General features: G+C 47.0%; 54 protein-coding genes and 1 pseudogene. 23 read left to right on the forward strand and 32 right to left on the reverse strand.

The features are described from left to right. Positions 1-38: 38 nt before the first annotated feature. The 7 genes from QP794_RS04090 to QP794_RS04120 all read right to left on the reverse strand — a co-directional run bounded on the left by QP794_RS04090 (position 39) and on the right by QP794_RS04120 (position 4,747). Complete coding sequence (locus QP794_RS04090; protein WP_285075061.1) at positions 39-515, reverse strand: hypothetical protein; 477 nt, start codon at positions 513-515, stop codon at positions 39-41. A gap of 239 nt (positions 516-754) precedes the next feature. Then, positions 755-1,195, reverse strand: coding sequence for a GNAT family N-acetyltransferase (locus QP794_RS04095; protein WP_024634491.1), 441 nt, complete (start codon positions 1,193-1,195; stop codon positions 755-757). Between the two features lie 202 nt (positions 1,196-1,397). Beyond that, positions 1,398-1,808: a DUF4259 domain-containing protein gene (locus QP794_RS04100; RefSeq protein ID WP_285075062.1), complete on the reverse strand. Its 411-nt coding sequence runs from the start codon at positions 1,806-1,808 to the stop codon at positions 1,398-1,400. Positions 1,809-2,045: 237 nt separating this feature from the next. Continuing rightward, positions 2,046-2,375, reverse strand: coding sequence for a low molecular weight protein tyrosine phosphatase family protein (locus QP794_RS04105; protein ID WP_285075213.1), 330 nt, complete (start codon positions 2,373-2,375; stop codon positions 2,046-2,048). Positions 2,376-2,649: 274 nt separating this feature from the next. After that, a complete protein-coding gene (locus tag QP794_RS04110) occupies positions 2,650-3,276 on the reverse strand; it encodes a Type 1 glutamine amidotransferase-like domain-containing protein (protein ID WP_285075063.1) in 627 nt (208 codons plus the stop codon). A 472-nt stretch (positions 3,277-3,748) separates the two neighbouring features. Further along, positions 3,749-4,078, reverse strand: a complete 330-nt coding sequence (locus QP794_RS04115) for a DUF3024 domain-containing protein (protein WP_285075064.1) — start codon at positions 4,076-4,078, stop codon at positions 3,749-3,751. Between the two features lie 105 nt (positions 4,079-4,183). Next, a complete protein-coding gene (locus tag QP794_RS04120; RefSeq protein WP_285075214.1) occupies positions 4,184-4,747 on the reverse strand; it encodes a TetR/AcrR family transcriptional regulator in 564 nt (187 codons plus the stop codon). A gap of 178 nt (positions 4,748-4,925) precedes the next feature. On the opposite strand from QP794_RS04120, the gene QP794_RS04125 reads away from it, so the two are divergent. Then, a complete protein-coding gene (locus QP794_RS04125) occupies positions 4,926-5,627 on the forward strand; it encodes an NAD(P)-dependent oxidoreductase (protein ID WP_285075065.1) in 702 nt (233 codons plus the stop codon). A 288-nt stretch (positions 5,628-5,915) separates the two neighbouring features. Here QP794_RS04125 and QP794_RS04130 read toward each other — a convergent pair whose 3' ends face one another. Beyond that, positions 5,916-6,569: a DUF4367 domain-containing protein gene (locus QP794_RS04130; protein ID WP_285075066.1), complete on the reverse strand. Its 654-nt coding sequence runs from the start codon at positions 6,567-6,569 to the stop codon at positions 5,916-5,918. 153 nt (positions 6,570-6,722) lie between these two features. Next, on the reverse strand, positions 6,723-7,355 hold the full coding sequence (locus QP794_RS04135) for a DUF1643 domain-containing protein (protein WP_285075067.1): 633 nt from the start codon (positions 7,353-7,355) through the stop codon (positions 6,723-6,725). A 251-nt stretch (positions 7,356-7,606) separates the two neighbouring features. On the opposite strand from QP794_RS04135, the gene QP794_RS04140 reads away from it, so the two are divergent. After that, positions 7,607-8,770 carry an acyltransferase family protein gene (locus QP794_RS04140; RefSeq protein ID WP_285075068.1) on the forward strand — a complete coding sequence of 388 codons (1,164 nt, stop codon included), beginning with the start codon at positions 7,607-7,609 and terminating at the stop codon, positions 8,768-8,770. 758 nt (positions 8,771-9,528) lie between these two features. Here QP794_RS04140 and QP794_RS04145 read toward each other — a convergent pair. From QP794_RS04145 to QP794_RS04155, 3 genes are all read right to left on the reverse strand, one after another. Continuing rightward, positions 9,529-11,565 (reverse strand): B12-binding domain-containing radical SAM protein, encoded by a 2,037-nt coding sequence (locus QP794_RS04145; protein ID WP_285075069.1) that lies wholly within the window; start codon positions 11,563-11,565, stop codon positions 9,529-9,531. A 542-nt stretch (positions 11,566-12,107) separates the two neighbouring features. Further along, the gene (recQ, locus tag QP794_RS04150) at positions 12,108-13,988 is read right to left on the reverse strand and encodes a DNA helicase RecQ (protein ID WP_285075070.1); all 1,881 of its coding nucleotides are present in this window, start codon (positions 13,986-13,988) and stop codon (positions 12,108-12,110) included. Positions 13,989-14,329: 341 nt separating this feature from the next. Next, entirely contained in the window at positions 14,330-15,160 is an 831-nt protein-coding gene (locus QP794_RS04155) for an Rpn family recombination-promoting nuclease/putative transposase (RefSeq protein WP_285075071.1), read from the reverse strand. A gap of 331 nt (positions 15,161-15,491) precedes the next feature. On the opposite strand from QP794_RS04155, the gene QP794_RS04160 reads away from it, so the two are divergent. Beyond that, positions 15,492-16,013 carry a DUF5412 family protein gene (locus tag QP794_RS04160; RefSeq protein WP_285075072.1) on the forward strand — a complete coding sequence of 174 codons (522 nt, stop codon included), beginning with the start codon at positions 15,492-15,494 and terminating at the stop codon, positions 16,011-16,013. An 82-nt stretch (positions 16,014-16,095) separates the two neighbouring features. On the opposite strand, the gene QP794_RS04165 is transcribed toward QP794_RS04160, so the two are convergent. From QP794_RS04165 to QP794_RS04185, 5 genes are all read right to left on the reverse strand, one after another. Further along, positions 16,096-17,205 carry a glycosyltransferase family 2 protein gene (locus QP794_RS04165; protein ID WP_285075073.1) on the reverse strand — a complete coding sequence of 370 codons (1,110 nt, stop codon included), beginning with the start codon at positions 17,203-17,205 and terminating at the stop codon, positions 16,096-16,098. A gap of 191 nt (positions 17,206-17,396) precedes the next feature. Next, positions 17,397-18,143: a class I SAM-dependent methyltransferase gene (locus tag QP794_RS04170; RefSeq protein ID WP_024629412.1), complete on the reverse strand. Its 747-nt coding sequence runs from the start codon at positions 18,141-18,143 to the stop codon at positions 17,397-17,399. Next, positions 18,130-19,683: a nucleotide sugar dehydrogenase gene (locus QP794_RS04175; protein ID WP_285075074.1), complete on the reverse strand. Its 1,554-nt coding sequence runs from the start codon at positions 19,681-19,683 to the stop codon at positions 18,130-18,132. The genes QP794_RS04170 and QP794_RS04175 overlap by 14 nt, the downstream gene beginning before the upstream one ends. A gap of 19 nt (positions 19,684-19,702) precedes the next feature. Further along, a complete protein-coding gene (locus QP794_RS04180) occupies positions 19,703-20,692 on the reverse strand; it encodes a polysaccharide biosynthesis protein (protein WP_285075075.1) in 990 nt (329 codons plus the stop codon). Positions 20,693-20,709: 17 nt separating this feature from the next. After that, positions 20,710-21,399 carry a glycosyltransferase gene (locus QP794_RS04185; RefSeq protein ID WP_285075076.1) on the reverse strand — a complete coding sequence of 230 codons (690 nt, stop codon included), beginning with the start codon at positions 21,397-21,399 and terminating at the stop codon, positions 20,710-20,712. 356 nt (positions 21,400-21,755) lie between these two features. Between QP794_RS04185 and QP794_RS04190 the strand changes: the two genes are divergently transcribed. After that, positions 21,756-22,466, forward strand: a complete 711-nt coding sequence (locus QP794_RS04190) for a GT-D fold domain-containing glycosyltransferase (protein WP_285075077.1) — start codon at positions 21,756-21,758, stop codon at positions 22,464-22,466. Between the two features lie 173 nt (positions 22,467-22,639). On the opposite strand, the gene QP794_RS04195 is transcribed toward QP794_RS04190, so the two are convergent. Further along, positions 22,640-23,056: a hypothetical protein gene (locus QP794_RS04195; protein WP_079350752.1), complete on the reverse strand. Its 417-nt coding sequence runs from the start codon at positions 23,054-23,056 to the stop codon at positions 22,640-22,642. Between the two features lie 189 nt (positions 23,057-23,245). Between QP794_RS04195 and QP794_RS04200 the strand changes: the two genes are divergently transcribed. The 12 genes and pseudogenes from QP794_RS04200 to QP794_RS04255 all read left to right on the forward strand — a co-directional run bounded on the left by QP794_RS04200 (position 23,246) and on the right by QP794_RS04255 (position 33,093). Beyond that, the gene (locus QP794_RS04200) at positions 23,246-24,379 is read left to right on the forward strand and encodes an RluA family pseudouridine synthase (protein WP_285075078.1); all 1,134 of its coding nucleotides are present in this window, start codon (positions 23,246-23,248) and stop codon (positions 24,377-24,379) included. Positions 24,380-24,488: 109 nt separating this feature from the next. Beyond that, entirely contained in the window at positions 24,489-25,070 is a 582-nt protein-coding gene (locus tag QP794_RS04205; RefSeq protein ID WP_285075079.1) for an SLOG family protein, read from the forward strand. A gap of 177 nt (positions 25,071-25,247) precedes the next feature. Then, a complete protein-coding gene (speD, locus tag QP794_RS04210) occupies positions 25,248-26,063 on the forward strand; it encodes an adenosylmethionine decarboxylase (protein ID WP_285075080.1) in 816 nt (271 codons plus the stop codon). A 179-nt stretch (positions 26,064-26,242) separates the two neighbouring features. Next, on the forward strand, positions 26,243-26,653 hold the full coding sequence (flgB, locus tag QP794_RS04215; protein WP_024629403.1) for a flagellar basal body rod protein FlgB: 411 nt from the start codon (positions 26,243-26,245) through the stop codon (positions 26,651-26,653). 217 nt (positions 26,654-26,870) lie between these two features. Then, positions 26,871-27,362: pseudogene (locus QP794_RS04220) on the forward strand (GNAT family N-acetyltransferase); the annotation flags it as partial. Between the two features lie 201 nt (positions 27,363-27,563). Continuing rightward, entirely contained in the window at positions 27,564-27,965 is a 402-nt protein-coding gene (locus tag QP794_RS04225) for an NUDIX domain-containing protein (protein WP_483311873.1), read from the forward strand. Positions 27,966-28,196: 231 nt separating this feature from the next. Then, positions 28,197-28,712 (forward strand): RNA polymerase sigma factor, encoded by a 516-nt coding sequence (locus QP794_RS04230; RefSeq protein WP_285075081.1) that lies wholly within the window; start codon positions 28,197-28,199, stop codon positions 28,710-28,712. Beyond that, positions 28,709-30,040, forward strand: coding sequence for a DUF4179 domain-containing protein (locus QP794_RS04235; RefSeq protein ID WP_285075082.1), 1,332 nt, complete (start codon positions 28,709-28,711; stop codon positions 30,038-30,040). The genes QP794_RS04230 and QP794_RS04235 overlap by 4 nt, the downstream gene beginning before the upstream one ends. 111 nt (positions 30,041-30,151) lie before the next feature. Then, positions 30,152-31,195: a S66 family peptidase gene (locus QP794_RS04240; protein WP_285075083.1), complete on the forward strand. Its 1,044-nt coding sequence runs from the start codon at positions 30,152-30,154 to the stop codon at positions 31,193-31,195. Between the two features lie 64 nt (positions 31,196-31,259). After that, positions 31,260-31,565, forward strand: a complete 306-nt coding sequence (locus tag QP794_RS04245) for a hypothetical protein (RefSeq protein WP_285075084.1) — start codon at positions 31,260-31,262, stop codon at positions 31,563-31,565. 363 nt (positions 31,566-31,928) lie between these two features. Continuing rightward, positions 31,929-32,624: a threonine/serine exporter family protein gene (locus QP794_RS04250; RefSeq protein WP_236703443.1), complete on the forward strand. Its 696-nt coding sequence runs from the start codon at positions 31,929-31,931 to the stop codon at positions 32,622-32,624. A 19-nt stretch (positions 32,625-32,643) separates the two neighbouring features. Further along, a complete protein-coding gene (locus tag QP794_RS04255; protein ID WP_285075085.1) occupies positions 32,644-33,093 on the forward strand; it encodes a threonine/serine exporter family protein in 450 nt (149 codons plus the stop codon). 231 nt (positions 33,094-33,324) lie between these two features. On the opposite strand, the gene QP794_RS04260 is transcribed toward QP794_RS04255, so the two are convergent. From QP794_RS04260 to QP794_RS04295, 8 genes are all read right to left on the reverse strand, one after another. After that, positions 33,325-35,133 (reverse strand): transglycosylase domain-containing protein, encoded by a 1,809-nt coding sequence (locus QP794_RS04260; RefSeq protein ID WP_285075086.1) that lies wholly within the window; start codon positions 35,131-35,133, stop codon positions 33,325-33,327. A 47-nt stretch (positions 35,134-35,180) separates the two neighbouring features. After that, positions 35,181-35,906 carry a HAMP domain-containing protein gene (locus QP794_RS04265; protein ID WP_285075087.1) on the reverse strand — a complete coding sequence of 242 codons (726 nt, stop codon included), beginning with the start codon at positions 35,904-35,906 and terminating at the stop codon, positions 35,181-35,183. A 164-nt stretch (positions 35,907-36,070) separates the two neighbouring features. Next, complete coding sequence (locus QP794_RS04270; RefSeq protein ID WP_285075088.1) at positions 36,071-37,207, reverse strand: sensor histidine kinase; 1,137 nt, start codon at positions 37,205-37,207, stop codon at positions 36,071-36,073. A 54-nt stretch (positions 37,208-37,261) separates the two neighbouring features. Next, positions 37,262-37,984 (reverse strand): response regulator transcription factor, encoded by a 723-nt coding sequence (locus QP794_RS04275; RefSeq protein WP_029880794.1) that lies wholly within the window; start codon positions 37,982-37,984, stop codon positions 37,262-37,264. Between the two features lie 341 nt (positions 37,985-38,325). Continuing rightward, on the reverse strand, positions 38,326-38,784 hold the full coding sequence (locus QP794_RS04280) for a DinB family protein (RefSeq protein ID WP_285075089.1): 459 nt from the start codon (positions 38,782-38,784) through the stop codon (positions 38,326-38,328). A 183-nt stretch (positions 38,785-38,967) separates the two neighbouring features. Further along, entirely contained in the window at positions 38,968-39,912 is a 945-nt protein-coding gene (locus QP794_RS04285) for a YwqG family protein (RefSeq protein WP_285075090.1), read from the reverse strand. A 151-nt stretch (positions 39,913-40,063) separates the two neighbouring features. Next, on the reverse strand, positions 40,064-41,353 hold the full coding sequence (locus tag QP794_RS04290; protein WP_024629390.1) for an ammonium transporter: 1,290 nt from the start codon (positions 41,351-41,353) through the stop codon (positions 40,064-40,066). Positions 41,354-41,355: 2 nt separating this feature from the next. After that, entirely contained in the window at positions 41,356-41,769 is a 414-nt protein-coding gene (locus QP794_RS04295) for a hypothetical protein (protein WP_079350768.1), read from the reverse strand. Between the two features lie 281 nt (positions 41,770-42,050). Here QP794_RS04295 and QP794_RS04300 point away from each other — a divergent pair, with 281 nt between their 5' ends. Further along, a complete protein-coding gene (locus QP794_RS04300; RefSeq protein ID WP_285075091.1) occupies positions 42,051-42,557 on the forward strand; it encodes a DinB family protein in 507 nt (168 codons plus the stop codon). Between the two features lie 74 nt (positions 42,558-42,631). On the opposite strand, the gene QP794_RS04305 is transcribed toward QP794_RS04300, so the two are convergent. Together QP794_RS04305 and QP794_RS04310 are read right to left on the reverse strand one after the other, a co-directional pair. Then, the gene (locus QP794_RS04305; protein ID WP_285075092.1) at positions 42,632-43,135 is read right to left on the reverse strand and encodes a GNAT family N-acetyltransferase; all 504 of its coding nucleotides are present in this window, start codon (positions 43,133-43,135) and stop codon (positions 42,632-42,634) included. A 100-nt stretch (positions 43,136-43,235) separates the two neighbouring features. Further along, the gene (locus QP794_RS04310; protein ID WP_285075093.1) at positions 43,236-44,381 is read right to left on the reverse strand and encodes a M23 family metallopeptidase; all 1,146 of its coding nucleotides are present in this window, start codon (positions 44,379-44,381) and stop codon (positions 43,236-43,238) included. 229 nt (positions 44,382-44,610) lie between these two features. On the opposite strand from QP794_RS04310, the gene QP794_RS04315 reads away from it, so the two are divergent. The 3 genes from QP794_RS04315 to thrS all read left to right on the forward strand — a co-directional run bounded on the left by QP794_RS04315 (position 44,611) and on the right by thrS (position 49,589). Continuing rightward, positions 44,611-45,378, forward strand: coding sequence for a response regulator transcription factor (locus QP794_RS04315; RefSeq protein ID WP_285075094.1), 768 nt, complete (start codon positions 44,611-44,613; stop codon positions 45,376-45,378). After that, positions 45,375-47,135 carry a sensor histidine kinase gene (locus QP794_RS04320; RefSeq protein ID WP_285075095.1) on the forward strand — a complete coding sequence of 587 codons (1,761 nt, stop codon included), beginning with the start codon at positions 45,375-45,377 and terminating at the stop codon, positions 47,133-47,135. Before QP794_RS04315 ends, QP794_RS04320 begins: the two co-directional genes overlap by 4 nt. A 477-nt stretch (positions 47,136-47,612) precedes the next feature. Continuing rightward, positions 47,613-49,589 (forward strand): threonine--tRNA ligase, encoded by a 1,977-nt coding sequence (thrS, locus tag QP794_RS04325; RefSeq protein ID WP_285075096.1) that lies wholly within the window; start codon positions 47,613-47,615, stop codon positions 49,587-49,589. 121 nt (positions 49,590-49,710) lie between these two features. On the opposite strand, the gene QP794_RS04330 is transcribed toward thrS, so the two are convergent. After that, positions 49,711-50,574 (reverse strand): SDR family oxidoreductase, encoded by an 864-nt coding sequence (locus QP794_RS04330; RefSeq protein WP_285075097.1) that lies wholly within the window; start codon positions 50,572-50,574, stop codon positions 49,711-49,713. Positions 50,575-50,702: 128 nt separating this feature from the next. Here QP794_RS04330 and QP794_RS04335 point away from each other — a divergent pair, with 128 nt between their 5' ends. Together QP794_RS04335 and QP794_RS04340 are read left to right on the forward strand one after the other, a co-directional pair. Continuing rightward, a complete protein-coding gene (locus QP794_RS04335; RefSeq protein ID WP_285075098.1) occupies positions 50,703-51,248 on the forward strand; it encodes a hypothetical protein in 546 nt (181 codons plus the stop codon). A gap of 78 nt (positions 51,249-51,326) precedes the next feature. Beyond that, positions 51,327-52,058 (forward strand): MBL fold metallo-hydrolase, encoded by a 732-nt coding sequence (locus tag QP794_RS04340; protein WP_285075099.1) that lies wholly within the window; start codon positions 51,327-51,329, stop codon positions 52,056-52,058. Positions 52,059-52,164: 106 nt separating this feature from the next. On the opposite strand, the gene QP794_RS04345 is transcribed toward QP794_RS04340, so the two are convergent. Then, the gene (locus QP794_RS04345) at positions 52,165-53,373 is read right to left on the reverse strand and encodes a PQQ-dependent sugar dehydrogenase (RefSeq protein WP_285075100.1); all 1,209 of its coding nucleotides are present in this window, start codon (positions 53,371-53,373) and stop codon (positions 52,165-52,167) included. A gap of 502 nt (positions 53,374-53,875) precedes the next feature. Here QP794_RS04345 and QP794_RS04350 point away from each other — a divergent pair. Continuing rightward, positions 53,876-54,967, forward strand: coding sequence for a M24 family metallopeptidase (locus QP794_RS04350; RefSeq protein WP_285075101.1), 1,092 nt, complete (start codon positions 53,876-53,878; stop codon positions 54,965-54,967). Between the two features lie 144 nt (positions 54,968-55,111). Here the strand turns inward: QP794_RS04350 and QP794_RS04355 are convergent, their stop codons facing one another. Then, positions 55,112-55,795 (reverse strand): queuosine precursor transporter, encoded by a 684-nt coding sequence (locus QP794_RS04355; protein WP_285075102.1) that lies wholly within the window; start codon positions 55,793-55,795, stop codon positions 55,112-55,114. Positions 55,796-56,031: 236 nt separating this feature from the next. Then, positions 56,032-57,429: an L-cystine transporter gene (locus QP794_RS04360; RefSeq protein ID WP_024629376.1), complete on the reverse strand. Its 1,398-nt coding sequence runs from the start codon at positions 57,427-57,429 to the stop codon at positions 56,032-56,034. Between the last annotated feature and the right edge of the window lie 242 nt (positions 57,430-57,671).

The raw sequence follows: 57,671 nt of genomic DNA on the forward strand, positions 1-57,671 counted from the left end.
CCCCGAATTACTCTTCATACTTGATTAAAATGATTTTCTTATCTTTTATAATGATTATCGATTTTTTCAATGAGTTTAAAGTACAATTTCATTAGTTTTTCATTATGTTCTTTCTGAACCTCTTCATAAAAATTACTGAGAGTAATAATCCCATCAATTTCTCTAACTATAACTTTGATATCTTGATCTAACAAATGATATTCTTCGAATAATAGGGGTCTTACTTTCTCATGATAATTATTAAAATCAAATTCCTCTGGATATGAAGTAACAATCATAACTTCTCCATCTACTTTAAGAACTTTATTATAAATTTTCAGCTTATCTATATACTCTTTTCTGTTAACTTCCTTTTCTAGCTTTTCCCTTTCCCATTCAATTTGTTTTTGAAATTTACTATTATCATTTTTTTGATTGTTTTTACTAATCATATACGCACCATAAAAAGTCAGTGCTGAAGCAGAAATTGTTGCTAAAGCCGTAATTGCATTTCCTAGCCACTGTGCATCTGCCATGGTATCTCCTTTTAATTCGATATATCTTTTGCGCAATTTCTTATAACGTTTGCGCATTTCTGACGTTCAAGTGGCTTAAGGTGCGTATTCCTCCGGGTCTCCAGACTTAGCCAGTTGGATGTGTCGTCTAATCACTTCTCAGAATCCCCTCTTTGCGACCGAGGAGCGAACGCGACAATGCAGAAATGTTATGTTAGATGATGGGCAATGCCCTCTTTAATTCACATTCAAAATAAAACTCATGTTATGTTCTTATTTAAAAACATTACTCTGTCTACTTCAGTAAATCCATTCTTCTTATAAAATATCTCTGCAGGAATACCTCTATCGGTTAATAAAGTTATGTTCTCAATCCCATCAAATTCAAGTTTTTTCTCTAAGAATTTCATAAGCTTTGATCCTACTCCTGTTTTTTGTTTCTCTACACTTACACACATTTCATTAATAAAAAACTCATCTCCACTCCACCAACGCTTCCGGACACCAAAAACAAAACCAATTATCTCTTCCCTGTCTTCAGCGATAATACCAATAAATCCAGATGAGTTGGTGTAATCAAGTAAATATTGAAATGCAGTTTCTGTAGACCATTCATCATTCCATGGTTCTTGATTAAATACATTAGTGAAAGTATTGGTACATCTCAGGAGATCGTTTCTCTCAAATGATTTAAGTTCCATTTTTAATCAACTCTATTCGAATGTTTTTTTGTTTTTTTAATTGCATGTCTTTCATCTAACGTTTCTGTATTCATGAACCCCAAAGGGGTTGTCTGCCGAAATGCCTCATCGGAATCCTTCCGCAGACCAATGCTCCACCGGAGCCGCTGCTTGAATATTTTGTTATGTGAGGTTCCCTCTTCTCGAAAAGCTATCAATTTCTTTACAATCGTTTTTCTAAGTCATTTATTGCATTTAACCAGATTAGATATTCTTCCGATTCTTCCCATAGCTCTTTTAGTTCTGAATCTTTCTTAATTTTCTTAACTGCTCGTTTAGCTTTTGAAATGAGTTCTTTACCTTTACCTTTACCTTTATGTGTATTGATCCAGTCATATAAATCCTCAGTATCACTTTGTTTATTCAATATCTCTTTCCCAGGACTACCTTGTAATGCTGCAAGGATCTCAATTGCGCCTAGAGCATTTGAAGCTAAATCTGACTCAATATATTCTTCTTCTAATACTTCTTCAATCGTCTCTTCAATTAATTCCATGTCATCAGTATCAAATAAATCTAACTTCCAATCTAATACATCATCATTCTCAAAAATTCCAGTTCCCCATGCTCCCATTAATTAACCTCCAAAAAGTGTCATTATGTTTTAAAGCTCTCAGGGAATTTCACATAACGTTCCCGTATTCATGAACCCCAACGGGGGTTGTCTGCTGAAATTCCTCTTCGAAATGCATCAGCAGACCAAGGCACCATCGGAGCCGCGGCTTGAATATTATGTTATAAGATGTCGGGGTCCCCCTTGAGCTACTTACAAAATGCTCTTTTTCGTACTCCTTACTTTTGTTCTTAACTATTATTCTGGTACTTCAACGTATTCCGATACTCTAGATTTCAATATCTCTATTAATTCTCCATCCATATATTCATAATCATCTGGTATATTTAAGCATACCAAACGTTTGTTTATTAGTTTATTTGAGAATTTATCTTTAAGCCTTCTTACATGTTTTTTCTCCATTACAAAAATTATTTCTGCCCATCCAATGTGTCCTTCAGTGACTTTAATTCTAGCTCCCTCTTCTGTTCCAGCAGATCGCACTTGATATCCATTGTATCCATCAAAAATCTTCTCTGCTGTTAAGCTGCGCCATTTGTTTCGACTACAAATAAATAGTAATTTAATGCTTCGTCACCTATCTCATATCTATTATTTTTGTTTTATTATAGCACCTGAACTTAAGCAATTACCCCGATTTCTAATAACGTTGTTGTATTCACGAACCCAAGAGGCTTAAAGGAGCGACTGGGTCGAAGACTTAGCCTCGCAGGAGTTGTCTGCTGGATACTACTTCCTCGAAATCCCTCTGGCAGACCAAGGGGCGCAGCCCCGCAGCGTGAATACAGTGTTAGCAGATTTCAGGGGCTTCTTCGTGCTAATTTCAATGAATTTACGACTTTCAATGTGCTTGGTTCATTAAGATTGAGATATATTCTTCATCTTTAAGCCTTGTCACCTTACAGTTCTCATTGGATTCAAATTCTACTATTCTCTCTTCAATTGTTTTATTAGTACTATCTTTAAATACGTCCTCTCTATCATAGTGAGGAAAAATAAGCTTGTCGGTTACACCTAATGCCTTAAAATCCGTTAAATCCATTGTGTTCATCTGTGGAGTAAAGAAATCGACAATGTTAATATTCGGCCCCAGTAATAACGCTCCAGCACTTACTCCAACTATAATTACATTCTGTGCGGCCAGTGTTTTAATAATTTCATCAGCACCACTTTTCTTAGCGTAATACAATAATGTAAATGGATTTCCACCATTGATATATATAACATCTCTATGTATGAGAATTTGCGGGTCATCAAATTCTATATCCACAAAATTAATATGCTTAAACCCCATGTCCTTGAAATCTTGCATTGCCCTTTGTGCATATCTATTATTTTCTTTCATAGGGGATGCTGTTGTAATAATAGAGACCTTTAATTGAGAAATATCTCTATCAATAAAATCCAGAAATTGATTTTTAATATCTTCAGTATAAAAACCACAAGAGGTTAGTAACAAGCTACTCATTGAAATCCCCGTCCTTAAATAGTTTATAATCTTTTTAATTTAATTAAGCATTCCCCTGATTTCTGCTAACATCTAATTTATGTACTTCGTAAATACAATACACACCGGCCAGTATCTGAACTACGTATATGATAACCCATATTGTGGAATTTGCGAAGAAATGTTTGGCGAAAAAGGGAGATTTAGCAGAGCGCTCATTCTCCCATGTCCATCCGATCGAATGGGCTTTTTACTGGCCTGATTTGTTCAAATCCCACTAACCGTTAAACTTAATCTGGATAAATCATTCATAAACACATAGTGCTTTCTGCCATACAGCGTAAAAAAGTTTACATGTCAACTAAAGAAAGCATCTGTCTCTTTGATGGTTTCCGGTTTGACATTCAGATCTTTTAATGTGAGTTGGGTTGCTTTGAAAATAATCATACACGTGTCCCCCTTCATTTTTCCAACCCTCCAACAACGCTTTCGATTAACCCCAGAACATTCCGTTATGACCTTCATCCACGATCTTGAGCAATGTTTCAAAATCTTCGTTCGGTTCGATATCATCGATGAAATGCCATTTGCCTTTACTGTCCTGCCAATACACTTTCCATGCCTTTTCATCTAATCTGAACTGTGCTACCGGCATCTGTACCCATTGATCGCTCTGGAAAGCTTGTCTTTCTTCAATCAACGTCACATGATTCCCTCTGATTTTATAGCCTATTTTAATCTGACTTTGTACATGCTCGGGTACTGCATTTTCGGTGTAGTTGTCCATAATCTTTTGAATCCGCTTCTTAGTAAAATCATCCATGTTCTCTAACTCTCCTGCCCTAATCGGTTTTGGTTTAAATGTTCTCAATTATATCATGGTGTTTCTCAGTTCTACGTCATGTTATTTCTTTTTGAACTCTATATTCTATACTTCAAGATTCCTTTCAAGCAATGCACCTATACGCTCTGCCATAACGGATGGAGAAAGTGGCTTTTCCTTTTTAAACCACCATTCTACTACGCCAACAATTGCCGCCCCCAGAAACTGAACCTCCACATTTATCCCTTCCGTTATTGCTGCAATGCTTCCCTCTTCGGACATATTGTTCCCTTTCCCCAGTTCTCCAATGAAAAAGGCCAGAAACTGATTGCGAAAAAAAGAGTTTCCTTTACTCGCAAGTAGTGCAGAGAAAAACAAAGGGTGCTTTTCGAAATACTCGAACCACACTTCCACCATATCTCTATAACTGGCATCGTCTTCTGTAGATTCACAGATCTCCCCCAGGTTCGTAATATGTTCTTCGATGAGCTTATCGAGAAGATCGAATTTGTCCGTGTAATGAAGATAGATCGTTCTTCGGCTAACATCCGCTCTGTCGGAGATATCCTGTATCGTAATTTGATCAAAATCTTTTTCGAGCATCAGTTCAATAACAGCCGTTTTGATGGCTTCCTGGGATTTGCGTATTCTGCGATCCACCTTTAACACTTGAAATCCACCAGCTTTCCTAATAATCACTACACAATTTCAGAGGATTTGTAAACTAATGCACGGAATCGCTCTTTTTAAGACTTGTAGCGTTTCTATTTCTGTATACCATTATACATAGTTGCTTATTAATACACTATTGTGCATTTATGCACATATGGGAATGGAGTTCATTAACATGAAAATTGCAATTATTGGAGCCACAGGGGGAACTGGAAGGAAAGTGATAGAGCGGGCACTTGAACTGGGACATGAGGTTGTAGCCGTTGCTCGTCGGCCGGAAGTGTTATCTCCCGCAGAGGGACTCACCGTCAGACAGGGGGATGTATTTGACGAGTCCAGTCTGGTCAAAGCCATTGCTGGTGCAGATGTGGTCATCAGTTGCATAGGTCCTCCCAGTAACTTGTCTCCAGATTCCGCCAAAAAGAACTTTAGAAACATTAGGGCTGGAATGAATGTTATGGCGGCAAACTTCTCACCAGGTACCGTTATGTCCGAAGGAATTCCGAATATTGCTGCAGCCTGTCATCGTGCTGGCGTTAAGCGCTTGGTTATGCAGAGCGGTATTAACTTGAGCGATGGTAAAGAGCTTTCCTTTGTTAATGGCTTGGCTGTACGTTTGATGCGCAGCATCTTTTGGAAGGCGATCAAGGATAAAGGTATGGCAGAGCAAGCGCTAATACGGAGTGAACTGGATTGGGTCATTGTACGGGCATCCGTGCTTCAATACGCGGAGGGTACTTTAAAATATACAGCAGGCCCATTAGCCCGCATCAACCCACTCGGGGCGCTGCCCTTTGCAGACTGTGCCGACTGCTTGGTGCGGGCGGCGACCAGTGAGCCTGAGTGGACCAGGAAAATTGTTAATGTGGGACGGTGACATCGACATCGATGACATATGGATTTCATTATTCGGCACAAGCAACCATACATTTTGGCATAAACAGCATGACTTCGAACGTAAATCGGAAGGTAAATGTAACATGAATGAGCTAATCGTTCCATTTCGGTGTTAATACTCTTCTGTATCCTATATATTCTTTTGTCCAACCCAAATAAGAGTGCGAAAGTTTTAACGTACGTGTGAATAGAACAAAGAACGGCTTTCGCCGTTCTGGAGGTGTATTGTTATCCAAAACCAATGCCCTCTTGAATGCATGAAAGCCCTTTAACACATAGATTCCGCAATCTTCATCAGAACTTCTTTGGACGTATCCTTTCCGATAATTTCATATTGGAGCGCCTTCCCATTAACACTCTCTTCAATCCAAACCAATCGCTCTGTTTCGTTATTCAAAATATAAAATGCTTCCACACCACGTACCTTGAGTTGCTTAACATTGTTCATATCATTGTCAGGCAACTGGATTCGACTTTTGGTCGTCCCAAAGATGTTAAGTTTAAATGTACCATATTCTTGATACGTGATACTGATACCCACAAGCTTCTTATTTGGCTTCAAGTCTCGTACCACCACATTTTTCCTTGACACTTTACTTTCTTCGACCATTTCATTGATTTCATCTGATGTTATATTATCAAATCCATAATAGACATGAATGGCATGCACTTCTGAATGAGCCGGAAATTTTGGTTGCCACGGAGAACATTGTTCTTGTAACTGTTTGAAACCATTGTCCCAGGTAATTGCTGCATAATTGGTCTGTTGTGTAAATTTGTTCTCTGTAGTATCAGCAGTGTAGATTGCCTTCCCATCACCTGGTCTTAAATCCAGTATGACCTTATCAATGACATGATCATTTCGAAGTGATTCAATTTGAATTTTGCCAAGTACATCTCCACCTTTATTTTTGATTTCCATATGCTCTTTACTCCTTTTTGTTGATTTGGGATAATGATTCTTGATTACGCACCATCCATACTGGTAGGTCTGACCGCCTTTACTTCCGAAATTTCTGTATGACCGAGCCCGAATAAACAATTCGAAAATACACTGTTATATGATGTTAGTGTCTTATTTAAACATGCTCATCCTGATTTTATCCTGAGATGCATGTAAAAAGAACTCTGTTTTCATGTATAGAGGATGGACCGGGTAATTTACGTCCCTAATGTTACCTCTATAATTCAATTTATTTACGACAATGGCATGTGGGTACTTTACTGCAAAATCTCGTTGACGTTCCACCCCCACATCCAACTTCCCCCAAGCGAAAAAAACAAATTCATAATCATCTAATAATTCTCTGGATTTAAACATCAAATCTTCTAATCCACTCATGTTTTTTGCAGATTTTTTAGCCTTATCACTATTTTTCTCGCGAATGTTAAATATATTTTCGATATGAATGGAATATTGATTTGGGAACGCAAGTTTATTATGACTATAGGCTTCTTGGATCATTCGCATAACCTTTTTCATTGTATTATCAGGCTTAGTAAGAACGGGGATTTCAGTTTCGTATTCGGAATTTTCGAGCAAACCAAAGATATTTTCGTCCAGTGGTCTCGCATCTCCAGGGTTCATCATGACAACTAGGCCAATGACTTTTCCAGGACCACTCACAGAGTGAAACTCCGTGTGGTGTCTGAATATTCGTATTTCTTCATTTACTTTCTTGGATATAAAATGAGCGTAGGTTTCCATAATCACGTCTCTCCTCTTTCGCCATTTTCTGATAACATCTAATAGATTCTTTCCTTCCGAATAAAATACCTTTATTCGTTCTAAGAGCTCCACTGTCATTGGTGGAGACAGCATAATAATGACGACGACAAGAGCAGACACCGAAACAACCGTAACTAACTTAGACAGTACAGGTAATTCCCACTTGATTTAAACAAATATTAAATGATACATTATGTATCAAAGACAGGTGGATGGAGAGGTGTTAGGTAGTGAAGTTGAACACGAGTGTACTGAATGGTTTGCGATTATTATTAGCATTATGGGTGGTTTGTGGACACTTCTATATTGTTATTGGCGGAAAAAATTTCATCGATATTCCTTTTATTTCAAGTCTACTGCAACAGCCTATAATAGCTGTGAATGGCTTCATGTTGGTAACTGGTTTCTTGATGACTTATCACTACATTCTCAGGGAACAAAAAGAACCATTTCTCGAGGCACCCACAGGAATAAAATTTATATTACGCAGATTGTTCAGACTTTACCCCGTATACTTCATTGCCATTATTGCAGCCTTTTTCCTTGTTGAGAATATGTATTTATTAAGGAAAGAAATATTGGAATTTTTCACTGGGAGCTCAATCACTGTTTTTGGTGCTGAGAGCAAATTAGAGACCCCAACATTGATTGGAATGTTCTCTCATTTATTCTTTCTTCATGGGCTGATTCCCCACCAGGATAGTACGATACTATCAGTAGCATGGAGCTTATCACTAGAAATGCAATTCTATATTATATTTCCGATAATCTTTGCTATCCTATTTAGGAAACAAACGGGTCTAAGATTTAGTATAATAACTCTCTTCTCTGTTGCGTTATCGGTATTATCTCTCAACTATTTAAAATCATATTTTGATATGCCTGCAGCCCTTTTCTTTAGAATGCCCGTGTTCATCTTGGGTATGATGGTTGCGGCGGCAGCCTTGAAAAAAATTAAATGGAGATTTGTGACACTTAACGGGTTGATTATCCTCGCAATGGAGGATAAATTGACAATTATCCTAACTGTCGGACTCATTTTCTTAATGTTCTATGAGAATTTAAAGTATATTTTACCTCGAAGTATTTATTCAATCATATCATTTTTTGCTGGACTCTTATCGAATAAATTGTCTAAATTCGGCGCCGACATTTCGTATTCACTTTACTTGATACATATGATAATAATGCCCTTCATAATAAAGTTCTTCATAAATTTCAACTATTCTAAACTTCTTACAGCGGGGTTGTCTTTTGTGTCATTATTAGCTATAACAATTACCTTGTCATACATTCTGTATCTGTATGTCGAAAAGCCGTTTATTGTCATGGGTAAGAGATTGGTTGGAGCATTACCAAGATCGGCACGCATACAAGCTGAAAATTTCAACTGAGTTATGATCTAACGCGAATGAATTGTATTTTAGTGAAGAAGCTTCAACCCTTTTTGGGTACGATTTTTCCACTAAAATATAAAGCTCCTGGTAGAGAGTTCCTCACTATTTTAATGGGGGAGGGTTGTCCCCTAAGAAAACAAATAGAAATATATAATATGTATAAATACATAGAGAGCACTCCAAAAACGGAGTGCTATTTGTGTTAAGACATTAATCCAAGTTCTCCTTCTTTATTAATCTTTAACGAAATGTATAGTTAATTATAAATATCACTTGTGTCATCCCAAGGGCTTCAGATGGTACCATTTCTCATCTAATTGTGTGAAACCTAACTATGTGCTGTATTAGCTTTTCAAGCCAGCCATAGACAATATTGTTGTTGACGTCGGCATACTATTGGATGTTTTTTGGAGTTTATCTGTAATGAGTTTGAAAAACAAAAAAGAAGGCCTTCTTCTCCCCAAATAGGAAATCAGACGATCTTCAGATGCTTTGGAGCGTATATGACGTTGTAAAAGGTAGAGCTTAACGTGGCTTGTACGATGGCAAGCCGCTTAATGATGAGGTGCTGCGCACACTGGGTGCAGCACCTTCTTGAGACGCACCGCGTTCATTAGCGCGTTGCTCATCATTGCAGCATCACAAGCGCATTGCCGTGATGCATGCAAAAAAAGTGCCACGGCCACAAACTCGTGGCACTTTCTCCCCCTGCATGCCGCCAATCGGCCATGCAGCTCACCCCAATGCCGCTGCACCTACATGGCAGCGGCTTCTTCTCCCAGCGGCAGCGTGTAATACTGCGCCTGCTGCCCTTCATGCTGCTGGTACACAACGACCAGCAGCGTCCGGCCTTTCGCGGCAAGCGGGCTGGCGCCAGCTAGCACACGCTCAAGCCGGAACGGAAGCACATCCAATACGGTGTGCTTCTGCAGTTCCTTTTCGCCGAGTCCAAGGTCGGCGAAAGCACGGGCACCCATGACCGTCTGTGCGGTCATGGCCGAGGTCATCGGCAACGCACGCGAAGCGTTGCCGTCCACCCCGTCCGCCGCTCCATCCGCGGCGGACCCTGCTGCGTCGCCCAAAGGGAGCGACGCAGCACCATCGCTGCCGATCACACCCGCCGCATCTGCGGCAGAGTCTTCCCCGGCAGCAGCCGAACTTGCCCCAGCGGCACTCACACTTGTCCCGCTGCTTTCCAGCCATGCGGTGCCTGTGGCACCGGCAATGCGCGGCAGGCGAACGTCTTCCGGACGCTCAGCCAGCGTTTTCATATAACCCGCCCACTGGTCTTTCTGGAGCGGATCTTCCCACCAGATTTTGCGTGGTTTGTATTTGTGGCCGAGGAAATAGTCCAGCTTCATCAGGCCGAGCACGATATCCATATGCGGCGTGTTGCGCGACTCCAGGAAGCTATGCAGACGAGTGAACAGATCCTCCAGCTGGTGACCGATCTTCTGCCAGCCCTGGCCCTCCCAGTAATCCCCGAATGCCTGGAAGAAATCAAACGGCGAGTCAAATTCCTGCTCCATCAGATACTTCAGCGTATGGTCCATCCGATGTGCGTTCCAATATTTCTCCAGTACATCTTCCAGCCGCTTCAAGCGCACGATGTCGCTGAACGGCAGCACGTCACTGCCCAGAATCTCATATGGTGCGTGATCCATGTACGTGTAGTTGTACTTCTCCGCATCCAGACGCAGACCTGTACCGCGCAGCATTTTGAGGAATCCGAGCTGAAGCTCTTCCGGCCCCAGGGCAAATACATCGTTAAACGTCTTGCGGAACGTATTGTAATCTTCCTCCGGCAGTCCGGCGATGAGATCCAGATGCTGGTCGATTTTTCCACTAGCTTTCACTTTGTTAACGGTACGACTCAGTTTCGAGAAGTTCTGGCGGCGTTTCACCAGTTCATTGGTTGGATCATTCGTAGACTGCACCCCAATCTCGAACCGGAATGTACCCGGAGGCGCATTCTCTGCCAGATAGTCCAGTACCTCGGGACGCATGATGTCAGCCGTAATTTCAAACTGGAACACCGTCCCCTGATGATTCTCGATCAGGAACTTGAACATTTCGAGCGCATAGTCCCGCTTGATGTTGAACGTCCGGTCCACGAACTTAATCAGCTTCGCACCCTTCTCGATCAGGTACAGAATGTCCGACTTCGTCCGCTCAATATCGTAATACCGCACGCCAACCTCAATACTGGACAGACAGAACTGACAACTGAACGGACAGCCCCGGCTAGTTTCAAAATAAACAACGCGTTTACCGAGATCCGGGATATCCTCTTCAAAACGGTGCGGTGACGGCAAATCGTTCAGATCCGCTTTTGGCCGTCCTGGCATGAGAATGACCTCTTCCCCTTTGCGATACGCCAGTCCATACACAAAATGAAACTTCTTGTCCCCCTCCAGCTCCGTCAAGAGCTGATGCAGTGTTTCTTCCCCTTCACCCATGACGATGAAATCGACATTGGGAATCCGGTTCATCCAATACTCCGTGTCGTAGGACACTTCCGGCCCGCCCAGCAGAATTTTGACATCAGGCATAACCTTTTTCAAAATATCAATGACCTTAATCGTCTCTTCAATGTTCCAGATATAACACGAGAACCCGATCATGTCAGCCCCACGCTGATACAGATCGGACACAATATTCATGACCGGGTCCTTGATCGTATACTCGGCCAGCTCAATATCAAAATCCTTCTCACTGTACGCCTTCAGACACCGCAAGGCCAAGGAGGTATGGATATACTTTGCATTTAATGTAGAAAGAATAACTTTCATGGTTCACAACCTTTGCCTGGACTTCCAGACCATATTTTTTGGTAAAAAGGAAAGCTGCACAGCCATCCTGCCCCGGATGCTGTTCATACAAACCTCTCTAATGATAGCCATTCCACTTCTCATGGACATATCAAGGTTTTGTCTTTCAAAGAGTGGACACTCTTTTCAAAAAGACATATACATCCCGCCAAACCCAAAACACAATATACAGTATTTGATTCGCACAATCAAACTACATGTTGTATACGCTACTGTTTGCCATATCTAATACCAATGTCCACCCTTTGGAAGACAATCCGCCTTCTTTTGTCCACCCTACAGAGACAATATATCCAAATGTACCTTGTAAAAGTCCTCATTCGTTTCCCATCTGTGGTAAGTCTCAATCGCGTTGTATTCACTATCCACTATATACAAAACACTGATACCGAACGATTCCCCATATTCATGGACGAACCATTCCTAAATCTAAATACATATATCTCATCTATTTGAACACTTGAACTTGAACTTTACACAAACGAAAGCATACATCCATCAACTCACTCATACTCGTAAAACGCATCGTCATCCGTATCCACATCTTCGCCCGTTTGCTTCTGGAAAAACTCCAGGAACGGCAGTCCGTACTTGCGGTACTTCACCTCACCGACCCCTTTGATATCCAGCATGTCACGTTCTGTCTGTGGACATACCACACTCATCTCGCGCAAGGTCGCGTCATTGAAAATAATGTACGACGGCACATGCTCTTTCGCCGCCAAATCACGACGGATCAGACGCAGCTGCTCAAAGACCGTCTCGTTAACTGCAGATGGCATCGAATCGCGTCCGCGACGTCCGCCGTAGTTCGTACCCGAAGCGGTTGCAGCCGTCTTGCGGACCACCCGCTGCATCACTTCACGTTGGCCTTTCAGCACTTCCACCGCAAGTGGCTGCAAACGAACGACTGGATACTGTCCCTCGGACAGCATCAGATATCCTTCCGATACCATGACGTTGATGATCTCCGCGATCTCACGTTCTGTACGATTGCCCATTACGCCATAGGTTGGCAGGGAGTTGAAGCCGTAATCGAGCACTTTTTTGGCACGGGAGCCTTTGAGCACCGAAGCGACCAGCGATACACCATATCGTTCACGCATGCGGTGAATGCAGCTGAATATTTTCTGCGCATCAATCGTCATATCCACCAGCTCGCGGTCGTCCGTACATGAACTGCAAATGCCGCACGGCTTGTCCTCATGCACCTCACCGAAATAATCCAGCTGCGCACTACGCAGGCAGCGCGTCGTGTAACAATAATCTACCATCTGCTGCAGCTTCCGGTAATCGTTCTGCTTGCGGTCGCCCTCCATCGGGTTCTGCTCAATCAGAAACTTCTGAGTAATAATGTCCTGTGCTCCGAATAACAAAATGCACTGGCTCGGCTCTCCGTCCCGTCCCGCACGCCCGGCTTCCTGCACGTATGCCTCCATGTTCTTCGGCATGCTGTTATGAATAACATAACGGACGTTGGATTTATCAATCCCCATCCCGAAGGCATTCGTAGCTACCATTACCCGGATATCATCGTACAAAAAAGCTTCCTGGTTCTGGGCCCGTTCATCGTCCGTCATCCCGGCATGGTAACGTCCTGCTGGCAATCCCGCCTGCAACAAACGCTGATGCAGATCGTCCACGTCCTTACGGGTCGCGGCGTATACAATACCCGGCTCGCTCGCATGCTCGCGCGCGTAATTCAAGACAAAATCCTTCTTGCTCTCGCCGCGCAGCACGCTGAACGCTAGATTATCCCGCCCAAGTCCGGTCACATACGTCTGCGGGTCCTGCAAACGCAGCAGCCGCAGAATATCGCCCATGACCTCGGGCGTCGCCGTTGCCGTAAAGGCCGCAACCACAGGCCGCTCCGGCAAACTGTCCACAAACGGCGCTACCGCAAGGTAGCTTGTCCGAAAATCATGTCCCCACTGTGACACACAGTGGGCCTCATCCACAGCAACGCATGAGATTGGCAAATAGCCCATCTCCTCGCGGAACCAGTCCAGCTCCAGTCGCTCAGGCGCGACATAGAGCAGCTTCAGCTCACCGCGCTGCGCCGCGCGGATGCGATCATTCACTTCTTTGCCGCTGAGTGTACTATTAATATAGGCGGCTGCAATACCAGCCGTGGTCAACGCATCGACCTGGTCCTTCATTAACGAAATCAATGGGGAGACGACAAGTGTAAGTCCCGAATATAACAGAGCGGGGATCTGATAACAGATCGATTTCCCGCCTCCGGTTGGCATAATGCCCAGCGTATCTTCGCGTTCGAGCAGGCTGGCTACGATCTTTTTCTGTCCCTCACGGAAGTCGGGGTAGCCATAATATTTTTGCAGGAGACCCTGCGCTTCTTCTAATGTAGGTGTTTGCACACTCATGTAAAGACTCCTTACTTATCACCGGTGTTCTTCCACCAGCTTGGTCCGATCCGATTCTGACATCCGAAAGCGGCATAAGCCGCATCCTTGACAACAAAATGGCGTTCTCATGACTTGTCCGTCAAGCAAACGCCGCTCCCTTTAGTTTAACGGCCCAGACCCGATTGAGCAACCGCGTTTTAATGAAAACGATCTTTGGTAAATAAGTAACAGCGGTATCACCTTCGCTATCTGAAAGATTGCAAGAAGAATCAGGTCTGATTGAACATTCTAGTAAAATAAAAAAACAACCGCCTGCCCTTTTGGGGACAAGACGATTGTTTGGATTTAGCGTGCAATTGCTAGTCTTTCAGCGCCTCAACTTCAGACTCTGTTAGACCGCTTGTTTTAGCAATGACTGAAACTTCGATGCCAAATGAAAGCATATTTTTTGCAATCTCAAGAGCTTTTTTACGTTCACCCTTCTCCGTAGCCCACTCAATCATTGAGGCTTCATCATGCAAATACTTCTGTCGTTCCTCGTACAGTCGACGCGCCTCCCGATCCTGACTCAGAAACTCCAGCGTATCCATCGCTTTCTTCAATGTAGGTTCATTCATTTGCAGCACCTCCCAATTGGATTTGTCAGCACCTTTCAGGAACAAAAGCCAGTTAATCAGACCACCTTCCATCGGAAGGGATTGATCATCCAGCTTGGACAGCTCCATAAAATGAACTTCGAGATCATCACTCAATTCAAGTCCAGTATGGTCTTCCCTCAGATGAAATACATTATGATAGCGCTCATTTGTGATAAATGAGTAATTTAGAATATTAATCGTCACACACTTTTTCAGTTCCTTGTACGTTTGGCCTTCCTGCAACTGACTGGAATAACGCTTGCTCCAATAGTATAGGGTTCGTTTTTCAATATCGTATTTATTAAACAACTGCATCTCAATGTTGATCAATTTACCTTCAGCTGTTTTCGCCCAAATATCAAATATGGACTGTTTATCCAGCGGAGCATCTTTATCGGTATACGGATTAAGGAGTACAATCTCCGTCAACGGCTGTTCCCCCGATTCTGCAAACGTTCGGTTCAAGAAGACCAGCAGCACATCTTTATTTTCTTCACTGCCAAAAATACGCTTGAAAACAAAATCGTTCCGAGGATCGAGTAAATCAGACATCTGACCATCAACTCCGTTTCTTACTATTATACCATGCTTGGTGTGCTTAATTGCAGCATCAACCACCTTTATGTAAGTTAAACATTCCACGTAAAACTACTCACTCTTGCGGCTTCTTAAATACCCAAGTTTGTTAACAAAGTCTTTGTCCTCCCTCTAACTTTATCCTCAATTGAATAAGGGTTATTTTAACTTATTTGTTATTAATTAATACACATAATGTGTTACCATCGATTAACGAATTACTTACAGAAAAGATATTTACATACCTACATATCCATTTTCCACATCTCGTTCGAACCCACTGCCTTTAAAGGAGGCCCGTTTTAGTATGGAACAACATGCACATGCTAGTGATTCTTCAAACGTTTCGAAACGCAAGCCTTGGATACGTCGACATCCGATATTCACCGCATTTACGTTATTGATTCTGGCCCTGTTTGCCACCGTGTTCCTGTATTTCATGCTTCGCCCTTACTACTCCACGTTTGATCGCTCTGAACAAGGGGAACTCGCCTACACGATGCCATCTCCAAATGGAGAGTATGTCGCCGAGATGTACGGTGTGCCTTATGGTGGTGCGGCAGGTGGAGTCACAATCTGGGTGGATGTGAAGAAGATCATTGCCCCGGACGTGCTCTCAGTAAAGACCATATATCGAGCTGAACATCACGGGGCCAACCACCTTGAATGGAAAAATGAAAATACGCTCCGGATCGAAAACCGGAACGAGTACAGCGATGATAGCATTACACTAAACATCGATGATGAAATCTATGACGGTTGGGGCTGGGCATGCCGGAGCCTGCGCATGAAGGATCAGTACGTGCGGTGCCTGGCACTTGAAAAGTAGAAAATACAAATAAGCAGCCCCACTCCCCATCTCTCATGGCCCAGCGGGGCTACTCTTGTTTCACATCTAGAACGGATCAACACTACTCTTGCTCTTGCTCTTGCTCTTGCTCCTCCAGGCCCCTGTTCCCCTTACTCAACACCGCTTCAATCTTCCGCCGATTGGCGAGCAGGCCGGGATCATTCGGCAGATATTCCCTTGCTTTGCCATTATGCAGGATCGCCTGCTCCCAATTGCCCATGTGAGCGTAACAAAGTGAGAGCCGGGCATGGGGCAGCCAGGTGCGGCATGCCGCAGGCACAGGACGCAGACCCGGATCGTGGCTGCTGACATCCAACGCTTGCATATACCAGTAGATGGCGGAGACCAGCTCCTGCCGCTCCTGGAAACAGGCAGCGATGGCGCAGCAGAAGTCGGCATGTGGCAGATCGAATTGAAATGACTGCAGCAGCGCACCCAGCTTCCTTCCCGGCTCGCCAAGCCGCTCATAACATTCCGCCAGACGCGCGCAGGCAATGAGCCGATCCTCGCGATAACCGCTCGGCTCCAGCAGCAGCTTCGCGTACGCCCGAACCGCCGCCGCATAGCGCTGGCGGTCGAAGCATTCGCCTGCATAATAGAACAGCAGGCGTCCCTGGGCTGCGCCCTCTTCGGCGATCCATTTGCGCAGAATGCGCACGTTTCGCGCCGAATGATGGCCCGCTTCGCGGCGGTGCGTGACGGCAATGTCTGCCGTGATGACCCCGCCCTGCGGGAAGTCCAACTGCTCGTGCAGCCGGCCATGCCAGCGGCACCCCGCCCCCCGCTTGACGAGGCGCAACCGTCGGTCCGTCACAAGCGGACTTCCCTCCGGCCCCTCGGCCAGCGTATAGCTCAACATCACAGCCGCCGTCTCACCGCCGGACGGCAGCTGCTGCTTCAGCAGCTCCAGCTTCGCCCGATCAGCGGGAAGCAGCACATCATCCGCGTCCAGCCACAGGATATACTCCTGCGTAGCCTGGTCGAATGAATAATTCCGCGCGGCGGCAAAATCGTCCTTCCACTCATACGTGTAGACACGGTCGGTATACTGCGCGGCGATCTCGATCGTACGGTCGGAAGATCCGGTATCTACAATAATAATTTCGTCCGCGATTCCGGCGACCGAGTCGAGACAGCGCGCAAGCGTGCGTTGTTCGTTCTTCACAATCATACACAGACTGATGGTGATCACGGTTTAAGCCCCTTCCTGTCTTGCGCGTATTGCTACAGTTGTGTGACTGCCTTACTCTTTTCTACGTACTTGTCACTTGCCTACTTGGCTTCCTTCCTATCTTCCTGCCTGCCTCCTGGCTTTACCTTGACCTTCACCCTCAAGCTTCAAATTCATCCAATTATCATCCGTTACCCTTCTCCGTTCTCTTGACGACGCAGACGTTTAACCTGCTCCACCGCATTGTCCAGAGCTTTCTTGCGCTGATTCATAAGGCGAAGATGATTCTTCTCCACCTCGGCAAAATGTACATGATCCAGCTCCATCCATTCCGTCAGTTGGTTCAGGGTTGGTGACATATACAGCTGCGTTTTCCGCCGCTTGCGTGCCACGCAACATAGATATTTATGATGCACTTCCAGCTTCAATACTTCAAAATACGGCAGCAGGCACATCGCCAGATTACCGGCATAGAACGTCTGCTTGTGATCGTAAAAGGGATGGTAACCATACGGCACAGTCACAACCAGGGTTCCCTCCTCCTGCAGCAGTCGGTGAATTTGCAGCAATAACGTCTCCGGATGGGCAAAGTGCTCCAGCACCTCGCCGAGCAGTACCGTATCAAAGGTGGTTCTGGCTTTCCATTGCGTAATATCCAATAAGCGAAAATCCACATTGTTCCGCACGGGTCTGGACTCCTTCTCCAGTTCCGCTCGCGCGTATTGTATACTCTCTTCTTCCAGATCAATTCCGGTCACCCGAAAGCCTTCCCGCGCCAGCAAAATGGAAGTGACTCCCTGGCTGCACCCAACATCCAGTATCCGCTTGCCTGTCGCTTCCCGGCACATCCAGTGAACACGTGTACGTGTAGCTTCGTGTGATTCCTCTGAATTGATCTCGCCATAATAACGCTCGTTTACCCGATCATGATTCGCCATGGCTGCCTCCAAAATTTTCGTGTGAGTGTTTCAGGTGTTCACGGTCTGCCTCGATTTGGCCTGACAATCCCTGCTCATCCCCATCCACCGTCTGATCTACACGCATGTTCTCATGAACTTGCATGTCATGTACTTCCTTCACACCTTGCACCACATTCACATCCGGCCGAATCGGCTGGCCGAGCACCACAATATTTCCACCCACACAGCCTGCGGTTGCGTTACGTGTATCAAAGACCAGCTTCGCGTGGTCCGCCATCTCCTGATAATTGAAGCCCGTATGATCCGTCGTAATCATCACCAGATCAGCCCCCGCCCACAATGCTGGTGATGCTGGTTGAGCATGAGCAGTCGTGCCATCATCCTTGCGGAAGACAGATACCATCGGATCGGTGAAGACCACATTTGCCCCAGCTGCTTCCAGCAGCCTGAAGACATCCAGCGCTGGAGATTCACGCAGGTCGTCGATATCTTTTTTGTAAGCCATACCGGCCAGCACAATGCGAGCTGCCTGCATCGACGAGCCATTCTGTTCGAGCAGCTCTGCAGCACGCTTCACAACGCGTTCCGGCATTTTCCGATTGGTCGCATCCGCAAGCGTAATGAATTGCAGCTCCGATCCCTGACGGCCAGCGGCCCAGGACAGATAGATCGGGTCAATTGGAATGCAGTGCCCACCAATACCCGGACCCGGATAGAACGGCATATAGCCAAAAGGCTTGGTCGCCGCAGCGTCCAGCACCTCCCAGATGTTTACGCCCATTTGCTCACAGGCGGGTGTCAGTTCGTTCACGAGTGCGATATTCACACTGCGAAATGTATTTTCGAACAGTTTGGCCGTCTCCGCCACTGTCGTTGAACTAACGGGAACGATTTCGTTCAGGAACGAACCGTAGAATGCTTTTCCATAGGACAGACAGGCTGGCGTGGAGCCGCCAATGATCTTCGGTGTATTTTTTACGCCGTAATGCACACTTCCCGGATCTACCCGCTCTGGAGAATAACAGACATGGAACTGCTGCCCTACTTTCCACCCTTTCGCGGCCTCAATCGGCTGCATTACACGCTCCTCAGTGGTGCCGGGATACGTGGTACTCTCCAATATGACAAGACAGCCCTCCTGAAGATAAGGCGTTATGCCATCCACGGCTGCAGCGATAAATGAAATGTCTGGCTGGTGATCCGCGGTCAAAGGCGTAGGCACACAGATAACAATGACGTCGGCCTGCGCTACTGCGGCGTAATCCGTGCCCGCCATGAATAATCCAGCCTGAGCAAGGGATTGTACAGCCTTATCTTTAATGCCGATAATGTAAGAATTTCCGGCAGTCAGCTTAGCGACCTTTGCTTCATCGATGTCAATCCCCTGCACCCGATACCCCGCCTGCGCCATCTCGACTGCCATGGGTAAACCGACATATCCCAGACCGATGACGGCGGCTTTCAGGGAGCGGTTGTTTATGTTTTGAAGCGTGGTACGTTCCTGTGTTTCCTTATTTCCACCCAACTTGCTGCTCTCTTCCATTCCTTCCGCCTCCAAACGGTCCGCCTCCCTTCTATTAATCGATAAAGCCGCCTACACGCAAAAATTGGGCAATTGCGGGACGATTCATCATCGCGCTGTCTGAACGATACTCGGAAAAGGTCACACGAGGTAGACCGCTGTATGGATCTGTCAGGCTCTTGTCCGGTTCCTGTGGCAAAATCACATAATATTGCTCATCATATTTGTAGGTACGTGGTGCCTCGTATGGAGAAATGAGTACCTCGTGCAATTTTTCGCCCGGCCGAATTCCGGTTACTTTATAATCGTGAGCCGGACGACCTGCCTGTTCCAGCATGACCGAAGCCAGATCAGTCATCTTGCAGGCTTTCATTTTCATTACAAATGTCTCACCACCCACCGCTGCCTCAGCCGCCTTCAGCAACAAATGAATGGCCTCCGTCCGTGTCAGGAAAAAGCGGGTCATGCCTTTGTCCGTAATGGTCGGGCTCTTGCCTTCATCAATCTGACGACGGAACAATGGAACGACACTGCCGCTGGTTCCAAGCACATTGCCTCCGCGAATACACACAAAACGCGTTGACTCGCTCAGCCCATTGGCACGAATCATCATTTTTTCACCCAAGGCCTTGGTCATGCCATAAACGTTAATCGGATCTACCGCCTTGTCGGTGGACACGTCAATGACTTTGGCAACCTGCATGCGAATCGCAGCGCGGATAATGTTCTGCGTACCGATGACGTTGGTCTTGAACGCTTCATCCGGCTGGTCCTCGCATACCGGGACGTGTTTCAGCGCAGCCAGATGGAAGAGAACGTTCACTCCGCGACAGGCCGCCTCCACCGCCCGATCATCCCGAATGTCTCCAATGACAAAACGCAAACGCGCATCATGACCGAAATCCCGCTGCATCGCAACCTGGGCGTATTCATTACGCGACAGAATCCGAATCTCAGCTGGATTCTGCTCCAGCAGTACCTCGGTCAGCTTTTGTCCCCAGGAGCCGGTTCCTCCAGTGATCAGAATCGTTTGTCCTTGAATCATGGTGAATCCCTCCTTGTTCAGATCATGAATTCGCGTAATACCGCAGCCATCTCTTCCCGGTTTAACCGATCTTTTGGCGGTACTTTTTTAATGGAAGTATTGCTGGAATGCACGATGTTCACGTAATTACGCGGAGCCAGCAGCTCATGCGGCAGCTCAATGACATTGCCATGTGTTCCCCGGCCCGGCAGCTTCACCCGGTATCCTGCAGCGTACTCTGCCGTTTTATATAGGTAGACATAGAATTGCGGGGAACGATGAAACGCTGGCGCCATCTCATGATTCACGCTGTCCCACAGGTATCCATTCTGGTTAATGAGTGCCATCGTTCCAGGCTGTGGCTGCACATCATAGAGCTGCTGAACAAACGTCTTGTGATACAGATCATCCGAATCCAGCCGGGCAATATAGATATCTTCTGCTCCCTCGGCAAAAGCCAGAATGGCACGAACACTTTCGATTGTTGTTCCAAAACGTATATTGGAAGGCAGCGGCTCCTGTTCCGCAAGAATCTCTTGCATCAGTTCCCCCGATTCCTTGGACAGCTTCAACACGGCCAGGAAATCCTGATTCGTCTGGGCCTTAAGGCAATGCAGGGTGAACCTACGAAAAATGCCCACTCGCCGCTCCAGCCAATCTCTCGTTAATCGCTGCGGGTCCATTCCGTAATTGTTGAAGTTAATCTCAATAACCACTTTTCTGGACATACCCTTCCTCCTCACTCATTCTGTGATTTTCTTTCACTTCAGTCAGACTATTTTCATAGTCTTTACAGCCCTTTCCATAACAAAAACGGCCCCTGTCTGCCTGAAGATGCCATACAGAAGCTCTATTCAAACAAGCTGACTCTATAACGTATGAAAAAATAATAGAATCGGTCCGGACACTTGTACGGGTTCTTCCATAAATCAGCTTTTACATAAGCCCTTCGACGCTTACCTCTCCTGGAAGTAGATTGATATACACCCGAAGATGTGCCCTGCCGGGTCGAATGCACAATACGTTGTCGAAGCCGCAACATAGAATAGAGCAAGTGAATTTTCAAAGGGGGCCTTATACCAAAATGAATGCAGTCTATCTTGAAATGGATGGTGTGCTGGATCAACTTGAAGCCGCGGTGAGGGAGAAGCGTCCCTTCTCTCTGGTTCGTGTAGGCGATGGGGAGAATATCGTCATGTCTCAAGAAACGGTCTGGAGCACGGAACAGGTTCTGAAGGAGCGATGGGCCATCAAGGCTAATCTGGGGCAAAAAGGACTGCGTCTACCCAATCTGCAGCTCCGGGATGAGGTTGCCGCTTCCTTGCAGCGCGCGGATATCGTAGGCGTTCTTCCACACGGGGACAGTAGCATCAAAGCCCCGGAGCATCTCAAAAGACAGCTGACCGACATCGTGTTCGCACATTTTGGCATCTCTCCAGCACTGACTTGCCATGCCTGTGTCAATCGGGAACTCGCGCAGGTGCCCCGCTTCTGGAATATGCTTGCTGGCAAGCGTATACTGCTCGTTACCCGGGAGATTGAGCAGCTGCGGGCGATGCTCGTTCAGGAGCCATATCATCTGGATATTACAGCTGCGCTGCCCTTCGACAGCTGGGATCAGATGCATGAAACACTGCAATGGGTTCAAACGAATCAGGATACCTTCGATGTAGCTCTCTTCTCCTGTGGCGTGAACGCGGTTGTACTTGCGGAGCGGACAGCAGCACTTACAGGCAAAGTCGCCATTGACTTCGGCAAAGCCAACAACATTATTTTGAAAGGCCGCGCCAACTAGTTAGTAAAAGTGGATATTACAACAAAAATCCCGGACTCCTCAGAGCCGGGATTTTGTTCTGGTTTGTTCTCTCTTTTCTCTTTTCACCGTAAGACTTGAGGGTCTTATTAGCGCTAAACGTAAGGGACACCCTATCCTTTTCAGGTCTTCATCTGCTGTGGTTAGCAAGCTGTTCATAGGAACCAATTGGTAGCTGCAATACCATAGAACACTTCAGGTCCAGTCCGTACAGATGTGGACACCCCGGAAATAAACGAGGTATATACACTTTCCAGTGCAGGCGGTGCGGACAGATCCTGTGCAGTGAACGAATGAAATTCAGCGCCACCGCTCTGGCCTACCGTCCCTTCGGCACGATAAATCACAAAGAACGGATCGTAAAAACTGCCCCGTACAAGCTCAACAACGAACGTATCCCCCACTTCTCCGGTAACGCCAACCGTGCCATTCAAGGTGATAATGGGGTTTGGGACACCAAGGGTCTGCAGACCAATGGAGCCGAACGCTTCTGGTGATGGGCCCAGAGACAAACCGGGCTGTCCAACCGTTCCCGAGTTCATCGAACTTCTCATATCAAGAAACACACCCATGAGTAACACCTCCAATGCTATGGGATACGTTATTCTATGAATCTCGACTCTCTTTGGATTGGATGGGTAACAGATTCTCTCCACCTATTTTTATTTGCCCCCGGTTAATGGTATATTGGACTGCATAACGAAATGAACGGATCGTATGCACACAAGCGGTACAGGCTGTTCAGAAGGAGATTACTATTTATGAATAAACGCAAACGCCCAACAGGCAATACATCGGCCAAGGGGAAAGCATCTGCAGGTTCGTCCACAGCGCGGTCCGGGCGGTCCACTTTTACTTCCGCCAAATCATCAGGACCATCCGCATCACGCAATGCAGGAGCGGCGAAAAAGCCAGTAGCTGCCAAGTCCTCTGCAGCTCCTAAGAAAGCCGGAGCACCCAAACCCAAAGCAGCTAAACGCTCAGGCAATTCCTATTATCGTAAGCAGGAACCACCACGCCCGTACAAAGTCACTGAACCGGATGAACTGCTCAACTTTTTGCTGAAACACTTGAAGTCCGGCCGGAATGCGGTCAAATCCATCCTGGGTCGCGGACAGGTATCCGTTGATCAGAAAGTGGTTACCAAGTTTAATCTGGAGCTGACGCCAGGACAGATCGTAACGATCAGCAGAGAAGGCGCCGTTGCCGCTCCTTCCTTGACAGGCATTAACATTTTGCATGAAGACGATGATATCATTGTCATTCGCAAGGAAGCCGGGCTGCTATCCATTGCCGCTGACAAAAGTGATGATCTTACTGCTTATCGCCAGCTGACCGAGCATGTTCGCCGTACCAACGAGCTGAACCGGATATTTATTGTCCATCGTCTGGACCGCGACACTTCGGGTGTCATGATGTTCGCCAAGAGTGAAGAAGTGCAGCAGAAGCTGCAGGACAACTGGAAAGACAACGTACAGGAACGTGTGTATGTTGCCCTTGTAGAAGGTGCCGTTGCGAAGGAAGAAGGAACCATTTCCTCATGGCTGAAAGAAACCAAGACACTCAAAATGTATTCCAGTCCTCGCCCGAATGATGGACAGCATGCGATTACACACTACAAACGTCTGCAGTCGAACCGCGAGTTCTCCCTGTTGGAAGTCCGTTTGGAAACGGGACGCAAAAACCAGATCCGTGTGCATATGGAAGATCTCGGACATCCCATTGCAGGCGACAAAAAATACGGTGCACAAACCAAAACACTTGGACGCCTCGGACTGCATGCACGGGTACTCTCGTTCATCCATCCAACGACTGGCGAGCTAATGCGATTTGAAACTGATATTCCGAAGCAGTTCCTGTATCCATTCCGTGCAGATGCCCCACCAGCGAAATAACGGAATGATTCAGAGAACAAGCATTGGTGGCTCAGATCTCAGCCGATTCAAGACAAGCCCCGGTGCCAGATTTGGCCGATGGCCTAACCACGTCTGAAGGGAGGAACCGATGCTGAACAACTTGCTGATTACCGGTTATCGTGCACATGAACTACAGATTTTTGGACAGAAGCATGAGGGAATTCCTTTCATCAAGAAGGCCATCTCTTCCCGTCTTACACCTCTGGTCGAAGACGGGCTGGAGTGGGTGCTGACGCCAGGCCAATACGGCGTGGACCTATGGGCCTGCGAAGTGGTGCTTGAGCTGAAGAAGACGTTCCCGGATCTGAAGCTGTCAATCATTACTGCTTTTCAGAATCCAGAGGAACAATGGAAGGAAGACAAACAGGAGTATTATCGCTCCATCCTGCAAGGTGTAGACTATTACGGAGCGATTAGCCGTCAGCCGTATATCGGCCCGTGGCAGTTCACTGCACGGGATGACTTACTGCTGCGCAAAAGCGACGGCCTCCTGCTCGTCTATGACGAAGATGCCGGAGATGGCAGTCCTCGTTTTATCAAGGAAAAAGCGATCAAAAAGCAGCAGAATGAAGATTACACCATCATCAGTATCACATCAGAGGATATCCAATCGGTCGCCGAAGATGAACGGATGAACGATGTTGGGGATTACGAAGATTCTTCATTCTAAAAGATCAAATGAGTCAACCTCGGATAAGGTACGAATGAATTAGTGATCATTGCACTTTTATGTAGCAGCTTAGTTGTTCAGGAATTCGTACATATGTTTTTTTTGGCGGCAGGTTGGGTATAAGTAGTAGTAAAACTGCGATTACCATGTCGTATGGGACAAAGGGGAACTGCAACCATGACATTAACGCCAGAACAGCGCATTCAACTGCATGGATTCAACAACCTGACCAAGTCGCTGAGTTTCAATATGTACGATATCTGTTATACGAAAACCAAAGATGAACGCGAAGCTTACATTGAATATATTGATGAACAATATAATGCGGCCCGGCTCAGTAAAATACTGACCAACGTGTCTGACATTATCGGTGCCCATGTGCTGAATGTCGCCCAACAGGACTATGTTCCACAGGGTGCAAGTGTGACAATGCTTGTCTCGGAAGGCCCCATTGTGGAGATTCCCGAAGAATCCTTCGATGAATCCCCCGGTCCCCTGCCCGATAATGTCGTCATGCAGCTCGACAAAAGCCATATTACCGTTCATACGTATCCCGAATTCCACCCGAGTGAAGGCATCAGTACATTTCGGGCAGATATTGACGTCTCTACCTGCGGTGAAATCTCGCCGCTAAAGGCGCTGAACTATCTGATCCACTCGTTTGATACGGATATTATGACGATGGATTACCGGGTACGGGGGTTTACACGGGATACGAGCGGACGCAAGCTGTTCATTGATCACGAAATTGGTTCGATTCAGAATTATATTCCGGATGAGATCAAGAGCAGCTTCGACATGATTGACGTGAACGTGTATCAGGAGAACATTTTTCACACCAAGTGCAAGTTGAGGGAATTCGACCTCGATAACTATCTGTTTGGTTATACCAAAGATAAACTGAGTAAAGCCGAGCAACAGGAAATTACGGACTGGCTGAAGCTGGAGATGGACGAGATTTATTATGGCAAAAACATCAATCGTCCTTCTTAATGGCTGATTCGTAAAGACTGATTCATAAGGACTGAACAAGGATAAGATGTCATGAAGGAAGGATTTCTTAACGGAAGCCTCCGGCGTGCGCTTGTCCTTTTCTTTTGCCTAACTTGACAGGCAGCAGCGCAATTTTTTATGATGAAAGCAATTGCATTTCCATTAAGGAGACTGAGCCGTTGATTGAAACGAACACTTCCAGACGCAATGAATCTCTGTTACAAGCGCTGAACGTACAGCACCAGGTTACCACTGAAAATATTGCCAATGCAGACACACCCAATTACAAAAAGAAATCGGTGGAGTTTGAGGAAGAGCTTAGACGTATCATTGAGAATGGCAAAACAGATCAACTCGCCATGAAGCGTACTCATGAAAAACACTTTCCGGTCAGTAATCCCAATGCTTCCATCGTTAATTACCAGATTGTCGAGAACAACGAAACATCCATGAATAATAACAACAATAACGTTGACATTGACAAGGAAATGGCGGATCTTTCGGAGAATCAGCTTATGTATAACTACATGGTTGACCGGGTAAGCGGGCATTACAAGAAAATGAAAAATCTGTTGCAGGATATGAAATAATGAATGTGAATGGTAGAGCAGCCCTTTGGCTGCTTTTTGTTTTGTCTCATATTCGGAAAAATACAGATGATCTATATTAACCGTATTTAGCATCGCTTTTATTTTCCTAATCAGGAGAATCCACTCACCTAAGTTATGTCCTTTTTCGGTATCCTCTCCCTTTCGTAGTATAATGAGATAAAATGATTGATTTCATATCAAATAAAAGAGGTGCAACATGGCTCCACGTCATTTAAATGCTTTTCAAGGCTCCAAAGTCCGACTGGCCGCTCCTTGCCCGGAAGACTGCATGCGGCTCAGCCGCTTCACTGACAGTTATGATTACTTGCGTAATCTGGATACCGATATTGCTGTTCCACTAACGCCGGATGAGACAGGGTCATCCGCAGTTCGGAGAGACAACGGCTTTGAATTTGCGCTGCGTACTCTGGAGGACAATCGTTTCATTGGATTTACGGCGCTCTACCGAATTGAGTGGAATAACCGCTCTGCACGACTGGCCATTGGTATTGGTGATGACAAAGATCGTGGTCAAGGCTACGGCAGTGATGCTCTTTCCCTGATTATTCGTTATGGATTCCATGAATTGAATCTGAACCGGATTTCGCTGGAAGTGATTGAATACAATGAAGCTGCGAGACGTGCATATCTCAAAGCAGGATTTCGCGAGGAAGGTCGTCAGCGCTCTGCCGTTCTGCGGGATGGCACGCATTATGATCTGATCTCGATGAGTATTCTTGCGGAAGAATGGTCAACGCAGACCAAGCTTCCTTTGGCGTTTCAGTCCACTCAAGTCCGGAGAGCTGCACAGACGGAAGATCTCTCAGACTCACAACTGCTTGCTGCCGTAGAATCTGCGTTGTCCGGTTCACAAGCCAAGGTTACAGCGGATGCTTCTGTTCAACCTCGCATCGGTGTTGGGGCGGTTATCCTCAACGAGCGTAATGAAGTTCTTTTGGTTTGGCGGAATCGTCAGCCTGAACAATACACCTGGAGTATCCCTGGAGGCAAAGTCGATCCTTATGAGTCGCTGGAAACGGCGGTCATTCGAGAAATTAAGGAAGAAGTCGATCTGGATATTGCCATCGAGGGATTACTCTGCACGGCCGAAACCATTCGTCCAGAACAGGAAGAACATTGGATATCTGTTCTCTATTTCACTCGGGTAATCCACGGTATTGCTCGCAATCTGGAGGAAGGCGGTGCCATTGGCGAGATCGGCTGGTTCCCACTGAACGAACTCCCCTCTCCTCTGGCGAGTTTTACCGTGCCTGGACTACAAGCCGTAAAGCAGCTCTATTCTCAAGATTGAGTGTGGAAACTGTGATTTAGGATAACGATACTTAATAAAGTGCATAGCAACCGCCGAACTCCTTTTTCTGAGTCAAAGGGGAGCTTGGCGGTTATTTTTGTTTTTCTGGGCAAATCCCTTCTTTATGGTAGTCTCAGTACATGTATACATAACTTTATTTTCCAAAACCAAGAACCGTTTGGCCCTTTCCACGGTCTAATACGCAACAACATCCATGAAAGGAGGAGCCATGTGACCCCTGCTCAACTGACTATCGTGGCGCAAAAAGGGGATGCCGAGGCTTTTGCAGCCTTAATGGAGATGCATCAGAGCCGACTGTATCGGATCGCTTATGCCAATCTGCACAACGAAGGCGATGCGCTGGAAGCGATACAGGAGACTACCTATAGAGCTTATCGAACGCTCAAGAAACTAAAAGAACCCTCCTATTTCGGCACCTGGCTAATCCGTATTCTGCTGAACTACTGTGCGGACGAACGCAAACGCAAGAGCCGGTTCAGCCACGTTATCGAAATTCATGAACCCAGCAGCTGGGACCGACCCGAAGACCCTGATCTTGCCGCAGCCGTCTCTGCGCTGGATCGGGATTGCAAGCAGATTATTATTCTGAGTTATTTCGAAGGTTTCTCCTTGACAGAGGTCGCTGACATTCTGGAAATTCCTACAGGGACCGTAAAATCCCGACTGCATCGAGCACTCGGACAGCTTCGGAATCAACTTGAAACGAAAGGAGATGAATTATCATGACCGATGAAATGGAAACATTTGAAGGTCTGGAACAGCGTCTGAATGCTCGTAAAACGGAATACGACACCATACCTGTACCCGACGCCGGAGCATATCAGGCTGTACAGGCCGGAATCCGTCAGGCCACGCGCAAGCGCAAATCGCGGCTGCGCTGGTATATGAGTTCCATCTCGGCAGCTGCAATTATCCTCGTGTTTACGGGATGTATCCGCGTCTCTCCGGCTTTTGCGTCTTTTGTAGAGCAGCTACCGGGCATGGAAGGTATCGTCAGCATGATTCGCCAGGATAAAGGATTAATGATGGCCATCGATCAGTCCCTCTTGCAGAAGGTCGGTGTGACCGATGAGCATAATGGAGCTTCTATGACCGTGGACGGCATTATTACAGATGAGTCACGTATGGTCATTTTTTACACACTGAAAGGCATGGAAGATTCCGAGAAAGGCAACTATGATATCGATCTGCTTGATGAGCATGGTAAGAATCTTCCTGTTGCGTTTAGCTATTCCTCTCCTAAGCCTGCTTCAGAAAATGGCGTTTATGAGGATAAAATCGATGTCTCATTCACAGAATCTTTACCGCCACAAGAGCTGACCGTTGTATTTAAGGAACGAGGTAAGGAAGCGGCTAAAAAGTGGAAGGTCACTTTCCCAGTGGATCGCAGCTTAACGAAAGGTATGAAGAGAGTCATCCCCGTAAACCAAACCATGACCGTGGACGGGCAGCGTATTCATGTAAAACAGGCCGTTCTGCATCCCACTCGCCTTGTACTTGATATAGAATATGATCGGAACAACACCAAAAAAATCTTCGGAATCCGTGACCTACATTTAGTGGATGAGCAAGGCCGAGCATGGCGAACGGATTCTTCTTCCATCTCGGGCTCTGGGAGTTCCGTCTTTTTCGAAAGTATGTACTTCTCCACTCCGAAAAAACTGACGTTGCAGGGGTCTGGCCTTGCAGCGCTGGATAAGGATGAACTGGTTATCAGCATCGATCCTTCTTCAGGTGAAATACAAGGTGGCCCATCGAGTTTGAAATTCCTGAAAAGCACGGTACAAGGCAAAGATCTGGTCATCGAGTTTTCAATCTCAAACTCTCAAGATGCCACTTCCGGGCTATCATTTACCAATATCGAGGACAGTAAGGGAAAGCCTTTCGAAATTAATGAGTTCGGCTGGAGTCCTTCAGGTGAAAATGGGATCTCCGAAGCAAGGATTGTCATTAAAAATGCAGCCGTAGCTAAAGGAAAACTAACAATGGAAATATTCTCTTACCCTTATCAAAGTCGTGCACCGTTTTCTATTGAAATTCCTGTGACTCCCTAAAAGAAAGATGAGCAGTCATAATAAGAAACCACATGAAGTAATCATGCACTATAATGGAAACACCAAACATCTACATTAAATCAATATGTCACAGGAAAGGATGTATCCACAATGAATAACCGTTCAATCCGTTACCCACAACCACTCGCTCCGGGGAATACCATTGGGGTGGCTGCGCCATCCAGCGGTGTGGGTGAATCCTTACATCATTACCTTGAAGAGAGCAGGCACAACATGGAGCGCCTTGGTTTTGGTGTTCAGGAGAGCCCCTTTCTACGGCATAACGCCAAATGTGTAAGTTCGTCCAAGGAAGATCGCGCAGCCGAGATCAATGCGTTTTTCCGTAACCCTGAGATTCAGGCAATTATCCCTCCGTGGGGTGGAGAGTTCCTTATGGATATCCTGCCCCTGCTGGATTGGGAAGCTTTGAAAACCTTGCCGCCCAAATGGGTCATGGGCTATTCGGATATCAGCACCTTTTTATTTGCATACACCCTGATCACCGGAACGGCTTCGGCACATGGTACGAACTACGTGGATCTTAGGTCCAATGAACTCGATCCGGTGACCGCCCGCTGGATTGATGTATTGCAGACTGGACATGGAGGGCAGATCACTCAATCTTCCTCCACCCACTATCAATCGGAATGGAAACCGGAGTTAACGGGGTTCAATCTGGATACCCCTTCACACTGGAAACAGCTGGGGCAGGCCCAAGGAGCTGATGCACAGGTTACGTTCTCAGGTCGGTTGATCGGCGGCTGTATGGATACCATCACTTGTCTGATCGGCACACCTTACGCACCAGTTGAGGCGTATCTCGATCAGTACTGTGCAGAAGAAGGAACCATCTGGTATCTGGAAAGCTGTGAAATGAATGCGGGTGATATTTACCGTCATCTGTGGCAGATGAGACAGGCTGGCTGGTTTGCTGGCGTTAAAGGCTTCATGTTCGGCCGACCTGCCGGGTATTCGGATACAGGAGATTTCAATTTCACCGATGCCCTAACCTCAGCGCTGGGGGATATGGATGTTCCCGTACTGTATGATGTGGATCTGGGCCACATCCCGCCACAGTTAACCTTTGTGAATGGCGCACTGGGCAAAGTCGCTTATGAAAATGGGCGCGGAAGCCTTGAGATGGCATTTGTGTAAACACCTTTTGTAGGCAGATGCATACCTTGAAGTAAGAACTTATTTTGAGGAAGGGTTGTGCATCATGCCTGAATCCACATCCACACCATCCGCATTTGTCGTATACCAAGCCAATCAACCGATGCTTCAATCCGTACAAAGTGTGCGGAATATGCTTCATCATACAGCCCGGCAGCACGTAGGCAAGAAGGTGCAAGTCCAGAATATCGATGGTCAGGTATGGGAAGGTGTCATTATCAGCGCAGATCGGGGTATTCTATATCTCCAGGTTACGCCGATGCATGGATATCCTGAGCCGCGTGCCTTGTTTGGACCGACGATTCTGCCACTCGTATTGTATGAGCTGTTAGTCATTACGCTGTTGATGTAATTGTTTTTTTATCGCTATAGAGCCAAACCCAAAAATCTTTGTTCCTGAGGCCCTTGGGTCCGGGAACGAAGATTTTTTTGGTTTAGGGACGCTTGGGTCGTCATTTTGGCTTGAATGTGTGCATCAATCTCTGCAACCTGGATGACTTCCTGTCGTTCATGCGGTATGTTTCCTTGCTAACGTGTGAAATATGATACAATGGTGTCGGCACCAAGCCTTATCTCATATGAAAGGAGCTTGATCCGGTTGGAATATATCCCTCATGATCCTCCACCCGTGCCTCAGTCTGAGACGGAGCTGGTTGGGACAAATCATACTGAACAATCCCGTGTGATCGCGATCTGTCTATTGGCAGGCAAAATTATGCTGCAAAGCGGCGGTGAAACCTATCGTGTGGAAGATACGATGAAACGCATGGCTGCCGCGCTGGGCCTTCCCCATTCGCACAGTTACGTTGTGCCCACAGGCATCTTCTTCTCGGTTGATGCAACCGAGCCTGCCAAGCTGATACGAATCTCCGAACGAACCACAGATTTGCACAAGGTATCTGAAGTGAATGCCGTTTCCCGACGTATTGGACAAGGTGAATTGTCCGTTGAAGAAGCGTATGCGTTATTACAACAAATTGAGGGACAGCCCTCCTCCTATTCTGCGGTTGTGCGGCTTACAGCGGCGGCGTTGTCCAGCGGGTGCTTTACCATTATGTTTGGTGGAGGCTGGGTCGACTTTCTCCCTGCTGTTCTCTGCGGTGGTATCGGCTATGCAGCGGTCATTGCCTTCCATCGACTGGTACTCGTGAAGTTTTTTGCCGAGCTGACAGCTTCATTTGTCATTGGCCTGCTCGCCTTTTTGCTTGTCTATATGGGTGCGGGTCATGAAAGGGACAAAATTATTATTGGCTCAGTCATGCCCCTAGTACCGGGGTTACTGATTACCAATGCTGTGCGTGACCTCATGGCTGGGCATCTCGTATCCGGGCTATCCAAGGGAGCCGAGGCGTTCCTGACGGCTTTTGCGATTGGTACCGGCATTGCTGTTGTTTTTTCACTTTTTACGTAAGACGGAGGAGTTGCAGGTTATGCTTCATTTTATTGAACAAGCCCTGACCAGCTTTGTCGCCTCGGCTGCATTCGGCATCATCTTCAACGCCCCACGACGCATGCTGCTTCACGGTGGATTTGTCGGCATGATCGGCTGGATCATCTATATTGTGCTTGAATATGCAGCAGATGCTGTTCCTGCTACACTGGCAGCGACCATCGCGGTAGGTGTCATCAGCCAGCTGTTCTCCCGTATGTTTCGCGCACCCGTCATTATCTTTAGCGTGGCTGGCATCATTCCGCTCGTTCCCGGTGGGCTGGCGTATAATGCGATGCGTAATTTTGTGCAAAATGACTACGGTGCTGCCATGGAGATGGCTGCCAAGGCACTCATGTTATCCGGTGCCATCGCAATCGGACTTGTATTGTCCGAAGTGTTGAACCAGATGATTCGTCGTTTACCTGAATCGTTGCGAGCAAAACCCTAGCAGTAGATAAATATACTATCACTAAAACGATAATGGCCCGTGGGAGACAGGGTAAACACTGTCTTTCACGGGTTTTTCATATTTTTAACCCATGTTGATCCGGGATCATCTCCCTTACAGCGGTCTTATCGTTGCATCCATTTGTTCGATAACTGTACGATCCATAAGGCAGAAATCTCCCCATGTCTGCTGGAAAATCCTTGTCCATCGTTATACAGTAAACCATCTCTTTCATGGCAAAGCACGCTTCATAACCGACGCAAATAAATCCGCCGCCACACCACTTCCGGATCTCATATAATGCTCTGCATCCGTACGATCAAATCCGATCCAGACTGCAGCCGTCCACTTGCCGGTATATCCCACGAACCACAGATCCCGATTGGCTTCCTTGCTTACACCAGGTAATGCAGCCTGCGTTGTTCCTGTTTTCCCCGCTACTTTATGCCGACTCAGCTGTGCTCTACTGCCTGTTCCCTGACTGACCACATCTTGGAGCATACGGGTCATGGCCGTTGACGTGTTGGTGGAGATCACCTGCTTGTTCTCTGGCTTAAAAGTATAGATCGCCCGGCCACGTGAATCCGTAATTTCACGAATCAGATGTGACGTATTAAACTTGCCGTTATTGGCAAAGACAGAATAGGCCTGAGCCATTTTCAGTGGAGATACCCCTTTATACAAGCCACCCAAGGCAATCGACAGATTGAGGTCCTCCTTACCCAGTTCAATGCCCAATCGATCTGCAAATTGATGTGCGCGTCCCAACCCTGTCTCATGCAGCAGCCATACGGCTGGAGCATTGATGGAATGTTCAATGGCTTGTGACATCGTAACTGTACCTCTGTAACGCCCACCCAGATTGCTTGGTTGATAACTCCCATATTTCATGCGTTGATCAGGTAGTATACTCTCCGGCTTAAACCGCCCGGATTCCAATGCAGGTCCGTATGCAATTATGGGCTTGAATGCAGAACCGGGTTGCCTTGCATCCGTGGTTGCCCGGTTAATGCCTCCTTTTACAGGGTCACGCCCGCCCATCATCGCTTTGACTTCACCATTTTGCTGGTCCAGTATGACCATGCTCGCCTGCACTTGCTCATCCTCACGATCATCGGTGAACCGGGAAGATTCGCGGAACGTTTGCTCCATCGCCAGCTGCGCTTGATCATCCAATCCTGTATGAATGGTCCAGCCTGCGGATTGAATCTCTGCCATACTTTTGCCTGTAAGGCGAGAAGCCTCCTCGATCACCGCATCTAATGCAGACACGTAAGCAGGCACTGGCGAGCCTGGACTCGATGCAGATGTTGGATCTGGCGGTGTATAGTCCACACTTCGCGCTTCCTCCATCTGTCTCTTTGTAATAATTCCTTGCTCATGCATGAGGGCAAGAACCACAGAACGCCTCTCTTTGGACAGGTCTTCCCGATCTACCGGATTGTATATGGAAGGTCCCTTCGGAATTCCAGCGAGCGTAGCGATTTGCCAAATCTCCAGCTGATGTAAATCCTTAATCCCGAAGTAGCGCCACGCGGCCGCTTTAATCCCGTACTGCTGTCGTCCCATATAAATATGGTTCAAATACAGCTCCAATAGCTCATCCTTGCTAAATTTATTTTCCATCGCCATAGCAATCGACATCTCATTTACCTTGCGAACCAGCGTTTTGTCTCCGTTCAAGTACAAATTTCTGGCTAGTTGCTGTGTAATGGAGCTACCTCCCTGACTCAGGTTCATATGTAAAACATCCTGCACAACCGCCCTGCCAATCCCGATAAAATCCAATCCGTCATGATTATAAAAACGTCGATCTTCCGTAGCCAGAAACGCCTGCTTTAATAGATCGGGCATGTCCTTCAAATCGGCATATTCCTTATATCCCTTGGATTGTACTTGTAATCTCGAAATTTCTGTTCCGTTGGCATTCGTAATGATGGTGGAAGAGGCCGTTGATATGGCCTCAGGATGATTTCGAAGTACACCTTCGCCGTAAGCAATCAGATAGATATAGCCGATCACAAGCAAAATAACGATCACTACAGAGGCATCAAATATGTGATAGATTCCCCGCCTTATACTGGATCTCAACATTCAGGCTCCCTGAATACATGTGGAGTAGAGCCTGAATGTTCTTGTGGCTTCATTTCCATGGAATCCAGGGCAAGCTCCAGCCTTAACGTCTGTTCATACGCCAGCCTGACCCAGTGCTGAATCTCCGCTTCATCCCGGCAGCGTCCTTCCATGACCGTATCAAGCGATGAACGAACACCATAGAGCGTCAGTTTAATCGGCAGATCGGCACTTAAGCGGCCCGATTGTGATCCAACCAAATCTTCTTGAATTTGCGGCTTTCCGAACCATTCTTCGCCTCTCGGCTCCCGTTCTATCCACTCATGATCTGAACTATTTATGTGCTCCGCTTGTATACGTATCGCAACGTCATTCAGATCGGCAGCAATCTGCCGCAGTTCCCCGCCATTCAGCACTTCAATCGGTGCTGAAATTTGGCCATTAGCCAGCTCATGAGCTCCACGAGCAATGACCTTGAGGTCATCTGCAATCTTCTGCGATCGAATCCAAAAAAACAAGGCAAACAAACTTCCCCCGATGAATATAACCAACGGTGTTGTTCCGATATGGTTTATCACCCAATGCATAACGCGAGTTATCCCTGTTGTCTCAGACAGGAGATGACGGTGGGCAAAACGTAACATGTGATAAACGACAAATAGGAGCGCTGTGCTAAGTAACGCACTTGCTCCACAGATATATATGTATCTAAGTCTGACTGTACGTAATAATAATCTCATATTCGGCATCCTCCTCAATTTTGCAGCTCATGTGTACGATTGAGGTTAAGAATACCGAATATTTCTTAATGAGGAAGTGGGTAACTTCTTATCATTTTCTTAATTAAGCAATTAGGATGTTGAATCAAGCAAGATCTAATACATCGGACGAGAATTCTTTCAAGTTACTGTTCCGCTTGGTCTCTGTTCATCGGAGCAGTAGTTATAGGGAAACGCGTAACAAAATCGGTTCGGCCCTGTTCACTGTATGCAGCGATACTTCCTTGATGTAATTCTATCATTGACTTGGCAATGGCCAGCCCCAGACCGGTGCCGCCCGTATCACGAGAGCGGGACTTGTCCACCCGGTAGAATCGATCGAATAAATGGGGCAAATCCTGTGTCGGAATCGGTTCGCCGTAATTGCTGATGCGCACCACGGCTTCTTTACCTTCAAGAGACAGCGCGATCTCCATCACTTTCCCCTGTGCCCCGTAACGGATTGCGTTACTGAACAGGTTCTCATATGCACGAACAAGCTCCCCGGGAGCGGCCTGAATCCATAAAGGCTCCTGTCCACCGATGATCTTGTATGTCATGCCCGCCTCTTCCAGCATCGGAGCGAACTCTTCCGCAAGCTGCATCAGAAACGGGTTCAGGTTCAAAGAAGTCAAGGACAAGGGCAGGCTCCCACCACTGACACGGGTATATTCGAACAAATCGTCGATCAGTTTCCTTAATGTTAAGGATTTCTCGTACGCAATGCTCACGTAATAACGCATCTCAATTTCATCCTGATAGCGATCCTTCTCTATGTACTCCAAAAATCCGAGAATGGAGGTAAGCGGTGTCCTCAAATCATGAGAAATGCCTGTAATCAAATCATTTTTGGCAGCGACCGCACTACGCTCCTCCTGCAATGACAGCTGCAATTGTTCAGCCATCTGATTAATGCTGGCAGCGACAACGCCAAATTCATCCGATGTGTTTACCTCAATCCGATGGGACAGTTCTCCTTTGGCAACCTCCTGAATTCCCGCGGTAATCTCATCCAAAACGAGCATCAGCCTGCGTGTGAACAGGAAAAAGAACAGCACAAAGCCAAGTATGCCAACTATAATCATTAATGGCACCGACCCAATATTATTCACCAGCCACCTGATACCTCTTGCAGGGAGCGAATAATCAGGATAGGTCTGAGCATCCAGAATGGATCGTACAACGTTGCTGCCCCCATACAAAATAGCCGCCGTCAAAATACCACTTAGCATAAATGCGTAAATAAATTTCCAGCGGACTGTGTTAATTAATTTTGAATTCATCTCGGAACTCCCTGCTCACGCTCTGTATCCAATTCACCTTGTAAACGCACGTGCTTATTGTGGTTTGATCATCTTATACCCAACACCCCATACCGTCTGTATGAACTTGGGATGTTTGCTGTCGAGTTCAATTTTCTCCCGAATCTTGCGGATATGCACCATGACGGTGTTGTTGGATTCCATGAATTCCTCTTTCCAGACCTGTCTGTAGATCTGCTCCATACTAAGCACAGAGCCTTGATGGCGCGCGAGCAGCTCCAGAACGGCAAATTCACGAGGAGTCAGACGAACAGGCTGCTCATCCACCCAGACCTCATGGGTATCGGTATTGATAACCAGATCGTCAATCACCCATTCATGCTCCTTGTTCTCCCGGCCTTCATTAAAGGTATGATACCTGCGAAGCTGTGATTTTGCCCGTGCCACTAGTTCAAGCGGGTTAAACGGCTTGGTCACATAATCATCAGCACCGATGCTCAGCCCTGTGATTTTATCCATATCCATGCTTTTGGCGGACAGCATAATGATCGGCATTTTCTGCTCTTCCCGAATTTTCATACAGGCTTCAATTCCGTCCATATTTGGCATCATGACATCCAGAATGATCAGATCAATTGGCTCTTTCTTCAATTGCTCAAGCGCCTCGATCCCATCACTGGCTGTTAGAACTCGATACCCTTCATTGCCAAAATAAATCTCCATCAATTTAATAATATCCTGCTCATCATCCACAAGCAGAATGGTTGCTGGCTGTGCCACGGCATTATTCCTTTCCATTCCATGAATCATTGCTTTGATCAGAGTATACCACTAGAATATGAATCTGCGAAAATCATCGCGCTCAAGAAAGGGGTCACACGTTCAAATTTCCAGTATACTGAATGCCCCTTCATAATGGGTTAATTATCGTAAACCAATACAATCTCTGAATCTGTTCAGTCTATTTCTCTCAACCTATGAGTGTTATTGCCTTCCATTTGTTACTCCTTTCAGTAAAGTATAGTATCGTCGATCTAATCCCGATTTAACCGTTGCTTGTTTCGGATAACATGCTCTATGTATTCTATCTAATCTTGTTTCTATTCAGGCAGGAACTTGGTATGATGTATCTATTTTTTCTATTCAAACAATGCCACTTTGGGCTCTATACCAGTCAAAGTTAGCATCGTGTGCAGTTGGCCCCTGTGGTGGTATACATGTCCCATAATCTCAAGCAGCCACTCCAGACGACTGTACGAAGCGCCCCAATAGGAGTCAGTCACCTGTAATAATTCTTCCGTGTTAAACTGTCTGTATCTATGGTAAAGGTACATCTGATTGGCAATCAACGCTTCCTTGATCTCACTGAGTGTATTCGGCTGATTTTCCTCGTAAAACAAAGCCATTTCTTCTTCAGAGGCTCCCTCCGAAATATGTACATCTGCACGACAAATGACGGATAGATGAGAAAGCAATTCTCCAACCGGCCGTTTGCCTTCAATCGGAGTCAAAGCCAAATCCTGTTCGGATAGTTGGTCACATAAATTGATTAATGATGTGACTGCCACATCAATATGTTTAAATGCGGATTGAATCAACAGAAACACTCCCTTTTTATCCCATTATATAGAACGTATGATCGCTAATCAACCCATTTATTCCCCCTTCATATATAAACCAGCCATGTTTGAAAACTAACAATGACGAACAAAAAAGCCCCTCCTCCCTCTTATAGACGGTATTTGGGACTTTTTGTTGCTTCTATGATAACAAACATGAACTTAACTTGAATATAACGAACAATACGTTTGATCGAATCGTCCTGCAAGCAAGTCCTCCTTGCGAATGAAAAATTGCAGCTCTCCACAATCCCACCATTGAAATCCGATAGCGTCATGCGTATCAATTTTCAATAGAAGCAGTGTATCCGAAAGCTCTTGTTGTGTCCGTTCCTCATCTCCGCCATAATGAGCAGTCAGCTTCTTCTCACACGCCTGCTCATCATAATCATACTCTTCACCAAGTACGATCTGTAACAGCGCCTGATGCTCTGCATCCGGATGTTGACCGTCAGGATATCCAAACATGCCACCCCAGTTCTGTGTACTCGGATGATTCCAGCTGGACTCGAATTCAAGGTATCGGTCATATAGACCTTCCTCCCCTTCGACGGCTACTTTTCCACCAGATATCGGGGCAGCGAGTGCATTCAGATCCAGGGAATCAATGTACGCATATGTAGGAAACTCAAGGTTAGGCAGCACCGTTACCGAATGCGCTACAAAATCGTCCTGCTTCAGCGCAGTTTCGCCCGCAGGCTCTCGCCTTGTCAGGTTATGAGCGTCCGGCTCGTAAATTACACGATGCTCAATATGATAAGCAGGCTCATCCACACCAATGAAAAAATATAACATGCCCCGTTCGGGCAAATTCCCGCGACCATCATTTGGCGTATATGGCGTCAAGTCCACAAGATTCAACTGGGCCAGGAAAGTCATGGGTACTCCATCCTGTGTCAAAGGCCATTTCATGTTCTCCGGCAGATCCGGATCTCCACCTACACGTGAATTCCCTGTTCTGCGATACTCATCCGCTGTCGATACATCAAGGCGAATTCCCCAACGACTTGAAGATAACAGCAGATCGGCAGCATTACCCAATCCATATTCCTCAAGTGTTTTCCGGGCTTTTCTGGTCAGACGTTCACATTGTTCAGGTTTAATCATACAGATCCTCCCCTTCTGACAATACATCTATGGTGAGACATATTCAGGTACACACCTGTATATTCTTCCGCTGCCTCTTCTTTCCCTGCTTCTAGCGAAAAAAGAGACTGACATTCGCTGTCAGCCTCTATCCTTACGATCCATCCCATCCCTAACGATTCCGATGCGGTAGATCATCCTGGAATGCACGAATATGCTCCTCGCTATCCAGAAACTCATGCGACTGGTGGGCAGCCATTACACCATGATAACTAATATCCAGGCCCAGATCTTCCTCTTCTTCCGTGGAACGGACAGGAACCATCTTGCCAATGAGCTTCAGACCGATCCAGGTCATGACAAATCCCCAGACGACCAAAGCCGTGAGGCCGAGCGCCTGAACACCCAGCAGCCTCCAGCCGCCTCCCATGAACAAGCCCCCATCCGTTGCAAATAAACCCACGGCAATCGTTCCCCACATCCCGGATACAGCATGAACAGGGAACGCACCCACCGGATCATCAATCTGCCTGCGGTCCAGCCAATTCGTTGCAGCCATCATGAGCAATCCGGATACCGCCCCGATGAATATCGCAGCTACATCACCGACAAAGGCACAACCCGCCGTAATACCAACCAAACCGGCAAGCGAGCCATTAATGACGGATGGTGCATCCGAACGATTGAAACGGAACAAGGTGTAGAGCAGTGTAACTGCGCCGCCCGAAGCAGCAGACAACATCGTAACGATGGCAATGTGACCGATCCTTACATCAGTCGCGCTGAGCGTACTTCCTGCATTGAAGCCAAACCAGCCGAACCATAGCAGAAATGCACCTACAGATGCCAGCGGCAGATTGCTCGGAAGCGCAATGGCACTCACGCCAAGCGGCGTGTATTTTCCTTTACGCGGCCCAATAATAATGGCGGCGGCCAGTGCGGAGAACCCGCCCAACGCGTGAATGACCGCGGAACCGGCAAAATCCTGCATGCCCAGCTTGCTGAGCCAACCGCCACCCCATGCCCAGTGACCACCAATTGGATAAATAATAGCCGTCATCAATATGATATACAGCAGGTAGGCTCGAAAGTTAATCCGCTCAGCCACAGCACCGGATACGATGGAAATGACGGCAATGGTAAACGCAGCCTGGAACAGCCAGAATGTTTCCAGTGATACGGGTACATCCAGATGAGACAAATCTCCATTGAGGAAAAATCCGGTTATGCCTACCAAACCACCAGCATCAGAACCATACATTAAGCCAAATCCGATCGCATAGAAAAGCAATGTTCCGATTGTAATGTCGGCGAAAACCTTCATAATAATATTCACGCTATTTTTATAACGTACAAAGCCAGCTTCCAGCAGGGCAAACCCGCCCTCCATCAACAAAATCATGGCTGCACTCAGTACGACCCAGACTGTATCAATCCCGGAGCTTAACGTCTCCAAAGTCATGCTTATACATCCTCCGTTTCCCTAAGCTGTCTAATCTCTCGGATCGTTTCGGGCGTAAGCTCGATTTCGTCCCGTTCAATGCTGTCCGGATGCTTGATTCGTTCGGCAATGCGGTCCAGTTCTCGTATCCGCCGCCGAATCTGCTCCATTTTGCGAAAACGTTCCTTCACCTGGACCATATATTCCACCGCCTGGTGATGGGATGCGGGTCGCCCTGCGAACCATTTGCGTACTGGCGACAAAGATTGATAAGCGACTTCTTCCGCACGTTTTTTTTGCTCGAATTGTTCAATTTTATGTTTGAGGGTTTCAATCTCATTTTCTTTTTTGACCTTGAGCTGTTGGATAAGGTACAATAAATCGGACGATGATATTTGCAATGCTGTATGATGATACACCTCGTCAATTACTAACATACCATGTCAGGACTCCTTACATATCAAGTTACTTGTTATCGATTATAGAGTCCAGCAGCACTTAGCGTCAATCCTTTTTTGACGATGGTATGATTTGAAATAGCTCATTTATAAGAAATAGCTTTTTTCTTACCCTTAAAACTTCAACTAACAAGGTAAATTAAAACCTCCTTCGCATTCACTTTTCATATCCTCTATGATATATATCAAGCACCCACATGCTGGGCCTACACATACACAAGCTGACATCATAGAACTCATATAAAGGAGAGGATTGCACGATGTTCACTCGTAATGACGACATTCGTAGCCAAATCTGGGAAGCGATCTCTGGACTTAGTGAAGAACAATTGAACCTTAGACCCACACCTGAACGCTGGAGCATGATACAAGTGCTCCGTCACCTGAATCTGATGGAAAGTATAATTGTGAAGCAAGCTCGTGCGGCGCTAGAGAAGGAACAGACCCAGACCGTTTCTGTGGACAAAAAACCATATGAGCTAACACTGGATCGCAGCCACTCCGTCAACGCCCCGGCTCATCTCCAGCCTCCTGCGGAACCGGAAGCTCTGGCGAATGTTCGCCACGATCTGGAAGCCTCGCATCAGGCGCTGATGCACGTTGCACAGGATCATGAGGCTGAACTGCTGCGGAGCAAGTCCTTTCCCCACCCGGTTTTCGGTGAGATGGATCTGGCTCAGTGGGTCGATTTTGCAAGCTATCATGAAGAGCGTCATCTGGCACAGATTCAGGATATTAAGCAAAGGCTTGGCGTGTCCCACACCTAAATTCCATGTAAGCAAAAATAACCTCCAATCCACGCGCTGTGGATCTGGAGGTTTTCATTTACTTTGAAATAAGCTTATATTTTTTTGCCCAAGATCGCCAAATCCCGGTTGATGCCATCCAGCACAGCCACTTCGGGGTAATACCCCCACTGCTCAAAGCCATGCTTGCGCAATAACCCCAGACTCGGTTTATTATGTCCAAAGACAAAGCCCAGAATCGTCTTGATTCCAAGCGCAGGACAAGCGTCAAAAATCGTGTTCAGCAAGCGTCCACCTGCCCCAATTCCCCGACACTGCTGATCTACATATACGCTGACTTCCACCGTCCCATTGTAAGCAGGGCGTCCGTAAAATGAACTCAGGCTGGCCCAGGCCACAACCTGTCCGTTATGCCTCATCACCCAGAGTGGACGATGATCCGAAGAATGCTCCTCAAACCACGGAACTCGCTGCTCTACAGTCACTGGCTCCAAATCCGCCGTCACCATCCGGCTCTCAATCGTGGAATTATAGATCTCCACAATCCTTGGCAAGTCCTCACGACGCGCATACTCAATCTGCACACTATCCAGTTCCATGTCTACTCCTCCATCATCCTGATCAATTCTATCTCATGACGGTATTATAACGGAGGAAGGAAGCTGGCGTCATCCCCCAAACATCCGGTCAGCCCCGCAATTACTCAGGCAATCCCTGGAAGGTCTTTCCCCGGGTTAACTGCTGGCTCTGATCCGCCCAACGAATGTTAACGGAACGGGCAGTGAACAGATCCGGTCCGTCCGATACCTGGAAGTGCAGGTGAGCTTCGCTGGAGTTCCCTGAGTTGCCCAGCTCTCCGATGAGGTCTCCCTGCTTGACTTTATCCCCTTTTTTGACCGCTACACTGCCTTCCTTGATATGACCGGTGATGCTATATTCTCCATTTCCATGGTCAATGACCACGTTGTTACCTGCCGGCTCTTCCGGGTTCATAACGCCTGGCGTATTGTCTGGAATATCGTTCTTGATCTCAACTACGGTTCCGTCCGCAGCTGCATAGAGCGGTTCACCAAAAGCGTAATAACTTGCATTCACCTGCGCATCCCCGTTATAGCTGAAACCTTCTTTGGTTCGCACGATATCAAGCGCGTAGCGCTGTGTTTCATGCTCATAATGATAGTTAGACATCACATCATTGCCTCCCCAGAACACATACCATTCCCCCTTCATAGGGAACTGAAATTCGGTTTTGGTAAACTTTCCATCCGTGTCCTTATGGGTTACCAGCGGCTGGATCAACAGCCCCTCAATCTGATTGACTTCGCTAAAATAGGCTTGAATCCCTTTTGTTCCGGTTTGATCCTTCCAGGAAAGCTCAGTCAACTTGTTCATTTTGAGATGGACCACTTGATTCAGTGAGGTTACCCCCTCCAGAAATTGATCAGCAGATGTTTTGAATTGTTCAAGGGTTATCGCTTGCTTCAATTCCGGACTCATCTGACTGTAAATGTCTTCCTTGGAACCGCTCATTAACGTATCGATGAAATTGTCGGGTGTAATGATGGTGCTCACCTCTGTACCTGAATTCTCTTCCAGATGAGTGCTCTCACTAGCTTCATTTGAATTCGTCGTTTCTTCCTTTGACTGTCTGGCCTGTTCCGACGTAATCGAGTTACTGTTACCGCAAGCAGACAACATCACGCAGGCACCAAGGGTTATGGCAATCAACTTCCAACCCTTTCTACTCTGTAATTTCTCAGGTGCCGCATATGTGGATTCCAGCTGACTTCTTCCGTAATTCGAGCGCTGCTCCTGTACCTTAGTTCTCTCATTCAGCCTGTTCATTCTCCACCTCATTCTCAACATCCCTTCTGGTGATCGTTATACTTTCCAGTTAAGTGTACAGAATGAATCTTATCCTTCGTCTAACCCATCCTTACATCTAGCTAAACTGTGGCGTCCTCAATGGCATCATAATTAAGATTCCGTTAAGATAGCTCTCACACTACATTGCCCTTCTGGATGGTATGATTAGCAATAAATAATAGGAAGTCCCGGGAGGTCATTTCACATCATGGATCACGTCTCCATACTGCTAGTTGATGATGAACAAACCATTTTACATATGCTCAAAACCGTTCTGCTTAAAGAGCGATTTGTAGACATTGATACCGTTGCGACTGGCGAAGAAGCGATTACCGCCTGCCAAAATAAAACTTATCATTGCATCGTGCTGGATATCATGCTGCCTGGCAAAAGCGGACTGGAAATCTGTCCATTTCTGCGGCAATTGACCGATGCACCGATTCTTTTTCTCACTGCCAAAACAACGGATTATGACAAGTTAACTGGATTCGCCGTTGGCGGCGATGATTATGTCGTTAAACCATTTAATCCACTTGAAGTGGTAGCTCGGATCAAATCGCTGCTGAAACGGTATTTGCCTACCAAACTGGCAACCTCTACAGCTGCTGCTTCACCCTTTTCTGACGCAAATACGTCCTCTCCTGCCGTACAGGATGGGATACATGATTTTGGTCGCTTTCAAGTATTTGAACAAGCCGGTGAACTTCAGGTTGAAGGACAGGCCGTAACATGTCCGGCACTTGTCTATCAGCTGCTGCTCTTTTTCTGCAAGCATCCCAATCGTATTTTCACCAAATCGGAATTATATGAGCGCGTCTGGGGCTCGGAAGCCATCAGCGATGACAATACCGTTATGGTTCATATTCACCGGATTCGTGAGCGGATTGAAGCCGATCCCTCTAACCCTGCGTTTCTCGTCAATGTTCGGGGTCTGGGGTACAAACTCATACAGCCAAACCCTGTGTCACGCCCATGAGCATTCGTCGCAGATTAATGACGCGGTTTATCGGTATGCTTGCTGGTGCAGTAGTTATTATCATCCTGTTGGGTTCCGCAGCCACCTATTGGGTCATTCACAAAATGAATGAAGTAAGCCTGGTGGATGACTTCGCTACCAGCGGACTTGACCAGTTGATCAATACCGCAGAGATTATGCCCGATGGGACGGTCCGCTATGATCCCAAGCTGCTGAAGCAGGTCGAGAAAAATCAGGGGTGGCTGCAGGTTCTGGATGATAAAGGTCATGTCATTGATGATTTCAATACACCGGACGACGTTCCAAAGCAATATAAGCCCGGAGAGTTGATTGCATACTGGGGGGCCGAAAAGGCGTTCCCCTATCAGATCGCCATGTTGATTCGGGAGAAAAACGGTGAGTATTTCACCTTGTTGTACGGCGAACGCAATCTGGCCAAATCCTTGCTCGATCAAGCCCGTGAGGATACTCATTACGCCAATGGAGAGCTTGTGCTTCAATCCAAACAAGAGGAAGCCATTCGTTCCAAAGGTGCCTTTCTGCAAATTTTGGACGCCTACGGACAGGAGCTGGCCTCTTACAACAAACCAGCCATAGGTGTTCCCAGTAAATACAGCATTCAGGAACTGGTTCTGCGTATTCGTTATCCCAATCGATATGGCATGTCGACCGCAACCTTTTACGATGAACAAAATGGCACAACCTGGATGCTCAACATACCGGTCGATACCACTGCTTCAGGGGATGAAAATCCCTATAACTTCATTTTGACCCCTGCACTCGTCGTGCTGCTCCTATCCGTTGTCATTTTACTCATCCTGCTGGCCCTTTGGTACGCCAATCGTTTCGGTTCCCCCATGCTGCATATGCTCCAATGGCTCCAGCGGCTGGAGCAGGGACATTATGAGGAACCCAAAGGCATCGGTGGCACCCCTCGCAGCCAGCGACGAAATGGCAAATGGAAACGGAAATACCACGTGTATGCTGAAGTGCTTCGCTCCATGCAGGCATTATCCACCACACTGAAACAAGATGAAGAACTGCGTAAACAGACCGAATCTCTGCGTGAGGAATGGATCGCCGGAATAACGCATGACCTCAAGACACCTCTGTCCTCCATCCAGGGATACGCCCATATGCTTGAAGCACAGAAGTATAGCTGGTCCCCGGAAGAAGTGCGAGAATTCGCGGGTATTATGCTGGACAAATCCATGTATATGGACCGACTTGTGAATGACCTTGCCATGACGTACCGATTGCGCAGCGGTGGATACCAGCCACCTGTGGATGAAACTGACGTGAATACGTTACTGCATGATCTCGTCCAACGTGCAGAACGCAATCCGGTCTATGGCAAAGGGAGAATTTTGTTCCGGCCTGCGAAAGCTCCGGTCTATGGCCATGTGCATATTCCATCTTTTGAGCGCATTGTGGATAATCTGACTGCTAACGCCCTTCTCCATAATCCAGCGGAGTCGACCCTGACCGTTAGTGTACATCCAGGTGAACAGACAGGCGAATTCAGTGTTCATTTTGCCGATGATGGACAAGGAATGGACTCGGAAACGGTCTGGAGGCTGTTCGAACGATACTATCGCGGCACTGATACAGGCACATCCGATGTCGGGTCAGGGCTTGGTATGGCGGTTACGAAAGGGTTAATCGAAGCGATGAAGGGCCGTATCGAGGTTCAATCAACTTCTGGTGTGGGTACTGTCATTCGGTTAATATGGGATGGACAATCAGAACAGGGGTAAAAAAACATTCCGCTTGACCTTTTCATTTTCAGTCTATATAATCGACACTCAATAACACCTGTTCCAATATATTGATATAGACTTGAACGATATTAAGATCAATTCAAATGATATCGATTATGCATATTTGGCGATGACCAGAGACAAGATTCCGTTTGCGTGCTGCCCAGAGAGAGAAGGGATTGGTGAAACCTTCTTCAGCGAACGGACCGGAATTACCCCTCTGCAGCCGTGACCTCAAACCTCAGTTTTGCGGACTTTTTCATGAATTCCGGACAAAGCTGTCAGTAGAGTTCACCGCCTGATCCCCGATAACGGATTCCAATGAGGGTTATGATGTTCTTGCTTGCGGCGGCTGGTCGTGTTCAGGAGCATTCATAACCAAATTAGGGTGGAACCACGAGCTGAGCGCACTCGTCCCTTTTCCGGGACGGGTGTTTTTTGCGCTTCAAATTTGAATATTGGAGAGTGGTTCACATGAGTAATCCGAATAAAAACAGCCAATTCAGCAATCCATCGAATGATCAACAACAACCTCAACGTTCAATTGACGTTTGCTTGCAGGGCGGAGCTGTACGTTCTTACGAAGCCGGTATCACTGTAGGAGAGGTCGCCTCATCCATCAGCACAACTCTGGGCAAACAAGCCATCGGCGGTATTGTAGATGGTAAGAATGTCGATCTCGATTGGGTGCTTGAGCAAGATTGCGAACTCGTCATCGTTACACTGGACAATGAGGAAGGTCTGTATCGTTATCGACACAGCACAGCTCATGTACTCGCACAGGCTCTCAAACGCATTTACGGTGCGGAACAAGTGAAGCTGGGCATCGGGCCTGTCATTGAAGATGGATTTTATTACGATGTCGATCTGGAGCATGCTTTATCTATCAGTGATCTGGCTGGCATTGAGCGGGAAATGAACAAAATCATTCAGGAAAACGAAAAGATCAGCCGCCGAGTGGTTAATCGTGAGGAAGCGCTCCGCATCTTTGGAGAGATTCAGGACCCGTATAAGCTTGAACTCATTCAGGATTTACCAGAGGACGCCGAGCTTTCGATTTATGACCAAGGAGAGTTTTTCGATCTGTGCCGCGGCCCTCATCTTCCCTCCACTGGTCGAATCAAAGCATTCAAGCTGCTGAATGTGGCTGGTGCGTACTGGCGGGGCAACTCGGATAATAAAATGCTGCAACGTATCTACGGCACCGCTTTCCCAAGCAAGGCCCAATTGGATGAACATCTGCACATGCTGGAAGAAGCAAAGAAACGGGATCACCGCAAACTGGGCAAAGAGCTTGAACTGTTCATGTTCTCTGAAGAAGCACCCGGCATGCCCTTCTATCTGCCCAAAGGCATGACTATCCGCACAGAACTGGAGCAATTCTCCCGTGAGTTGCAGCTACAGGAAGGTTATCAGGAAGTGCGTACTCCACTCATGATGAACAATCGTCTGTGGGAGCAATCGGGTCACTGGGAGCATTACAAGGACAACATGTATTTCTCCGAGGTGGATGATGACACTTTTGCACTGAAGCCGATGAACTGTCCGGGACATATGCTGATTTTCAAAAATACACTTCATTCCTATCGTGAGCTGCCGATTCGCATGATGGAGTTCGGTCAGGTTCACCGCCATGAATTCTCAGGTGCTCTGAACGGCATGATGCGTGTACGGACTTTCTGTCAGGATGATGCGCATCTCTATGTAATGCCAGAGCAGATTGAAGATGAGATCAACCAGGCAATCTCATTGATCGGACGCATGTACGACATCTTTGGATTCGAATATAAGATTGAACTGTCCACTCGCCCGGACGATTCCATGGGATCAGAGGAGCTATGGGATCAGGCAGAAAGAGCATTGCAAAATGTACTTGATCGGCGCGGTGTGAAATACCGCATTAACGAGGGTGACGGTGCCTTTTACGGTCCGAAAATTGACTTCCACATTCTCGATGCGCTTAAACGCAGCTGGCAATGCGGAACAATCCAGCTTGATTTTCAAATGCCCGAGAAGTTCGATCTCACTTATATTGGCGAGGATAGCCTGAGACACCGTCCTGTCGTGATCCACCGTGCCATCTATGGTTCTATCGATCGCTTCATCGGCATCCTGACTGAACATTACGCCGGTGCGTTTCCACTTTGGCTCGCGCCCGTGCAAGTGAAGTTGCTGCCTGTTTCGGATCATTACGCCGACTACGCGCTTCAAGTTCAGAGCCAGCTGCGGGCTGCCGGCATTCGGGTAGAAACAGATCTACGCAGTGAGAAACTCGGCTACAAAATCCGTGAAGCTCAGATGGAAAAAGTGCCTTACTCTCTCGTACTCGGGGAAAATGAGAAAAATGCATCATCCGCCTCTGTCCGTGCATACGGTCAAGGCGATCAAGGCATTCAGCAAATTGAAGCATTTATTGAGATGATTCAGCAGGCTGTGAAGGCAAAAGCCTGAGCTGCTTAAACTGGAATTGACTGAAACATAACGTTAGAGGCAGACCGTTAATATGGATAACGGTTGCCTCTAATTCTCTCTCCACAAGGAAGTCGCCACTTCTGCTTCGAATGATCAGCATTTACAATTTTTCTTCAGGTCTGAGTCCGACTTGCTCTTCGCTCCATGTCCAGAAGCGCTCAGCTGCTGCGGCATCCAGAGCATGGGCTTTCAATTCCTGGTCCTTTTGTTGATAGAAATAACGTCCGGTTATCCCGGCAACATCAGGACTTGTGGCGAGATAAATCGCCGTCTGCGCCCCTTCTTCAGGAGAGAGGAAAAACGGTAACTTGCCTACGATAGCCATAATACGTGTGCCAAAACCGGTATTACGATCTACGCCAATACTTGTACCAACCGCACCGGGATGAAGACAGTTCACCGTGATGCGGGTATCCGCCAATTTGCGGGCCAGAACACGGGTGAATAACACGTTAGCGAGCTTGGATTGCGCATAACTTTTGATTGGATTATAGCCTTTATGCAGATGGGGATCTTCGAAATGAATTTTGCCAGCTTTGTACGCACCAGACGAAACATTCACAATCCGCCCCTGCTCCGCAGCCTTCAACGGCTCAATCAGGAGTAAGGTAAGCAAAAAATGTCCAAGATGGTTAATGCCGATGCCTTGCTCAAAACCGTTCGAGGTCTCCTGGCGCTTCAACATGACGACACCCGCATTATTAACGAGAACGTCAAGTGTATCATAACGCTCCCGAAATGATTGGGCAAAATGACGGATGCTTTCCAGTGACCCCAGGTCACACAGCATCAGTTCAATCGCAGTAGAGCCGGACTGACGCAGTGCCTCCTCCAGAGCCTGCTGTCCGCGCTTCTCGCTGCGGCAAGCCATAATTACGTGATACCCTTGCCTTGCAAGTTCAATAGTGGTTGCCAGACCCATGCCTGAATTGGCTCCCGTTACAATCGCTGTCTTTGTGGACATCAGGTATTTCCCTTCTGAACCGAAGTTCTTCGTATTTTGGGACCATTGTCTTCTAGTTTCTAAAGCACTCCTGACGTCAATATGAGATAATCGAAAGATCACATATTGGTCTTATAGGGAGGATACGCATGCTAACCAAAGAAGACTTCAAGAAACTGAAAAAAGAAGCGAAACATGACATTGCACTAATCGAACAGGAGGTCCAACATCTCCAGCAAAAGCCAGACTCAACACTGCATGAAAAGGATAAACTGTGGGACGATGAAGAGATTGGTGAGCTTATCCGAAAACGGCAAGAGCGCAAATATAGTTCATGGACGATTGAATTATGCACAATTATTGAAGACCTGCTGAATCAACTATACCAGCAAACACATCAAAAAAAATTTAATTCGATCCAACTGATGAAAACTCCCGCATACCGTTCTTTATCCAATATCGAAATCCTTCAGGCTGAATTGAAAAATCAACACATTGCCCTGAAATCGGGAATGGAGAACATTGAAGAAGAAAGCACCAACGTGTTTCAACTCCGAAATAAACTTATTCACTCCAACTTTTCTTATGCTTCCATCGTCAGAGAGTATCACGATGCAAAACAAGAGTTTGAATCCATCCTGGATACGGTGAAGCAATATAGAAAACACTTGAAATATAATCAGCCAGAGAATTGACCCATCCATGATAAATGATAAATACACAATGATCCTACTCTATAAAGGAGGTGCTCCGGATTCGATCCGGGAACCAGTATGAAAAATCCATCCACGGATATAACGGTTCTACATCTTCACATTGTCACACCTGCGGGTAAAAACCCGATCCACCCTGTCATGCTGCGTGATGAAGATGGCATTACACTTGTGGATACAGGCATGATTGGCCAATTCGATGAACTTCAGTCCGCACTGGAACATGAAGGCGTTCAGCTATCTGATATCCAGCGTATTATTTTAACACATTCCGATATAGATCATATTGGTAACCTTGGTGCCCTTGTGAATGCTGTTCCGGATGTGGATATCTGGGCGCATAGTGATGAAATTCCGTATATCACGGGCAAACAGCCCATGATCAAGTTCACACCGGAACGCAAAGCGTTGCTGCCTGAACCTGTAGCGGAGCTGGCAGAACAATTGATCTCCCAACGGACTGAGTTCAAAATATCCAAAGTGCTTGAGGACGGTGACATGCTATCTTTACAGGGGGGCATCCAGGTCATTCATACACCGGGGCACACCCCAGGACATATCTGCCTGTACTTCCGGGAGCAGCAATTCCTGCTCGCTGCCGATGAATTACGTGTGGTCGATGATGAATTGGTGGGACCTTCTCCACCCGCAACACCGGACATGCCTGAAGCGCTGCGCAGTTTGAAAAGGCTGCTTGGCCTGAAGCTGGAGAAAGTGCTTTGTTACCATGGTGGAGAATACACCACTGAGCCCAGTCGACGCATTGCCGAACTTGCGGAAAGCGCGGACTAATCGGAACCTGCAACCTAAGGCTATGTTTACTTCAATAATAAGCGAAGGGGCTGTCCCATATGTCATGAATATGGCGGGACAGCCCCTTTTTCATGTACATTACATGTTACAGGTTTGGCGTTATAACGATCAATTGGTCATCTCCATTACGTGGAGAACCCCGGCCATCCCTGTTGTTCGTCAGCACATATAACTTTCCGTCTTCCCCCGCAGTTACATTGCGAATACGTCCCCACTCGCCTTCAAAAATCGGTTCCACCTGTGTTACTTTTGTGCCATCCTCTGACAGTGTGATTTTGAGAAGTTGTTCACCCCGTAGATTGGCAGCAAGCAGTGATCCAGCCCACGGGCCTTCCTCTATATACGCTACACCTGATGGAGCCCACGTCTCATCTCCACTATGTGCAAGCGGAGCCTGATAAGCACCATTGTTGTCATCATGCCCCTCCACTTCAGGCCAGCCATAATTCTCACCGGCTTCAATGCGGTTAATTTCATCAAAATTACGCTGCCCATGCTCTGTGGCGTACAGATAGCCATTATTCGGGTTCCAGGCCAGCCCCTGGGCATTCCGATGCCCCATGCTATATACAGGCGAATTAGGCCACGGGTTATCTTCTGGGATCGATCCGTCGAGACCAATCCGCAATATTTTCCCACCCAAGCTATCTTCGTTCTGAGCCAGCTTCGGCTCATACCGTTCACCTGTCGTAATATAGAGCAGATGGTCAGGACCAATCTTGATCCGGCCCCCATTATGATTCATACCGCCCGGAATGTCACCGAGCAACTCCTTGTCTATGGTCGCTTTCCCGCCACTTACCTTTAAGCGCAATACCCGATTGGCAATGTCATCGCCTTCAAGATAGGAATGATATGCATACAGATAGCCATTATCATCAAAATCTGGATCAGCAGCAAGGCCCAGCAACCCGCCTTCACCCTCTTCATGAAATGGAGCCGTAAATTCAATCAGGGGTTCGGAAGCCAGCTCTCCGCTCTCGATGACCCGAACGGTGCCCGGTCGCTCCGTTACAAACATCCGCCCATCAGGCACGCTCACCAACTCCCAGGGTACATTGAGTCCGTCGACCAGCACGGAAGCCTCGTAAGGAATAATGGCATTTTCCTCCGTTTCTTCTTCACCGCCACTCGCACCGTCATTGCCTTCGCTCGCTGTCGTCTGCTCCTGACTTGTACCTTGACCCTGAGACGTCTGCTGTGATCCTGTAGTCGGGTCACCGGAAGCACAGGCTGTTAATAAGGCGATACTGAGTAACGAAGCATACAATGGAACGTTTAGTCGATTATTCATGATTACATCTCCCTTCTAATGTCGTTGTTATATCGTGCAATCCTAGTTTCAAGGACCGTCCATTTCCAACGTAAGTAAACGAGTAAATAAATCTAAGTAAGCAAATTAGCAAATCTACGCGGTTTCGCCCTGTATTACCCTCCCCACCTGTCCCTCAAACGGGTAGTTAAAGCTAATTTTCGGTCATCATTCCTGCCTCCATTTGGATTTCCCCGACATTCTTCTATAATAGAAAGAAGATATATAAATTGAACTAAACATTTACACGAGAACGGAGAGGACAGAAATAACCTGAGGAAACGCAGCTAAAAGCTTTCTGAAAGAAAGCTGCATCGGAAGCATACGCTTCGCCTTTATCCCCGGATTTTACCCTTTGACAAAGACAATCCAAAAAATCTGGGGATAACAGCGATCGGAAGGTTGTTCTGTCATCGGAGTGGCAAGTGTAAATATTCTTTAGTTCATTTATATAGAACGAACTGAAAGGTGGACGTATACACTCATGAATCAAACTCCTTTATCCCGGCTGGAAGCTGGTTTGTCTACGCAAGGATTGGACGCTATGCTGATCACGGATCCAAAACATATTTACTATTTAACCGGTTTTGCAAGCAATCCGCATGAACGTTTCCTGGGGCTTGTTCTCGCACGCGGTGAAGAACCACTGCTGATCGTGCCCGCACTCGACGAGGAAGCCGCAGCAGCAGCTTCTTCGGTATCCAACATTGCCACGCATTCAGACACGGACAATCCTTATGCTTTATTTGAGCGTTATCAGGGACGTCTGGGCCGCGTGGGACTCGAAAAAGAATACGTGACGGTCGCACGTTACGAACAGTTGACCGCCGCGCTGGGCGCAGCCAACTTTGAAGATGTCGGCCCTCTGCTTCGCACCTTGCGTGTGAAAAAAACACCGGATGAAGTGGCACGTATTCGCCACGCCATTCATCTGATCGAAGAGACGCTTCGCCAGGGTCTGTCCCACGTTCGTACAGGCGTAACCGAAATTGAACTGGTTGCCGAGATGGAATATCAGATGAAGAAGCTGGGTGCAGACGGTCCTTCCTTTGATACCATGGTTCTTACTGGACCCAAAACAGGCTTGCCGCACGGCACGCCGGGGGATCGCAAGCTCCAACACGGGGATCTGTTGATGTTTGATATGGGTGTCTACGCTGGCGGGTATGCATCGGATATTACGCGCACATTTGCCTTTGGTGACATTTCACCTGAACTCCAAACCATCTATAATACCGTGCTCGCAGCAAATGAAGCTGCCATTCGTGCTGTGAAGCCAGGCGTCACCTGTGCGGATATTGACCGTGCGGCGCGTCAGGTTACGGAAGAAGCCGGATATGGCGAGCGCTTCCTGCACAGAGTCGGACATGGAATGGGGATTGACGTACATGAGTATCCTTCACTGCATGGTCAGAACATGGACATTCTGGAGGAAGGTACGGTATTTACGATTGAGCCGGGCATTTATGTCACTGGCGCAGGCGGTGTGCGTATCGAGGATGATGTACTTGTGACCGAAAATGGCGTCGAAGTGCTGACAACTTATCCAAAAGAGCTGCAAATTCTGACGGACTAATCCTTATTGGGATCATATCACTTTCGTTTTCATTTTAAAGAAAATAGGTACTGTAACCAAAAGTCCCGCGAAACCATGAATGCATGGCTTTGCGGGACTTTTGTGTTTTGATTCAGTATTCTGCGGACGAACTTAACGACGAGTCTAAGCTTCATCCTTGAATTTAAAGCTTCGTGCAGCATATAGAAACGGCGTTCCTACCGCGGTCAATACAAATTTGATCACGTACGTCGTCAGGAAAATCTCAAGCCAGACATCCCATGAGTAGATGAATGCAAATGCGATTGTACAGAATACCAGCGTATCCACAAACGAACTGATAATGGAGCTTCCGTTGGTGCGTATCCACAACTGATTGCGCCCTGGTGCCACCTTACGCAGCCAAGTGTACAGTCGCACATCCAGAAACTGACTGATGAAATAGGCTGAGAGACTTCCGAGTGCAAGACGTGGCAGCATACCAAACAGAGTTTTCATCGACTCCTGTGCAAAGTCCGTAGACGCCGGATCAAAGAATAATACCATCTGCATCAGCACTGTCGTCATGATCAATGTGAAGAACCCAAACCATACGGCTTTACGCGCCTCACCTGGTCCATACTTCTCATTGAGCAGATCACTGGTCAGATACATACTGACATACATTGTATTACCCAGTGTCAGAACGATACCCATAATATCTATCGTTTTGGTCACCTGTATGTTGGCAATGACTGTTGCCACACCGATCCAGGCATAAAGACCCTTTTTACCGAACAAGCGGTAACACAAAAGGAAAAATCCATAAGTAACGAGAACGAATACCGCTCCCCACCCTAAGTTAAACATAAGTACATACACTGCCTTCCTAGTTTTGATTACGCGGGATGGTTACGAACCGCGGTTTGGCTCCGGGCCAAAACATGAATACTCTATCACATTTCCCAACAGTTGAACAGCACTAAATAACTCCAGCTTACTCTCGAATGTAAAAAACCGCCCTCCGGGTTAACTCGGAGGACGGCTGATCAGGCTTGGGTATTTATACATCCACCTGCCAGAGGTGAGCAGTGAGTCTGGACAAATTACACCTGAACGGCGGAGTCCAGATCACGGCTTTGATCATTAAATGTATCCTGATCGTTTTCTTTCAAAATTTTGCTGGATACGAGACCTGCGGTCATCGAATCGTTTACGTTCAACGCCGTACGACCCATGTCGATCAGCGGCTCAACCGAGATCAGCAATCCTGCCAAAGCTACCGGCAGGTTCATCGTGGACAATACGATCAGGGAAGCGAAGGTTGCCCCGCCGCCTACACCGGCTACGCCGAAGGAACTGATTACGACTACCAGGATCAGCGTAATGATGAAATCCCAGCTCATCGGGTCGATCCCGACAGTAGGAGCAATCATGACCGCCAGCATGGCCGGATAGATCCCGGCGCAGCCGTTTTGACCAATAGTAGCCCCGAAGCTTGCCGACAGGTTCGCAATCCCGTCCGATACGCCCAGTCTCTTCGTTTGTGTCTCCACGTTAAGCGGAATCGCTGCCGCACTTGAACGGGATGTGAAGGCAAAGATCAGCGTTGGCAGAACCTTTTTCACATACGTAATTGGATTGAAGCCGAACAGTGAGATAATAATCAGGTGGATGATGAACATCACGATCAACGCCACGTAGGAAGCAATGACGAATTTGATCAGCTTCAGTATCTCATCCGGGTTCGTTGTGGCGGTTACCTTCGTAATCAGCGCCAGAATCCCGTATGGCGTCAGCCTGAGCACCAGCGTTACGATTCGCATAACCACCGCATATACCGCATTGACCATGCCGCGGAACGTTTCCGCCTGCTGTGGTTTTTTGCGATCCAGTCCGAGTACGGCCACACCGATAAAGGCTGAGAAAATAACAACAGCCAGCGTGGATGTACGACGTTCTCCGGTCATATCCGCGAACGGATTCGACGGAATGAACTCCAGTACTTGCTGTGGAATCGTCTGATCCTTCACATCAACGAGACGTTCCTCCATCTTCTGCCCCTGAGCGAGCTCTCTGTCTCCACCCTCAATCTCAATGGACTTCAGGTTGAAGCTCAAGCTCGTCACAATACTCACGCTTGCGGCAATCGCCGTCGTGATAAGCAGGATGGCGATAATCGAAAGGCTCATTTTACCGAGATTCTGCTTGCCTTTCAGATTCATGATAGCCGAAATGATGGAAACCATAATTAATGGAATCACGACCATTTGTAACAAACGAACATATCCTGAACCGGCCAGATTAAACCAATCGACCGACTTGGTAATGATGTCAGAATCAGATGTGTAGAGCAGTTGCAGAATGACGCCGTAGACGACCCCGATGCCCAGACCCGCAAATACACGCTTCGTAAAGGAAATATGTTTCTTCTGCATCCAGAACAGGACACCTAGAAGAGCGAGCATAACCACTACGTTCAAAATGATTAAAAAGGTATTCATTTGTATAAATCCTCCTCAGTGTGAGTAACCGGATTCCCGGTTTTCTACTCGCTCAAAAGCGATATTCAACAATATATCACATAACAAACTATTCTGGTAGGTATTAATTGATATTATGTAATATGTATGTAATCAATTCATCTATTTCTGAAAAAAAACTACCAAATCGCGAAAATTGTTGTATTCAACCTCAGGTTAATTTTGTAATATAGGTATATCCGCTTATTCCCAAGTTTTCTCAA

The sequence above is a fragment of the Paenibacillus sp. UMB7766-LJ446 genome, assembly GCF_030226665.1.
Taxonomy (GTDB): Bacteria; Bacillota; Bacilli; order Paenibacillales; family Paenibacillaceae; genus Paenibacillus; species Paenibacillus vandeheii.

Excerpts from the sequence above, each read along its gene's own strand:
- QP794_RS04090 (WP_285075061.1), bottom strand. The coding sequence starts at position 515 with ATGGCAGATGCACAGTGGCTAGGAAATGCAATTACGGCTTTAGCAACA.
- QP794_RS04095 (WP_024634491.1), bottom strand. The coding sequence starts at position 1,195 with ATGGAACTTAAATCATTTGAGAGAAACGATCTCCTGAGATGTACCAAT.
- QP794_RS04100 (WP_285075062.1), bottom strand. The coding sequence starts at position 1,808 with ATGGGAGCATGGGGAACTGGAATTTTTGAGAATGATGATGTATTAGAT.
- QP794_RS04110 (WP_285075063.1), bottom strand. The coding sequence starts at position 3,276 with ATGAGTAGCTTGTTACTAACCTCTTGTGGTTTTTATACTGAAGATATT.
- QP794_RS04115 (WP_285075064.1), bottom strand. The coding sequence starts at position 4,078 with ATGGATGATTTTACTAAGAAGCGGATTCAAAAGATTATGGACAACTAC.
- QP794_RS04125 (WP_285075065.1), top strand. The coding sequence starts at position 4,926 with ATGAAAATTGCAATTATTGGAGCCACAGGGGGAACTGGAAGGAAAGTG.
- QP794_RS04130 (WP_285075066.1), bottom strand. The coding sequence starts at position 6,569 with ATGGAAATCAAAAATAAAGGTGGAGATGTACTTGGCAAAATTCAAATT.
- QP794_RS04135 (WP_285075067.1), bottom strand. The coding sequence starts at position 7,355 with ATGGAAACCTACGCTCATTTTATATCCAAGAAAGTAAATGAAGAAATA.
- QP794_RS04145 (WP_285075069.1), bottom strand. The coding sequence starts at position 11,565 with ATGAAAGTTATTCTTTCTACATTAAATGCAAAGTATATCCATACCTCC.
- recQ (WP_285075070.1), bottom strand. The coding sequence starts at position 13,988 with ATGAGTGTGCAAACACCTACATTAGAAGAAGCGCAGGGTCTCCTGCAA.
- QP794_RS04155 (WP_285075071.1), bottom strand. The coding sequence starts at position 15,160 with ATGTCTGATTTACTCGATCCTCGGAACGATTTTGTTTTCAAGCGTATT.
- QP794_RS04160 (WP_285075072.1), top strand. The coding sequence starts at position 15,492 with ATGGAACAACATGCACATGCTAGTGATTCTTCAAACGTTTCGAAACGC.
- QP794_RS04165 (WP_285075073.1), bottom strand. The coding sequence starts at position 17,205 with ATGATTGTGAAGAACGAACAACGCACGCTTGCGCGCTGTCTCGACTCG.
- QP794_RS04170 (WP_024629412.1), bottom strand. The coding sequence starts at position 18,143 with ATGGCGAATCATGATCGGGTAAACGAGCGTTATTATGGCGAGATCAAT.
- QP794_RS04180 (WP_285075075.1), bottom strand. The coding sequence starts at position 20,692 with ATGATTCAAGGACAAACGATTCTGATCACTGGAGGAACCGGCTCCTGG.
- QP794_RS04185 (WP_285075076.1), bottom strand. The coding sequence starts at position 21,399 with ATGTCCAGAAAAGTGGTTATTGAGATTAACTTCAACAATTACGGAATG.
- QP794_RS04190 (WP_285075077.1), top strand. The coding sequence starts at position 21,756 with ATGAATGCAGTCTATCTTGAAATGGATGGTGTGCTGGATCAACTTGAA.
- QP794_RS04195 (WP_079350752.1), bottom strand. The coding sequence starts at position 23,056 with ATGGGTGTGTTTCTTGATATGAGAAGTTCGATGAACTCGGGAACGGTT.
- QP794_RS04200 (WP_285075078.1), top strand. The coding sequence starts at position 23,246 with ATGAATAAACGCAAACGCCCAACAGGCAATACATCGGCCAAGGGGAAA.
- QP794_RS04205 (WP_285075079.1), top strand. The coding sequence starts at position 24,489 with ATGCTGAACAACTTGCTGATTACCGGTTATCGTGCACATGAACTACAG.
- speD (WP_285075080.1), top strand. The coding sequence starts at position 25,248 with ATGACATTAACGCCAGAACAGCGCATTCAACTGCATGGATTCAACAAC.
- QP794_RS04235 (WP_285075082.1), top strand. The coding sequence starts at position 28,709 with ATGACCGATGAAATGGAAACATTTGAAGGTCTGGAACAGCGTCTGAAT.
- QP794_RS04240 (WP_285075083.1), top strand. The coding sequence starts at position 30,152 with ATGAATAACCGTTCAATCCGTTACCCACAACCACTCGCTCCGGGGAAT.
- QP794_RS04245 (WP_285075084.1), top strand. The coding sequence starts at position 31,260 with ATGCCTGAATCCACATCCACACCATCCGCATTTGTCGTATACCAAGCC.
- QP794_RS04250 (WP_236703443.1), top strand. The coding sequence starts at position 31,929 with ATGCTGCAAAGCGGCGGTGAAACCTATCGTGTGGAAGATACGATGAAA.
- QP794_RS04255 (WP_285075085.1), top strand. The coding sequence starts at position 32,644 with ATGCTTCATTTTATTGAACAAGCCCTGACCAGCTTTGTCGCCTCGGCT.
- QP794_RS04265 (WP_285075087.1), bottom strand. The coding sequence starts at position 35,906 with ATGAGATTATTATTACGTACAGTCAGACTTAGATACATATATATCTGT.
- QP794_RS04270 (WP_285075088.1), bottom strand. The coding sequence starts at position 37,207 with ATGAATTCAAAATTAATTAACACAGTCCGCTGGAAATTTATTTACGCA.
- QP794_RS04275 (WP_029880794.1), bottom strand. The coding sequence starts at position 37,984 with ATGGAAAGGAATAATGCCGTGGCACAGCCAGCAACCATTCTGCTTGTG.
- QP794_RS04285 (WP_285075090.1), bottom strand. The coding sequence starts at position 39,912 with ATGATTAAACCTGAACAATGTGAACGTCTGACCAGAAAAGCCCGGAAA.
- QP794_RS04290 (WP_024629390.1), bottom strand. The coding sequence starts at position 41,353 with ATGACTTTGGAGACGTTAAGCTCCGGGATTGATACAGTCTGGGTCGTA.
- QP794_RS04295 (WP_079350768.1), bottom strand. The coding sequence starts at position 41,769 with ATGTTAGTAATTGACGAGGTGTATCATCATACAGCATTGCAAATATCA.
- QP794_RS04300 (WP_285075091.1), top strand. The coding sequence starts at position 42,051 with ATGTTCACTCGTAATGACGACATTCGTAGCCAAATCTGGGAAGCGATC.
- QP794_RS04305 (WP_285075092.1), bottom strand. The coding sequence starts at position 43,135 with ATGGAACTGGATAGTGTGCAGATTGAGTATGCGCGTCGTGAGGACTTG.
- QP794_RS04310 (WP_285075093.1), bottom strand. The coding sequence starts at position 44,381 with ATGAACAGGCTGAATGAGAGAACTAAGGTACAGGAGCAGCGCTCGAAT.
- QP794_RS04315 (WP_285075094.1), top strand. The coding sequence starts at position 44,611 with ATGGATCACGTCTCCATACTGCTAGTTGATGATGAACAAACCATTTTA.
- QP794_RS04320 (WP_285075095.1), top strand. The coding sequence starts at position 45,375 with ATGAGCATTCGTCGCAGATTAATGACGCGGTTTATCGGTATGCTTGCT.
- thrS (WP_285075096.1), top strand. The coding sequence starts at position 47,613 with ATGAGTAATCCGAATAAAAACAGCCAATTCAGCAATCCATCGAATGAT.
- QP794_RS04330 (WP_285075097.1), bottom strand. The coding sequence starts at position 50,574 with ATGTCCACAAAGACAGCGATTGTAACGGGAGCCAATTCAGGCATGGGT.
- QP794_RS04335 (WP_285075098.1), top strand. The coding sequence starts at position 50,703 with ATGCTAACCAAAGAAGACTTCAAGAAACTGAAAAAAGAAGCGAAACAT.
- QP794_RS04340 (WP_285075099.1), top strand. The coding sequence starts at position 51,327 with ATGAAAAATCCATCCACGGATATAACGGTTCTACATCTTCACATTGTC.
- QP794_RS04345 (WP_285075100.1), bottom strand. The coding sequence starts at position 53,373 with ATGAATAATCGACTAAACGTTCCATTGTATGCTTCGTTACTCAGTATC.
- QP794_RS04350 (WP_285075101.1), top strand. The coding sequence starts at position 53,876 with ATGAATCAAACTCCTTTATCCCGGCTGGAAGCTGGTTTGTCTACGCAA.
- QP794_RS04355 (WP_285075102.1), bottom strand. The coding sequence starts at position 55,795 with ATGTTTAACTTAGGGTGGGGAGCGGTATTCGTTCTCGTTACTTATGGA.
- QP794_RS04360 (WP_024629376.1), bottom strand. The coding sequence starts at position 57,429 with ATGAATACCTTTTTAATCATTTTGAACGTAGTGGTTATGCTCGCTCTT.